44 protein-coding genes, 2 pseudogenes and 1 riboswitch (2 of these 47 cut by a window edge) are annotated in these 57,671 nt (G+C 43.8%); of the genes and pseudogenes, 16 read left to right on the top strand and 30 right to left on the bottom strand.

The genetic code is table 11. The annotated features are described in order from the left end of the window. On the top strand, window positions 1–518 hold the 3' portion of the coding sequence (locus BW947_RS13590) for a YjjW family glycine radical enzyme activase (protein ID WP_076500434.1). 379 nt of this gene lie to the left of the window's left edge; only the last 518 of its 897 coding nucleotides appear in the window; its start codon lies off the left edge, out of view; the stop codon is at window positions 516–518. A gap of 8 nt (window positions 519–526) precedes the next feature. Here the strand turns inward: BW947_RS13590 and BW947_RS13585 are convergent, their stop codons facing one another. From BW947_RS13585 to gyrA, 4 genes are all read right to left on the bottom strand, one after another. Beyond that, window positions 527–1,447 (bottom strand): LysR family transcriptional regulator, encoded by a 921-nt coding sequence (locus BW947_RS13585; RefSeq protein ID WP_076500433.1) that lies wholly within the window; start codon window positions 1,445–1,447, stop codon window positions 527–529. Window positions 1,448–1,713: 266 nt separating this feature from the next. After that, on the bottom strand, window positions 1,714–3,048 hold the full coding sequence (locus BW947_RS13580; protein WP_076500432.1) for a glutamine synthetase family protein: 1,335 nt from the start codon (window positions 3,046–3,048) through the stop codon (window positions 1,714–1,716). Between the two features lie 452 nt (window positions 3,049–3,500). Further along, the gene (gene serC / locus BW947_RS13575) at window positions 3,501–4,592 is read right to left on the bottom strand and encodes a 3-phosphoserine/phosphohydroxythreonine transaminase (RefSeq protein ID WP_076500431.1); all 1,092 of its coding nucleotides are present in this window, start codon (window positions 4,590–4,592) and stop codon (window positions 3,501–3,503) included. A gap of 101 nt (window positions 4,593–4,693) precedes the next feature. Next, window positions 4,694–7,453, bottom strand: coding sequence for a DNA gyrase subunit A (gene gyrA, locus BW947_RS13570; protein WP_076500455.1), 2,760 nt, complete (start codon window positions 7,451–7,453; stop codon window positions 4,694–4,696). A gap of 387 nt (window positions 7,454–7,840) precedes the next feature. Here gyrA and ubiG point away from each other — a divergent pair, with 387 nt between their 5' ends. The 5 genes from ubiG to yfaE all read left to right on the top strand — a co-directional run bounded on the left by ubiG (window position 7,841) and on the right by yfaE (window position 13,694). Then, window positions 7,841–8,551, top strand: a complete 711-nt coding sequence (gene ubiG / locus BW947_RS13565) for a bifunctional 2-polyprenyl-6-hydroxyphenol methylase/3-demethylubiquinol 3-O-methyltransferase UbiG (RefSeq protein ID WP_076500430.1) — start codon at window positions 7,841–7,843, stop codon at window positions 8,549–8,551. 1 nt (window position 8,552) lies between these two features. After that, window positions 8,553–9,227 (top strand): HAD family hydrolase, encoded by a 675-nt coding sequence (locus BW947_RS13560; RefSeq protein WP_076500428.1) that lies wholly within the window; start codon window positions 8,553–8,555, stop codon window positions 9,225–9,227. A 520-nt stretch (window positions 9,228–9,747) separates the two neighbouring features. Beyond that, on the top strand, window positions 9,748–12,036 hold the full coding sequence (gene nrdA / locus BW947_RS13555; RefSeq protein ID WP_076500426.1) for a class 1a ribonucleoside-diphosphate reductase subunit alpha: 2,289 nt from the start codon (window positions 9,748–9,750) through the stop codon (window positions 12,034–12,036). Between the two features lie 84 nt (window positions 12,037–12,120). Beyond that, entirely contained in the window at window positions 12,121–13,251 is a 1,131-nt protein-coding gene (gene nrdB, locus BW947_RS13550) for a class Ia ribonucleoside-diphosphate reductase subunit beta (protein ID WP_076500424.1), read from the top strand. Window positions 13,252–13,256: 5 nt separating this feature from the next. Further along, window positions 13,257–13,694, top strand: a complete 438-nt coding sequence (gene yfaE / locus BW947_RS13545; protein WP_076500422.1) for a class I ribonucleotide reductase maintenance protein YfaE — start codon at window positions 13,257–13,259, stop codon at window positions 13,692–13,694. Window positions 13,695–14,401: 707 nt separating this feature from the next. Here yfaE and BW947_RS13535 read toward each other — a convergent pair. Further along, window positions 14,402–16,420, bottom strand: coding sequence for an NADPH-dependent 2,4-dienoyl-CoA reductase (locus BW947_RS13535; protein ID WP_076500418.1), 2,019 nt, complete (start codon window positions 16,418–16,420; stop codon window positions 14,402–14,404). A 165-nt stretch (window positions 16,421–16,585) separates the two neighbouring features. On the opposite strand from BW947_RS13535, the pseudogene sppA reads away from it, so the two are divergent. After that, window positions 16,586–18,433: pseudogene (sppA, locus tag BW947_RS13530) on the top strand (signal peptide peptidase SppA). Window positions 18,434–18,570: 137 nt separating this feature from the next. Beyond that, a complete protein-coding gene (ansA, locus tag BW947_RS13525; protein WP_076500416.1) occupies window positions 18,571–19,584 on the top strand; it encodes an asparaginase in 1,014 nt (337 codons plus the stop codon). Between the two features lie 263 nt (window positions 19,585–19,847). Here ansA and BW947_RS13520 read toward each other — a convergent pair whose 3' ends face one another. The 11 genes from BW947_RS13520 to BW947_RS13470 all read right to left on the bottom strand — a co-directional run bounded on the left by BW947_RS13520 (window position 19,848) and on the right by BW947_RS13470 (window position 34,278). Next, a complete protein-coding gene (locus tag BW947_RS13520; RefSeq protein ID WP_076500414.1) occupies window positions 19,848–20,129 on the bottom strand; it encodes a YeaC family protein in 282 nt (93 codons plus the stop codon). Further along, window positions 20,126–20,443 carry a zinc ribbon domain-containing protein gene (locus BW947_RS13515; RefSeq protein WP_076500412.1) on the bottom strand — a complete coding sequence of 106 codons (318 nt, stop codon included), beginning with the start codon at window positions 20,441–20,443 and terminating at the stop codon, window positions 20,126–20,128. The genes BW947_RS13520 and BW947_RS13515 overlap by 4 nt, the downstream gene beginning before the upstream one ends. 12 nt (window positions 20,444–20,455) lie before the next feature. Further along, a complete protein-coding gene (locus BW947_RS13510) occupies window positions 20,456–21,583 on the bottom strand; it encodes a M14 family metallopeptidase (RefSeq protein WP_076500410.1) in 1,128 nt (375 codons plus the stop codon). A 232-nt stretch (window positions 21,584–21,815) separates the two neighbouring features. After that, entirely contained in the window at window positions 21,816–22,496 is a 681-nt protein-coding gene (locus BW947_RS13505) for a response regulator transcription factor SsoR (protein ID WP_076500408.1), read from the bottom strand. Between the two features lie 250 nt (window positions 22,497–22,746). Then, entirely contained in the window at window positions 22,747–25,284 is a 2,538-nt protein-coding gene (locus BW947_RS13500; RefSeq protein ID WP_076500406.1) for a TonB-dependent receptor plug domain-containing protein, read from the bottom strand. Window positions 25,285–26,212: 928 nt separating this feature from the next. Then, window positions 26,213–27,217 carry a Holliday junction branch migration DNA helicase RuvB gene (ruvB, locus tag BW947_RS13495; RefSeq protein ID WP_076500404.1) on the bottom strand — a complete coding sequence of 335 codons (1,005 nt, stop codon included), beginning with the start codon at window positions 27,215–27,217 and terminating at the stop codon, window positions 26,213–26,215. A gap of 47 nt (window positions 27,218–27,264) precedes the next feature. Beyond that, window positions 27,265–27,882 carry a Holliday junction branch migration protein RuvA gene (ruvA, locus tag BW947_RS13490; protein WP_076500402.1) on the bottom strand — a complete coding sequence of 206 codons (618 nt, stop codon included), beginning with the start codon at window positions 27,880–27,882 and terminating at the stop codon, window positions 27,265–27,267. Then, window positions 27,879–28,400 carry a crossover junction endodeoxyribonuclease RuvC gene (ruvC, locus tag BW947_RS13485; protein WP_076500400.1) on the bottom strand — a complete coding sequence of 174 codons (522 nt, stop codon included), beginning with the start codon at window positions 28,398–28,400 and terminating at the stop codon, window positions 27,879–27,881. Before ruvC ends, ruvA begins: the two co-directional genes overlap by 4 nt. 102 nt (window positions 28,401–28,502) lie before the next feature. Next, the gene (locus BW947_RS13480) at window positions 28,503–29,249 is read right to left on the bottom strand and encodes a YebC/PmpR family DNA-binding transcriptional regulator (protein WP_076500398.1); all 747 of its coding nucleotides are present in this window, start codon (window positions 29,247–29,249) and stop codon (window positions 28,503–28,505) included. Between the two features lie 255 nt (window positions 29,250–29,504). Then, window positions 29,505–31,283: an aspartate--tRNA ligase gene (gene aspS, locus BW947_RS13475; RefSeq protein ID WP_076500396.1), complete on the bottom strand. Its 1,779-nt coding sequence runs from the start codon at window positions 31,281–31,283 to the stop codon at window positions 29,505–29,507. Between the two features lie 184 nt (window positions 31,284–31,467). Further along, a complete protein-coding gene (locus tag BW947_RS13470; RefSeq protein WP_076500394.1) occupies window positions 31,468–34,278 on the bottom strand; it encodes a transporter substrate-binding domain-containing protein in 2,811 nt (936 codons plus the stop codon). Between the two features lie 149 nt (window positions 34,279–34,427). Between BW947_RS13470 and cmoA the strand changes: the two genes are divergently transcribed. From cmoA to BW947_RS13450, 4 genes are all read left to right on the top strand, one after another. After that, the gene (gene cmoA / locus BW947_RS13465) at window positions 34,428–35,159 is read left to right on the top strand and encodes a carboxy-S-adenosyl-L-methionine synthase CmoA (protein WP_076500392.1); all 732 of its coding nucleotides are present in this window, start codon (window positions 34,428–34,430) and stop codon (window positions 35,157–35,159) included. After that, entirely contained in the window at window positions 35,156–36,151 is a 996-nt protein-coding gene (cmoB, locus tag BW947_RS13460) for a tRNA 5-methoxyuridine(34)/uridine 5-oxyacetic acid(34) synthase CmoB (RefSeq protein WP_076500390.1), read from the top strand. Before cmoA ends, cmoB begins: the two co-directional genes overlap by 4 nt. Window positions 36,152–36,242: 91 nt before the next feature. Then, entirely contained in the window at window positions 36,243–38,039 is a 1,797-nt protein-coding gene (locus BW947_RS13455; RefSeq protein WP_076500454.1) for a M3 family metallopeptidase, read from the top strand. Window positions 38,040–38,198: 159 nt separating this feature from the next. Continuing rightward, window positions 38,199–39,110 (top strand): LysR family transcriptional regulator, encoded by a 912-nt coding sequence (locus BW947_RS13450; RefSeq protein WP_076500388.1) that lies wholly within the window; start codon window positions 38,199–38,201, stop codon window positions 39,108–39,110. A gap of 72 nt (window positions 39,111–39,182) precedes the next feature. On the opposite strand, the gene BW947_RS13445 is transcribed toward BW947_RS13450, so the two are convergent. From BW947_RS13445 to BW947_RS13405, 9 genes and pseudogenes are all read right to left on the bottom strand, one after another. After that, on the bottom strand, window positions 39,183–41,015 hold the full coding sequence (locus tag BW947_RS13445; RefSeq protein ID WP_076500387.1) for a putative metalloprotease CJM1_0395 family protein: 1,833 nt from the start codon (window positions 41,013–41,015) through the stop codon (window positions 39,183–39,185). Between the two features lie 5 nt (window positions 41,016–41,020). Then, window positions 41,021–41,275 (bottom strand): chemotaxis protein, encoded by a 255-nt coding sequence (locus tag BW947_RS13440; protein WP_076500386.1) that lies wholly within the window; start codon window positions 41,273–41,275, stop codon window positions 41,021–41,023. A gap of 102 nt (window positions 41,276–41,377) precedes the next feature. Next, window positions 41,378–42,493 carry a 2-iminoacetate synthase ThiH gene (gene thiH / locus BW947_RS13435; protein ID WP_076500385.1) on the bottom strand — a complete coding sequence of 372 codons (1,116 nt, stop codon included), beginning with the start codon at window positions 42,491–42,493 and terminating at the stop codon, window positions 41,378–41,380. Beyond that, window positions 42,490–43,254, bottom strand: a complete 765-nt coding sequence (locus BW947_RS13430) for a thiazole synthase (protein ID WP_076500384.1) — start codon at window positions 43,252–43,254, stop codon at window positions 42,490–42,492. The genes thiH and BW947_RS13430 overlap by 4 nt, the downstream gene beginning before the upstream one ends. Window position 43,255: 1 nt before the next feature. Further along, window positions 43,256–43,459: a sulfur carrier protein ThiS gene (gene thiS, locus BW947_RS13425; protein ID WP_076500453.1), complete on the bottom strand. Its 204-nt coding sequence runs from the start codon at window positions 43,457–43,459 to the stop codon at window positions 43,256–43,258. An 18-nt stretch (window positions 43,460–43,477) separates the two neighbouring features. Continuing rightward, on the bottom strand, window positions 43,478–44,329 hold the full coding sequence (locus BW947_RS13420) for a HesA/MoeB/ThiF family protein (protein WP_076500383.1): 852 nt from the start codon (window positions 44,327–44,329) through the stop codon (window positions 43,478–43,480). Further along, on the bottom strand, window positions 44,329–46,155 hold the full coding sequence (gene thiE, locus BW947_RS13415) for a thiamine phosphate synthase (protein WP_076500382.1): 1,827 nt from the start codon (window positions 46,153–46,155) through the stop codon (window positions 44,329–44,331). Before thiE ends, BW947_RS13420 begins: the two co-directional genes overlap by 1 nt. Before the next feature lie 2 nt (window positions 46,156–46,157). After that, the gene (thiC, locus tag BW947_RS13410) at window positions 46,158–48,296 is read right to left on the bottom strand and encodes a phosphomethylpyrimidine synthase ThiC (protein ID WP_076500381.1); all 2,139 of its coding nucleotides are present in this window, start codon (window positions 48,294–48,296) and stop codon (window positions 46,158–46,160) included. Between the two features lie 199 nt (window positions 48,297–48,495). After that, window positions 48,496–48,594: riboswitch (TPP riboswitch) on the bottom strand. Window positions 48,595–48,761: 167 nt separating this feature from the next. Then, window positions 48,762–50,104 (bottom strand): annotated as a pseudogene (locus BW947_RS13405) (hypothetical protein). 490 nt (window positions 50,105–50,594) lie between these two features. Between BW947_RS13405 and trhA the strand changes: the two are divergent. Beyond that, entirely contained in the window at window positions 50,595–51,278 is a 684-nt protein-coding gene (trhA, locus tag BW947_RS13400) for a PAQR family membrane homeostasis protein TrhA (protein ID WP_076500380.1), read from the top strand. Window positions 51,279–51,360: 82 nt separating this feature from the next. Here trhA and BW947_RS13395 read toward each other — a convergent pair whose 3' ends face one another. Then, entirely contained in the window at window positions 51,361–51,891 is a 531-nt protein-coding gene (locus tag BW947_RS13395) for a tRNA-uridine aminocarboxypropyltransferase (RefSeq protein WP_076500379.1), read from the bottom strand. Between the two features lie 57 nt (window positions 51,892–51,948). Next, window positions 51,949–52,479 carry an NUDIX hydrolase gene (locus tag BW947_RS13390; RefSeq protein WP_076500452.1) on the bottom strand — a complete coding sequence of 177 codons (531 nt, stop codon included), beginning with the start codon at window positions 52,477–52,479 and terminating at the stop codon, window positions 51,949–51,951. 512 nt (window positions 52,480–52,991) lie between these two features. Between BW947_RS13390 and BW947_RS13385 the strand changes: the two genes are divergently transcribed. After that, complete coding sequence (locus BW947_RS13385; protein ID WP_076500377.1) at window positions 52,992–53,900, top strand: AraC family transcriptional regulator; 909 nt, start codon at window positions 52,992–52,994, stop codon at window positions 53,898–53,900. Window positions 53,901–53,936: 36 nt separating this feature from the next. Further along, window positions 53,937–54,386, top strand: a complete 450-nt coding sequence (locus BW947_RS13380) for a carboxymuconolactone decarboxylase family protein (protein ID WP_076500375.1) — start codon at window positions 53,937–53,939, stop codon at window positions 54,384–54,386. Between the two features lie 85 nt (window positions 54,387–54,471). On the opposite strand, the gene BW947_RS13375 is transcribed toward BW947_RS13380, so the two are convergent. Together BW947_RS13375 and BW947_RS13370 are read right to left on the bottom strand one after the other, a co-directional pair. Continuing rightward, window positions 54,472–55,479, bottom strand: coding sequence for a class I SAM-dependent rRNA methyltransferase (locus tag BW947_RS13375; protein ID WP_076500373.1), 1,008 nt, complete (start codon window positions 55,477–55,479; stop codon window positions 54,472–54,474). 315 nt (window positions 55,480–55,794) lie between these two features. Beyond that, window positions 55,795–56,088 carry a YciI family protein gene (locus tag BW947_RS13370; protein ID WP_076500371.1) on the bottom strand — a complete coding sequence of 98 codons (294 nt, stop codon included), beginning with the start codon at window positions 56,086–56,088 and terminating at the stop codon, window positions 55,795–55,797. A 379-nt stretch (window positions 56,089–56,467) separates the two neighbouring features. Here BW947_RS13370 and BW947_RS13365 point away from each other — a divergent pair, with 379 nt between their 5' ends. Further along, complete coding sequence (locus BW947_RS13365) at window positions 56,468–57,097, top strand: 3'-5' exonuclease (protein ID WP_076500369.1); 630 nt, start codon at window positions 56,468–56,470, stop codon at window positions 57,095–57,097. 511 nt (window positions 57,098–57,608) lie between these two features. Here BW947_RS13365 and BW947_RS13360 read toward each other — a convergent pair. Continuing rightward, a protein-coding gene (locus BW947_RS13360) for a DUF3334 family protein (protein WP_076500367.1) crosses the window boundary here: on the bottom strand, window positions 57,609–57,671 show its 3' end. 669 nt of this gene lie beyond the right edge of the window; 63 of the gene's 732 nt are visible here — the last part of the coding sequence; its start codon lies beyond the right edge, outside the window; the stop codon is at window positions 57,609–57,611.

The raw sequence follows: 57,671 nt of genomic DNA, 5'->3' as shown, positions 1-57,671 counted from the left end.
CGGTTAGCGGCGGCGAAGCGAGTCTACAACTGCCTTTTATTGTTGAACTTTTTAAAGCGATTAAGACATCCACATCACTAGCACACCTCACTTGCATGCTCGATACCAATGGCAGTTTGAGTTTAACCGGTTGGCACAAATTATTACCTTTTTTAGATGGCGCTATGGTGGATCTTAAAGCGTGGCAGCAAGATACCCATAGGTACATTACTGGTCGCGACAACCATGCTGTATTCAAGTCAATCCAGTTGCTTGCTCAATATCAAAAATTGTATGAAGTGAGATTGTTACACATTCCTAGCATCACAGATTATGAACAAGAAATAGAAGAGTTAGCGCGCTATTTACTGCAATTAGGCACAGGTATTCACATTAAGCTCAATGCTTTTCATCACCATGGTGTGGTTAATGAGGCCTTGATGTGGCCTAAATGTACGTCAATGGATATCGAAAACTTAGCGGCTCAACTTGCAAAGCGAGGATTAACCAATATTGTACTGCCATCTACGTTTATCTAATGACTGATTTAATGGCTACAAAGCAATATTTGTGCGTAAAGCCAGCGATGGGCGGGATCGTTCATACTTTGTCGATGCCAAACTAGACTATAAGCCACCTTGCCATATTCAATGGGTAAAGGCTTAATCGTTAGGCCTTTAGCTTGACTGGCAATACTGGCCCAGCGGCGCGAACAGGTAAATAGTAACTCGCTGTGGTGACACATTAATGCGGCACTGCCAAAATCAGGCACTGAAATCGGTACGGCACGCTTTTTAGATTGCTGAGCAAGTAGAATATCAAAAAAAGGCGTACTGAGATCAGTATCTGTGATGCCAATATGACTGTAATTAAGATAGTCATCGAAGCTGATATTTTGCTGTTTGGCCAATGGATGGGACGCGTTCATTAGGCAAACCATTTCATCGTTGAACAAGGTCTCCCACACCAGATCGTCTTGAAGAGGATTAGGTTGGCTCAAGTCATGGGGCAACAGAACAAAATCTAATGAACCTTTGCTTAAACCATCAAAACCAATATTGTCCTTACTATAAAACGCTAAGCGGATATTAGGCGCCAAATTGAGAATATGCGCGCTGAGTTTAGCAGCCAGCAGTTCAAAGGTGCTTTCTCGCATCGCGAGCGAAAACCGCCCCTGATAATGTGTCGGGTCAAACGCATCTTGACTCAGGATTTGATTCATATCATTGATCATTTGCTGCACGCTTGGGCCTAATCTTCTCGCTAATGGCGTAGCGATTAATGCATTGCCATGACGATAAAATAACTCGTCATTTAAGCTGTCTCTCAGTTGGCTCAAGGTTTTACTGACGGATGAAGGGCTTAGGCATAAACGTTCAGCACTCGCAGTCACGCTAAGAGTGTCAAGCATCACATGCAAGGTAATCAAATGCTTCATGCTGATACGTGAAAGTTTTGCTAAATCCATTGCTTATGTCCCTTGAGCTGGTCAGACAGTTTATCGCGATAACTATAAATGTCATTTGAGAATAAGTACTATTACTTGCAGATTATAAGGGATGTGCTGATTTAAAAGATGATACAAATCAATAGAGTGTGATATCAACCTAAGGTATAGCACTTACCATCGTAGATAATGTCTACCCATAAATGTTGAATTACACTAAATCGCTACTCAGTGTATTAAGTGCAAAAGCCACCCTAAGATGGCTAATGCATTTAGGTATCAAAAGGTTAGCTTTGCGGGCCTAAAAATCGTCGCTCCCAGGCGCCTATTTCTGCCAAGTAACTTTGAAACTCAATCTCCTTCACAGACACAAAACCCGCCACAAAGTCATCGCCTAATAAACGTCTTGCCGATCCGCTTTGGCGCATTTGCGTTAATGCCGCTAAAAAGGTGGGCGCTAAGTCATGACTATTATCATAAGCGTTGCCTATTACGGGTTCGGTGGCGGCTATTTTTTCTTCCATCCCAGCCAAACCTGCAGCAAGAGAAGCGGCAATCATCAAATATGGATTCGCATCGGCGCCAGCAATACGATTCTCTACTCGTCTCGCAGACGGATCACTTAATGGCACACGTAAGCCTGTCGTACGATTATCAACGCCCCAACTTAGGTTAATGGGCGCTTGGCTACCCGATATGTAACGTCGGAACGAGTTGATATTAGGGGCAAATAACAGCATCAAATCAGGCAGATATTTTTGTAAACCGCCAATGTAATGATGAAACCGTTCAGTGTCGCTACCATCACTGTGACTAAAAATATTAACACCGTTATTATCGACCACACTTTGATGTAAATGCATAGAACTACCAGGTTGGCCCGCTATCGGCTTGGCCATAAAGACGGCATTCATTCCATGCTTAATCGCAATTTCTTTTGCCGCATATTTAAACATAAACGCTTGATCGGCTAAGAATAGTGGATTGCCATGCACTAAGTTAATCTCGTATTGTGATAAACCCATCTCATGGATCCAGGCATCCCCTTTGATCCCCATCGCATCGATAGTGGCATTAAACTCATCCCAAAATGGCGCAAGCTCATTTAACATATTCATGCTAAAGGCAGATTGTCCATTTTCAGCGCGACCGCTTTTTGAAATAGGCGCCTTAAATGGCACATTGGGATCGGTATTGGCCTCAGTAAGATAAAACTCAATTTCTGGCGCGACCACTGGGGTTAATCCAAGCGCTTGGTAACGTGCTAATACGTTTTTCAAGATAGAGCGCGGTGCAAATGGACATAAACGGCCATCTAATAACACGCAATCATGGATGGCAAAAGCGCGTGGTACAGTGCTCCACGGGATCATTTTTAAGGTACTGTAATCAGGGATTAACAGAATATCAGGATCGGCATCAGGGAAAACAGCATCATAGGAATACTCGCCTGTAATCGCCTGCATTGAAATCGCTTGGGCAATACGCAGCTCAGCCCCTTTTGCAAAACCTTGAGCAGGCATAAGCTTACCTCTAGGGTAACCAGAGATATCAGGGAATAAACATTCGACATCACGAATAGTACCGTGCTTAAAAAATGCAGTAAGAAGAGTTGAGCCCATTTGATTTAGTAGTCACTAATTATTGAGAACAGCACCATGAGAGAACGAAATTATAATCAGGCTTTCGTTTAAAAAGCCATACAGATTACGTAAATATGTAAAATATAAATGACGAAAGTAAAACTAAACGTAATCGAAAAATCTGATTAAGTGAGATTAGGCAGATACGATACTGATATTGAGTGCTCCTTAAATGACTTAGCTAATCGTGTTAGGCCGTACTCTAATGACTCATTATCAAGACATACACAGAAAAATAGAGTGTGATTACATATAGTTGAGTGTAGATGTCGTTTATTTTGAGATGATGTGAGGATGGTATAAATAAAAAGCGAATACTAAATGCATTCGCTTTTTATGTATAAAATTATTTTACAAAAGATTTTTAGCAATCACACAAGATTAATACGGGCATAAAAAACGATACTATGTGCGTTTAGAACCGTGCGCGCTTAGCTATGCTTAGCAGCAAATTCATTCATAAACTTGACGAGCGCAGCTACGCCTTCAAGTGGCATCGCATTGTAAAGGCTCGCGCGCATACCACCGACAATACGATGTCCTTTTAAGGCGACGAGTCCGGCAATTTGCGCTTGCTTTAAGAACTCACCATCGAGCGCTTCGTTAACTAACTGGAAAGTCACGTTCATTTGTGAGCGGTTAGCTGCAATGACACCATTACGGTAAAACGCATTACCATCAATACACTGATATAACATCTGCGCTTTTTGTTGATTAACTTTCGCAATGCTCGCAATACCGCCAATGGATTTAAGCCAAGCAAAAACCTCTGCGGCAAGGTACCAAGCAAAGGTAGGTGGCGTATTGAACATAGAACCGTGCTCGACTTGAAGCCGATAATCCATAATGGACGACTGCGATAAACTCGGCAGTTTTAGCATGTCATCGCGTACAATCACTATCGACAAACCCGATGGCCCAATGTTCTTTTGCGCGCCAGCGTAAATCAAGCCATAGCGGCTGACATCGATTTCACGGGACATGATGGTTGACGATAAATCGGCAATAATCGGCCAAGGCGAGTCTAACTCATCAAAAATTTCGATACCATCGACGGTCTCATTTGGACAGTAGTGAACATAGCGATAATCGGCATCAATTTTATGTAAATCAGGCAAGATAACGGTATTGAGTCCATTGTGTTTTTCAACAATGTTGCGACTGTCAATTTGCGCTTCACCCGCGAGCTTTTGCGCTTCGGCTAATGCGGCTGACGACCACTGACCGCTGACTAAATACAGGGCTCTACCTTGCTCACCGAGAAAATTATTCACGACAGCAGAGAATTGTCCACGACCACCGCCGTGCATAAATAGCACATGGTAATTAGCAGGGATTTGCATCAGTTCACGTAAATCGGACTCGGCTTGCTCAGTTAGCGCGATGAACTCTTTACTTCGGTGGCTGATTTCCATCACGGAAACGCCTTGGCCATTCCAATCAAGTAATTCCTGTTGTGCTTTTTGCATTACCGCTGTAGGTAACATTGCTGGTCCAGCACAGAAATTATAAATCGCGCTCACTGATACTCTCCTTAATCCCAACCATTATTGATGTTCTTAATGACAAATAACCCATCAAAAAAACGAGCGTCCAATTGGACGCTCGTTTATGTGACACTTAATTACTCTTCGTCTTGCTCATCATCAGCAAGCTCGTCGTCTTCATCCAACTCTTCCTCATCATCCAGCTCTTCATCAAGCTGGTCATCGAGAGGTTGGTCAGCTAATTCGCCTTCAACCACGACGGGAACAATCGGTAAGCCGTTTTCATCCAGTTCGACTTCATCCTCATCAATTTGGATTTCATCAATACGTTGCAAGCCAACCACTTTCTCGTCGCCTGCGGTGCGGATAATCGTTACACCTTGCGTGTTACGGCCAATAATAGACACGCCGCCCGCCGGTGTACGCACCAAAGTGCCTTTATCGCTGATGAGCATCAGTTCGTCGTTAAGACCGACTTGAACTGCGCCAACGACCGCGCCGTTACGCTCGCTCACCTTGATTGAAACCACACCTTTAGTCGCACGGCTCTTCGCTGGATATTCAGACAATTGAGTCCGTTTACCATAACCGTTTTCGGTCACAGTCAAAATTGCACCATCGCCTTTAGGTACGATAAGTGACACGACTTTTTGACCTTCTTCTAAACGAATACCACGAACGCCAGTTGCTGTACGGCCCATTGGGCGTAAGGACAAGACTTCTTCGCCAGTTTCGGGATCGGTTTTCACTTGGCCGGTTTCTGAATCACGCACTTTCTCACCAAAGCGTACCACTTTACCTTCGTTGGAGAACAACATGATTTCGTCATCACCATTAGTAATGTCGACACCGATCAGTTGGTCACCGTCTTTAAGGTTAACGGCAATAATGCCGTTGGCACGTGGGTTGCTATAAGCAGTCAGTGCAGTTTTCTTCACAGTACCGTGTGAGGTCGCCATGATGATGTATTTATCAGCGGCGTATTCACGTACTGGCAGAATCGCAGTAATGCGTTCGCCATCGGCTAACGGTAATAAGTTAACAATTGGACGGCCGCGGGCCGTACGGCTCGCCAGTGGTAATTGATACACCTTAAGCCAGTACATCTTACCAAAGTCTGAGAAGCACAAAATAGTGTCATGGGTATTGGCAACGAGTAGCTTCTCGACGAAATCTTCGTCTTTCACTTTCGTCGCGGCTTTACCTTTACCACCACGGCGCTGGGCTTGGTAATCGGTCAACGGTTGGTACTTGGCATAGCCTAAGTGCGACAGTGTTACGACAACGTCTTCTTCGTTGATCAAGTCTTCAAGACTCATATCCACTTCGTTGGCATTAATCACTGTACGGCGGGCATCGCCATATTCTTCAAGAATTTGAACAAGTTCTTCCTTGATCACTTCCATTAGACGTTCAGGACTACGCAGAATAAACAGTAAACCTGCAATAAATTCGAGTAGCTCTTCGTATTCAGCAATGATTTTATCGTGCTCTAGACCGGTTAAACGGTGTAAGCGCAATTCAAGAATTGCTTGAGCTTGTTGTTCAGTCAGGAAATATTGACCGTCACGAATGCCATATTCTGGTTCTAACCACTCAGGACGCGCGGCGTCATCGCCCGCTTTTTCAAGCATGCCTTGAACGTGACCTAATTCCCAACCTTGTTCAACCAATTTAATTTTGGCTTCAGCAGGCGTAGGCGAGGCTTTGATCAGTGCAATAATCGGATCAATGTTGGCCAGTGCAACCGCGAGAGCTTCCAGAATATGGGCGCGCTCACGGGCCTTACGTAATTCGAATACAGTACGGCGCGTTACGACTTCACGACGATGCAGAATAAAGCATTCGAGCATTTCTTTAAGGTTAAATAGCTTAGGCTGACCATTGGTCAGGGCTACCATGTTAATCCCGAAAGAACACTGCATTTGCGTTTGAGCATAAAGGTTATTTAATACTACCTCGCCCACTTCGCCGCGCTTAATTTCGATAACAATACGCATACCGTCTTTATCAGACTCGTCGCGTAGCCCGCTGATCCCTTCAAGCTTTTTATCTTTAACCAGCTCGGCAATCTTCTCGATTAAGCGGGCTTTGTTCACTTGATAAGGGATTTCAGTCACGATAATGCGTTCACGGCCATTATCTTCGGTTTCCACATCTGCCAGTGCACGCATAATTGCGCGGCCACGGCCAGTTTTATAGGCATCAATAATGCCTTTACGACCATTGATAATCGCCGCTGTCGGGAAATCCGGACCTGGGATGTATTCCATCAACTGTTCAATCGACAGTGAAGGTTCTTCAATCAGTGCCAAACAGCCTTTCACCACTTCCGTTAAGTTATGTGGTGGGATGTTGGTTGCCATGCCGACCGCAATACCCGATGAACCGTTAATTAACAGGTTAGGGATACGTGTAGGCATAACCGCTGGAATGAGTTCTGTGCCGTCGTAGTTAGGGACGAAATCAACCGTCTCTTTTTCAAGGTCAGCCAGTAATTGGTGCGCTAACTTATCCATACGGATTTCGGTATAACGCATTGCCGCTGCACTGTCACCGTCAACCGAACCGAAGTTACCTTGGCCGTCAACTAAGGTGTAACGCAGTGAGAATGGCTGGGCCATACGGACGATAGTGTCATAAACAGCAGAGTCACCATGGGGGTGATATTTACCGATTACGTCACCGACCACACGGGCAGATTTTTTGTAAGGCTTGTTCCAATCGTTCTTCAATTCACTCATGGCAAACAAAACGCGTCGATGTACTGGCTTTAAGCCGTCACGCACGTCCGGTAATGCACGTCCCACGATCACGCTCATGGCGTAATCAAGGTACGAATTCTTTAGTTCGTCTTCGATATTAATTGGCGAAATAGATGATGCCAGATCAGTCATAAACTGCTCGTTCCCCTGAAAAATAGCCGACAACGTATAATCCGTATCATTGCCTAGCCCAAAAACGTGATTTGGCATTCTAACACAGTTATTTAATGTCGCCAGACCTATCCTTATCGAATTGGGAGTCTAGTGCTTTAATCGATGAAAACACTATCAATTTAGCCATTTTAGCGGTAAGTAACAATTAAAACTAACAACCCAAGGTAAGAATAAATCGTCAATCAGATAATGTAAAAAGTCGATATGGAGCACAACAATTTGTATAAAAACGGACAATTGCTGAAAATTCATCCAACCACAAGGGCTTAGCTTAGCCGAACACTGTGTTTATCAAACATAGTCGTTATAATAGCCGCACAAAACAGCTTCTTTCAGGTAAATAGCATGCATCAGAATACCAATGTGGACCCACAGGAAATCGCAAAGTTTGCACGTATGGCCGAAACTTGGTGGGATCTCAACGGCGAATTTAAACCGCTGCATCTATTAAACCCGCTGCGCTTAAATTACATCGATCAAACTGCTGAGGGGATTTTCGGTAAGAAAGTGCTCGATGTCGGCTGCGGCGGCGGAATTTTATCTGAAAGCATGGCACGCATCGGCGCCAAGGTTGATGGGTTAGATATGGGTGAAGCGCCCTTAGAAGTTGCACGTCTGCACGCTCTGGAAATGGGCGTAAACATTAACTATGTGAAAAATACTGCCGAGGCCCACAGCCAAGATCATCAAGCATACTATGATGTGGTGACCTGTATGGAAATGCTAGAACATGTACCCGACCCGCAATCGGTTATTAAAGCCTGTTGTGACATGGTAAAACCCGGCGGCTATGTATTTTTCTCGACCATTAACCGCAACCTTAAATCCTATGTGCACACCATTTTAGGTGCCGAATATTTGCTAAAAATGCTGCCTGTTGGCACCCATGAACACAAAAAATTTATTAAGCCTTCCGAGCTGATTGAGCTGGTGGATAACACCGACCTTATCTGTATCGATGCGTTAGGTGTTAGCTACAACCCATTGACGGGCATTTTTAAATACACGCCTAAGGTTGATGTGAATTACATGATAGCGACGCGTAAGGTTGATTAGTATGAGCTTGACGCAGATTAAAGGCGTACTGTTCGATCTTGACGGCACTTTAGCCGATACCGCGCCGGATCTAGTACAAGCCCTCAATTTAAGTCTTCAGGACGTCGGCATCGCCGCGCAGCCGTTAGCGGCCATGCGCTACGCAGCATCCCACGGCAGTTTTGCCCTAGTCGATGCGGCAATACCCAATGCGGCGGATGATCTTCGTACTCAAGTTCAGCAAGGGTTGCTCGCCCACTATCAGCGCATTAATGGCGATCACTGTGCGCTATTCACAGGCATTGCAGCATTACTCGATTGGCTCGAATTAACACAAATACCGTTTGGGGTGATCACCAATAAGCCTGCTCGCTTTACCCGTCCATTATTACGAAAACTAAATTTACACCTGCGAATGCCCGTGATCATTAGCGGCGATTCGACAAAGCATCCCAAACCCCATACAGCGCCAATGTTGTTAGGCGCACAGCAACTTGGCTGCGCCCCATCGCAGATTTTGTACCTTGGGGATGCTGAGCGCGATTTGCTGGCAGCCAAAGCTGCAGGCATGTTAGGCGGCGTGGCACTATGGGGTTATTTAGGGGAGAACGATAAGCCGTTACAGTGGCCAGCTCACGCCTACTTTGTAAGCCCTGAACAGCTACATCAAACATTAATCGAGCGGCTAGCCTGTTAACGCAAGCATTAACATTATACTGAGTCATTGCGCTAATTTAGCCTAAAAACGGTGCTTACCATCTATTATAATTTGTGCCATTTGCGGTGAACTAGAAAGGAACAGTAACGTCGCTCAAAAAATGCTAAGCCAAAAACAGCGATCGCTGCTTATTGTAGCGATCGCGATCTCAGCAAGAGATCGCTTAAAAGATATTCAGCAACTGTGTATGCTACCCTGAAATTGACCTACAAGGTTAGTCACTACTAACGCATCGACTTACCCCCAAGATATCCACAAGATACCCCCTGAATTCAGGCTTGCAAATAGGGGCAAACCTCACTATCTTGTATCCCAGATAATTTAAAACACCATATCTTGTGTATAGGTAGCAATCAGACACACTATGAAGTTCGCCGCTTAATTGACTTATTTTTACTCAGTCATCGATATTTAAGGGACGGTTATTGATTGTTTTACAAGGATACGTTCGGTGAACTTGCTCACCTAAACAGATATAAGAACCAAGGCCTATCTTCAAATGAAAAGCACTATGACAGTCACAAAACGTTGTGGCGATCGTGAAAACATCGATCTCGACAAAATTCACCGCGTAATTACTTGGGCAGCCAAGGGATTAAAAAACGTTTCTGTTTCTGAAGTTGAACTTCGCTCACACCTACAGTTTTTTGATGGCATCCCGACTGAAGCTATCCACGAAACGATCATCAAAGCAGCGGCGGATTTAATTTCACCAGAGGCACCTGACTATCAGTTCCTTGCCGCCCGTTTAGCGGTGTTTCATTTGCGTAAGAAGGCCTTTGGTCAGTTCGAACCGCCAGCATTGTATGCTCATGTGACTAAGCTGGTTGAACTAGGTAAATACGATCAACATATTTTACAAGATTACACCCACGAAGAACTGGATGTAATGGATACCTATATCGACCATTGGCGCGATATGGACTTCTCTTATGCTGCAGTAAAACAGCTTGAAGGTAAGTATTTAGTTCAAAACCGTGTCACGCACGACATCTACGAGAGCGCGCAATTTCTGTACATTTTGGTGGCAGCGTGTTTATTTGCCCGTTACCCAAAAGAAACGCGCCTGAAATACGTTAAAGATTTTTATGATGCTGTGTCGACGTTTAAAATTTCGCTACCAACGCCTATCATGGCGGGTGTACGTACACCAACGCGTCAGTTCAGTTCTTGCGTACTTATCGAATGTGGTGACAGCTTAGATTCAATCAACGCAACAGCTTCGTCGATTGTGAAATACGTCAGCCAACGTGCGGGCATAGGTATTAATGCTGGTCGTATTCGCGCCTTAGGTAGCCCAATCCGTGGTGGCGAAGCCTTCCACACAGGTTGTTTACCTTTCTATAAGTATTTCCAAACCGCGGTGAAGTCTTGTTCTCAAGGCGGTGTGCGTGGTGGTGCTGCGACCTTGTTCTACCCAATTTGGCACTTAGAAGTCGAATCACTGCTGGTATTGAAAAATAACCGCGGCGTAGAAGATAACCGTATCCGTCATTTAGACTACGGCGTGCAGCTGAATAAACTGATGTATCAACGTTTGATCAAAGGCGAAAATATCAGCCTATTCAGTCCATCGGATGTACCTGGCCTGTATGATGCTTTCTTTGAAGATCAAAATGAATTTGAGCGTTTATATCTGCAATATGAGCAAGACAGCAGCATTCGTAAAAAAGCTATCAAAGCCGTTGAGCTATTTTCACTAATGATGCAAGAGCGTGCTTCTACTGGCCGTATTTACATACAGAACGTAGATCACTGCAATACTCACAGCCCGTTCGATTCAAAAGTCGCGCCGATCAGACAATCTAACCTGTGTCTTGAAATCGCCCTGCCGACAAAACCATTGAACAACATTGATGATCCTGAGGGTGAAATCGCACTTTGTACCTTGTCGGCGCTAAATTTAGGTTCTATCAAAGAATTATCTGATATTGAGCCATTAGCCGATCTGGCCGTGCGAGCGCTAGATAACTTATTAGATTACCAAGACTACCCCATTAAGGCGGCACAACGTGCCTCGATGAATCGCCGTACTTTAGGCATAGGCGTGATTAACTTTGCGAACTACTTAGCGAAAAATGGCCTGAAGTACTCTGATGGTAGCGCCAATGCGCTCACCCACAGAACCTTTGAAGCGATTCAGTTCTATTTACTGAAAGCCTCAATGAACTTAGCTAAAGAGCAAGGTGCATGTCCGTTATTCCACGAGACCACTTACTCTCAAGGTATTTTACCTATCGATACCTACAAACGTGACCTAGATAAAATTTGTGCCGAACCATTGCACTTAGACTGGGAATCACTGCGTAGCGATATTAAGCAATATGGCCTGCGTAACTCAACACTATCGGCATTAATGCCATCAGAAACCTCATCGCAAATTTCTAATGCGACTAATGGTATTGAGCCACCACGCGGTCTTATCAGTGTAAAATCGAGTAAAGATGGCCAGCTGAAACAAGTAGTGCCTGACTTTGACACTCTAAAAGATAACTATGAATTACTGTGGAAAATGCCAAGTAACGACGGCTATTTACAGCTAGTAGGTATTATGCAAAAGTTTGTTGACCAAGCGATTTCGGCCAACACTAACTATGACCCTTCACGTTTTGAAGGTCGTAAAGTACCGATGCAAACACTACTGAAAGATTTGCTCAATGCTTATAAATTGGGTGTTAAAACGCTTTATTACCATAACACTCGCGATGGTGCGTCAGATTCTCACGACGACATTACCAGCCTTGAGAAAGAAGACGACGGTTGTGCCGGCGGCGCATGTAAAATATAACTTTTTACATTAACGGTACTCTTACACATAAGAAGTGTAGGGATCCACTTAAGGTGAGATCCCTACCCATTGGAAAATAGCAACATGGCCTACTCTACCTTTTGTCAAACACCTAACGATGCCACCCGCGAACCGATGTTTTTTGGTCAATCGGTCAATGTGGCCCGCTACGATCAACAAAAATATGAAGTGTTCGAAAAACTGATAGAAAAACAGCTATCTTTTTTTTGGCGTCCAGAAGAAGTAGACGTTAGTCGTGACAAAATCGACTACAGCGCATTACCTGATCATGAAAAGCATATTTTTATTTCTAACCTGAAATATCAAACCTTGCTCGACTCGATCCAAGGTCGCTCGCCAAATGTGGCCTTTTTACCTTTAGTATCGCTACCAGAATTAGAAACGTGGATAGAAACGTGGTCTTTTTCTGAGACGATTCATTCGCGTTCATACACGCACATCATCCGTAATATCGTTAACGATCCTTCGGTGATTTTTGATGATATCGTGGTAAACAAAGAGATCTTAAGTCGTGCAACCGATATCGCCGCTTATTACGATCACTTAATACAATTAACCCAAGCATTCCATTTACTCGGCGAAGGTACCCACGTTATCGATGGTAAAGAAATCATCGTTAACACTCGCACGCTGAAAAAAGCCTTGTACTTGTGCATGATGTCAGTCAATGCCTTAGAAGCGATTCGCTTCTATGTTAGCTTTGCCTGCTCTTTTGCCTTTGCTGAACGTAAACTAATGGAAGGTAACGCGAAAATCATTCGCTTAATCGCCCGTGATGAAGCCTTACACTTAAACAGCACTCAGCATATTTTGAGCATCATGCAGGGCGGTAAAGACGATCCTGAAATGGGTGAAATTGCTGCCCAGTGCCAGCAAGAAGCCTTCGATTTATTTTATAAGGCGGCAGAGCAAGAAAAAGAATGGGCGAAATACCTGTTTAAAGATGGTTCTATGATTGGCTTAAACGAGCAAATCCTTTGCCAATATGTGGAGTTTATTACAAACCAACGCATGAAGTCGGTTAACCTACCACAACCGTATCCTGAAATAACCAATCCATTACCTTGGATGAAAAGCTGGTTAGAAAGTGATGCTGTGCAAGTCGCACCTCAGGAAGTGGAAGTTTCTTCTTACCTTGTTGGCCAAATCGACTCTGCGGTTGATGGCGATGAGTTTCTTGATTTCGATCTGTAATCAAGATGACCTCAAAAACATCACATAAAAAACTGTTTACTAAGGCGCCGATTGTGCGTCTGCAAGGTCAGCCCGTATTACTCTTTAGTGAGCAATACGGCACTTTGCTGCAAGCGCTCGAAACCAAAAAGGTCAAAATATTTTCAGAGTGTCGCAACGGTTTTTGCGGTGCCTGTAAAACACGAATCATCAGCGGTAAAGTCTGCTATTTAAGCGAGCCATTGGCCGAGCTTAAACACGACGAATGTTTGCCTTGCTGCTGTATACCCATAACGGATTTAGAACTGGATTTATCAGCAGAAGACGCCGTCGTGGTGAGTACTTGCCAGCCTAAACAGATGAATGAAACCACAAGAGTTTTAACAACCACCTCAACAGCTTCAACGAGTCACACTAAAATTAGTTCAACTTTAGCATTGCAGAAAGAAGTGCTTGAGAATTAAGCGAGTTGAAATGCTGACACGTTCATTAAAATGGAGGCTATAAAAAATCTATTATCGTCCTCCCATTTATAGGTATTGTTGATAGACACTTCGAGTATAAAAATTAAATAGTTATGACTTTTGATCGTTTCGTTATTGTCGTTTAATTTTTCACTTAACCTTAAGAGACTGATATATTTAATTGCAAAATAATAGACTCTATGTTCCATATTTTTATTAATATAATAACACTTTGAACTATTATCCTGATTTACTTTAAGAGATAAAATCTGTATATTCTTTGCTGTTGAATCATTGCTCTAATTGTCAGTATACATTAATTGTTTTACGCATTAATAATGCCGATTGTTTTATTCATACTAGAGAAACGTAATGAAATCATTTCTTACTGGCGTTAAGCCTATATGCAGTAAACCAACGACATTACTGATCGTTATCGGCATTTCAGCAATCCTATATTCGATGCCTTTTATAGGTAAACTATTCTGGCTCGCACTTGTTTTACTTTGTTACACCCTGCTTTAACTATTATTTTTAATAAAAACATATAAATAAATGAAATCGGTATCACAATAGCTAGGTGACTAAAGCCTGTAACCCAAATTCAACTCCGAAATGTAACATCTGCAATAACTCTCTTTACGCATCGCAAGAATATAAAACCCAAACAGTAGTTTAGGCTTTATAAAATACTCGCTTTCATTTTGCTACAAACGCATTGCTAACTCAGCGCCTTGTCGAATAGCGCGTTTAGCGTCAAGCTCTGCTGCCACATCAACACCACCAATCAAATGCACTGGAATACCCGTCGCTTTCATCTCATCTACTAATGTGCGATTCGACTCTTGCCCTGCGCAAAGGATCACGTTATCAACCGCAAGCACTTCACTCGTTTCACCTACTCGGATATGTAAGCCTGCGTCATCAAATCTATCGTAGCTTACGCCAATTTTCATTTTTACATCATGTTGCTTGAGCACGAGACGATGGATCCAGCCGGTTGTTTTACCTAAACCTTTACCCATTTTTGAGGTTTTACGCTGCAGTAAGTACACCTTACGATGATCGGTATTATCTATGTGAGGCACTGTCAGGCCGCCTGCATGTTGGTAGGTTTTATCGATGCCCCACTGATGTAGCCATTTATCAGGATTTAGCGTGCTAGATTGACGCTCGCACAGATAATGTGCCATATCAAAACCAATGCCACCCGCACCAATCAAAGCGACAGTGTTGCCAACAGTGACTTCACCCGAGAGCACCTTTTGATAATCCACCACCCGTGGATGATCAAATCCTGGCAACACTAAATCCCGTGGTACAACACCCGATGCAATGACTATTTCATCAAATTTTTCTGTTGCGAGTACACTAGCATCAAGGCGAGTATTTAATCGCAGATCAATTTTATGTAGCTTAATCTGGTTGATAAAATAACGAATAGTTTCGTTAAACTCTTCTTTGCCTGGAATTTTGCGGGCGAGATTAAACTGCCCACCCACTTCAGATTTCGCTTCAAAGAGTACTACCTCATGGCCACGCATTGCGGCGTATACCGAAAATGCCATACCCGCAGGACCAGCGCCCATAACAGCAATGCGCTTTTTATTGGATGTCGGTAAGAAGTTAATTTCAGTTTCGTAACAGGCGCGAGGATTCACTAAACACGTAGCACGTTTAAGGGCAAAGGTATGGTCTAAACAAGCCTGATTACAGCCTATACACGTATTAATAAGCTCTGGTGTGTTAGCGGCAGCTTTATTGACAAACTCAGGATCGGCTAAAAATGGCCGCGCCATCGACACCATGTCCGCTTGGCCTGATGCAATAATCTGCTCGCCAATCTCGGGGGTATTAATACGGTTGGTGGCGATTAGCGGCACTGAGACCGATTTTTTAAGTTTTTCCGTCACCCAGGCAAATGCGCCGCGGGGCACACTGGTGGCAATTGTCGGGACACGCGCTTCGTGCCAACCGATACCGGTGTTCAAGATAGAAACCCCTGCTTGCTCTAGCCATTGTGCCAATTGCACCACTTCATCCCAAGTTGAGCCGTTATCCACCAAATCGAGCATCGATAGACGGAAGATAATGATAAAATCTTTCCCTACTTTTGCTCTGATTGCGTTAACAATCTCAATGGGAAATCGAGCCCGCTTTTCAAACGCGCCGCCCCATTCATCGGTGCGAGTATTCGTGCGAGAACTGACAAACTGATTGATCAAATAGCCTTCAGAGCCCATAACCTCAACACCATCGTAACCCGCTTTTTTCGCAAGCGCAGCTGAGCTAGCGTAATCCTTTATTGTTGAGCGTACTTGGCGACTAGACATCGCAGACGGCGTAAAAGGGGTAATTGGTGATTTAATCTTGCTCGGTGCTAGGGAAAAAGGATGATAACCATAACGGCCGGCATGCAATATTTGCATACAGATTTTGCCTCCTGCCTCGTGCACCGCCTGCGTTACCACACGATGCTTGCCCACTTGCCAAGGGAAACTTAGCTGACAAGCATGGGGCGTAAGCCGGCCACGCAGATTAGGAGAAATACCGCCCGTTACAATCAGACCTACACCGCCTTGAGCGCGTTCTTTATAAAACGCTGCCAGTTTCTCAAATCCGCCCTTTTCTTCTTCTAAACCTGTGTGCATTGAGCCCATAAGTACACGGTTTTTGAGCTGGGTAAAACCCAGTTCTAAGGGTTCTAATAAATGGGGAAACGACATTCAAACATCCTTTTAAAACAAGTGATTTAAATCAGCATACCTTGAGTCAAATCTAAGCTCAACTGTTGGATTAAACCCTCGAGTCAAAATCCTTTACAATTGTGTTTAGCCTGTGGCGCTATTTTCAGTTAGCATGAACAGATTGGACTTATAAAGGAGTGGCAAATGTCCGCTAACCCATCGTTTTTCAAAAGAATATGTTTATTTATTTGGCACACACTGAACGGGACGCGCAAACTGATCCTCAATTTAATCTTTTTTGGCCTCTTAGCTGCCATCCTTATTGCCATTGGCAGTAGTGAAGATATCAAGGTTGAAGATAACTCAGCGTTGGTACTTAATCTGGCTGGTACGATTGTGGACCAAAAACAACAGGTTGATCCCTTAGAAGCGGCATTTAAGCAAGGGAATAATGCCAATACTGACGGTGAAATTCTGCTCGCCGATGTGCTTTATGTGATTGACAATGCCGCACAGGATAAAAGGATTAGCCTACTTGTACTCGACCTTGCCGACCTTAAACGTGCAGGGATCAGCAAGCTGCAATCTATCGGTGATGCACTCACTCGCTTTAAAGAAAGCGGTAAGAAAGTCGTCGCGATAGGTAATTACTACGAGCAGAATCAATATTTCCTCGCCAGCTTTGCCGACAATATTTATCTCAATCCCCAAGGCGGTGTATCACTTGATGGCCTGAGTATGTATAACCAATACTTCAAATCAGCCTTAGATAAACTCAAAGTCAAAGCGCATATTTTCCGCGTAGGAACTTTTAAATCCGCCGTTGAACCCTACATGCGCGACGATATGTCTGATGCCGCGCGAGAAGCCAGTAGCGCACTATTAGCCGATGTATGGCAAAGCTATACGCAAACCGTCGCGGGTAATCGCCACATTGACCCTAATTCGCTCGTGCCTGATGCGAGTATTTATTTAGCTGAGCTCGATAAAGCCAATGGCGATTCAGCGGCGATGGCTATCAACATGAAATAGGTTGATAGCTTAGCGACCACGGAAGATTTTCGTAAAATCATGCTTGAAGCTGTTGGTAAGGCTAAAAAAGGCGACAGCTTCAAGCAAGTGAGTTTTTATGATTACTTAACCTTAGTTACGCCATTGCCAAGCTTTGTTGAGCAAGATAGCGTCGGAATTATTGTCGCCAGTGGTACGATTTTGAATGGGATCCAACCTGCGGGGCAAATTGGCGGCGAAAGCACTGCTGAACTACTCCGTAAGGCGCGTTTTGATAAGCATATTAAAGCCTTAGTGTTGCGCGTTGATAGCCCTGGCGGTAGTGCCTTTGCATCAGAGCAAATCAGGCAAGAACTGCTAGCGTTAAAAGCCGCAGGTAAACCCGTTGTTGTTAGTATGGGGAGTTTAGCGGCTTCTGGCGGTTACTGGATTTCAGCCAGTGCTGATTATATTTTTGCCACGCCAACAACACTCACAGGTTCAATTGGCATCTTTGGCATGATAACCACCTTCGAAGATTCACTGGCCAGTTTAGGCGTGTATACCGATGGGGTGTCAACCTCAGAGTGGGCTGGATTATCAGTCACTCGCGCCCTTTCCCCCCAAGTTGAAGCCGTTATTCAACGTCATATAGAACGTGGCTATTTAGACTTTATCTCGCTGGTTGCCAAAGAACGTAAAATGACCATAGAGCAAGTTGATAAGATTGCCCAAGGCCGCGTTTGGAGTGGCAAGAAAGCCCTTGAGCTAGGTTTAGTCGATGAGCTGGGTGATATCGATGCTGCTATTGCTAAAGCGGCTAAATTGGCAGATATGTCGCTATTTGATACTCGCCTCATCGAACAGGAGCTGACTCCTGAGCAAATGTTTATGCAACAGATGTTTGCCTCAGCATCGAGCTATTTACCGGCCTCATTAAGTCAATCATCGGTGTTAGAGCAAATGCTACAGCAGTGGAGCAGTAGTTTAAAAACACTCACCGCCTTTGATGATCCAAACAATGTTTACATCTACTGCGACACTTGCAACTTGATGAACTAAATCCATCACTCTCTTTGCTGCTGCACGCAACTGCAAACGGATGATTAATACCAAGCCCGGATCCTCGGGCTTTTTTATTGGGTTTATACGCATAAAATCGTATAATTCACCCACTTGAAGCTAAGAAAATGATAATAATGACTAAACGCTCCATTTATGTTGCTTATACGGGCGGCACTATCGGTATGCAAAAGACCGATAACGGCTTCGTCCCCGTGGCGGGATTTTTAACTCAGTGCGTGCAATCAATGCCTGAGTTTTATCATGAAGAAATGCCGGCATTCGTCATCCACGAATACAATCCACTTATCGATTCTTCCAATATGGCGCCGACCGATTGGCAGATGATTGCCAACGATATACAAGCTAATTACCATAAGTATGATGGCTTTGTGATCCTCCACGGCACTGATACTATGGCGTATACGGCTTCGGCGCTGTCATTTATGCTGCAAGGCTTATCAAAGCCTGTGATAGTAACCGGTTCACAAATACCTCTAGCGCAGCTGCGTTCAGATGGGCAAATAAATCTATTGAACTCACTCTATATTGCAGCGAACTACCCGGTTGCTGAAGTGTGTTTATTTTTTAATAACAAACTATTTCGCGGTAACCGCTCCACTAAAGCCCATGCCGATGGCTTTGATGCTTTCGCCTCTCCTAATTTTCCACTCTTGCTTGAAGCGGGAATTAAAATTAATTTACGTGCTGGTAAGATAACCATCGCCAACGATACGCCATTAGAAGTCTCAAACATCAGTCCTCAACCTATCGGCGTGGTCACTTTATACCCTGGCATTTCAACACGTATTTTTGAGAACATGCTGCAACAGCCAGTTAAAGCGCTAATATTGCTGACATTTGGTGTTGGCAATGCGCCGCAGGATGCTGATTTACTCAACACCCTAAAGCAAGCAGATGAGCGTGGTATTGTTTTGGTTAACCTTACCCAATGCTTCCAAGGCAAAGTGAACATGGGCGGCTACGCTACCGGCAATGCGCTAGCTCAAGCAGGCGTGATTAGTGGTGCTGATATGACCATAGAAGCAGCATTAGCAAAACTGCATTATTTGCTATCTAAAAATTTAAAACCAGCAGAGATAAAAGCAGCCATGCTGCAAAATTTAGTCGGTGAATTGAGCATAGATTAAAGACACTCTCTTTGAAGCAATGTCTTTGACCATAATCATATTATTAATTGCTATAAACAAAAAAAGCCCATATTTAATGGGCTTTTTAATATTAATTCAAATTATATCACTGTCAAAAAGCACTTATTATAGCTCAATTTACCAGACGTTATTTATATTGAAGTTATTTGATATCAATTCAATATAAACGTCAATCAAACAGTGATCTTAAATCTTTATCTAACTTCTTATAAAACATAAACCGCTTTTGAAGTCAGAGCCATTTATAAATCCTGTGCTTTAAACTCGGCAATCGGTTCACCGCGGAACTGCTTTTGTAGCTCAGCTTTAGACAGCTCATTAATTTTACCATCGGGTGCGATGGTGAAATGCTCCGTTTGTTCAAGCTTACGGGCTTGATACAACATCACCACCTGCAGGGTCGACTCTCGCTGCGTTTCACTTAGCACAGTACCATCTTCCCACTTACCTAATTCAGCCGCACTGCGAAGCCTTTCATAGACTTCAATGGGCATTTGCTCGATCACTTGATTAATATCTGTCATACACTTTTCCGCTTATGTAACACAATTCTGACTCGTGTAATGAGATAGCCTACAAAGCCAAACACAAAACATATTCCAGCGATATTCGCCCGCATACCTTCGGCAGGCTCTCCACCCCAAAACCAAATCACCACCCCAGCAATAAACAATGTCATAGCAACGAAACTTTGATTCATTAGGCTGCTAGACTTTTGAATATGACTAATGCGCGATAGGGATCCGTTATCACCATTAGTGCTCGCTTGGCAATAAGGACATGATGGCGCCTTGCTCGACATACGCTTGCGACACACTGGACATTCAATTAATGCCATATCTACCTCGCCCTAACGCAACTTATCAACCACAGCGAGCATAGCGATAAGTGATGCTTCACCTAAGTAAATGCTACGCTCTGGCGACCAACCTACAAAAGGATCGGCTAGATTGTTATTGTCTTTAAACGGCATTTCGAGGGTATTAGATAAGCACTCGAAAGTCTGAGCAACCCAATTTGACGCAACAGTTAAATTGGCTTGGCCAGGCTCGTCTTTATCATAACCAAACTGAGTTTGGAAATCAGCACTGGCTAAGGTTAATGCTTGACTGAAATCAGCCTGCAGTTGCGCCAGTTTATCACTGTAGGCAGGAACGCCCTCACAACCCGCTAAAAATACATAAGGCAGGCCTTCATCACCATGAACATCATAAAACAAGTCTACGCCCGTTTGCTGCATCTTGTTGACGACGTGGTACACCTCAGGACTCTTCTCTAAACTTGGGGTTTGCCATTCACGGTTAAGATTGACACCAATGGCATTAGTGCGCAGATGGCCTCTAACACTGCCATCTGGATTCATGTTTGGCATAATATAGAAGTTGGCTTTATCGAGCAGTGCTTTCGCCGTTGGGCAATCATTATCGAGTAAACAATTCACTAGACCTTCGACTAACCATTCAGCCATAGTTTCGCCGGGGTGCTGTCTAGCCGTGATCCAAATGTTACGTTTAGAAGGATCGCCATTACCGACTTTCATTAAGGTAATATCGCGGCCATCTAAAGTCAGGCCTAAATGCTCTAAATTCACATCAGGGTGTAATTGGGCGCTACTGAGCAGATCTAAGTGGCGCTCATAGCTGTATGGGGCAAAATAAGCAATTTGAATTGCATCGCAATCTAGCTCTAAGTTAATACTCAGCTTGCCATCTTGGTACTGTGTTGGAATACGAAACCAATGCTGGCGGTCGTAGCTTGCTACTGCCTGATAGTCTTCCCACCCTTTGGTATAGGAAGCCGTTCCGGCATTAATGATATTTAAAGTATAATGGTTACCCACTTCACCTTCAAATCGAAAATTAAACCATTGATAAAACTCGCCGCCCGCGTCGGGACGGATGGCAAGTTGAATATCGTCTTTATTATCAAGATTGACGACTTGGATATTTCCGCCATCAAAATTGGCACTGATCCGCATAATGATTCCTAATAGGTTGTTCACGCTAAGGGCAATTAATAGCACGCGACTAATAGCACTCTTAGTACACGGCACATTTTATTATATGGCCGATAGGATAAACCAAAACATCCCAAGGGGAAAATGAAAGCCAGTAAATTTAATAACGGCGCTTTCAGTTGGCTTTTTTATTAACCAACATACACGGTTTGACGCCACAAGTTGAACCGTAAAGTGCTAAAATCACCACTTATTAGGCTATAAAGCTATAACCTTGCCCTCGCACAGTGTTAATCAGATTACGCGGTAGGCTAATATCAGCTAATTTACGTCGAGTGTTACTAATATGCATATCGAGATTACGGTCAAAACGGCCTAAATCTTTTTGCAGAACTGAACGTTGCAACTCTTGCTTAGTGATAACTTGGCCTTTTCGTTCAAAAAGATATTTAAATAACCTAAACTCAGTTTGGGTTAAATCAACACTGCTCATCCCTATTGTAATTCGATAAGCTGCGTCGTCAAAATCGACTGGTGGTATCTGTCTTACTGTCATTTTAGGTTGCCGCAGTGGTGCTGCGTATAAACGCCGCTCAAGGGCTTGCAATCTCACAAGTAATTCTTTGATACTAAAAGGTTTGGCTAAAAAGTCATCCGCGCCAAGTTCGTAACCTGCAATTCTATCTTCTTCACTATCTGAGGCTGAAATCATAATAACGGGTGTGACACACTCGCGCGCCCTAAGCAAATCAAAACTATTCATTTGCGGCATGACCAAATCCAACATAATGATATCTGGCACAAAGCTGGTTATTTTAGCTAACCCCTCAATGCCATTTACCGCACATTCCACCTCATGCCCCTGCATACACAGTGCCTCAGTTAACCACTCTCTTAATAAGTGATCATCATCGACCAACAGTATTTTACTCATCCTTAAAAACCCAAACGAGAATCGATATCATTTATATTAGCATGCGTTAACCCATGACTCTAGTGTTAATCACAGCATTCCGTCCAGTTATAAGAAAACTGTGATACGTAACAAGATAACCTATGTCCTATCAGCATCAAACTGCATAACTATTTGCACTTAACAGTGCGAACGATTTTAGATAAGAATAGCACTCATAAAAAAAGCGCCTTTCGGCGCTTTTTATTCGTTATAACATGTGCAGCTCTACTTAGAACTTAACAGTTACACCACCATAAATAGTACGACCGATTGTGTCGTAAACTTGTGGTACTGTGCCGCCGTCGCTACCATTTGAAACTCCAACTGGGTCTTCATCAGTAAAGTTTTTAATACCTAAACTAACAGTAGCCATATCGTTGATGTGATATGTTCCTGAAATATTGTGGTATAAAATCGAGTCAACATTTGTTCCTTCTGCTAAATCGGTCATTTCCCCAATATAGCGGTTGAAGTACATAACACTCCAATCATCTCTACCTGCTGAAAGGCTAAAGTTGTTACGAACACGAGCATAAGCACCGAAGTTACCATCGATAGTGCCAGTGTAATCTTCACCATCTTGCTCGAAATTAACTAAGTAAGTCGTATCATTATTAACTTTCCAATCTAAACCTATTAGCTCGAAGCTATAAGCTAAGTTGAAATCAACACCACTAGTGTCTTGAGTACCTACGTTAGTTAACGCATTGGTTAAGTTATCTAAATCGCCATTAGCACCGATTTTGAAAATTTCGCAAGATGCTTCACCAGTTTTATCGCCAGTAGTTTGAAATTTATGACAAGCGTTTAAACCAGCCTGAGTATCCATACGCGCAATTGCGTTATCAACTTTAAAGCGCCAGTAATCCAATGTTACTGACATACCTTCAATATAGTTTGGTGAGTATACTAGACCAGCAGTATAAGACTCAGACTCTTCAGGCTGTAAATCTGGATCAGAAGTACGATTTACTAAAATTTGCGGATCTGGAGCATTACCCCATGGGCCATCTAAGTAATCGTATGAACCTGAGTTACCACCATAAAGCTCACTTACACTTGGAGCTCGGAATCCTGTAGCAGCAACAGTACGGAGCATTAGATCATCCGTTGCAGCATAAGTTAAACCAATCTTCCAAGTGGTCGCTTTACCGAAAGTAGAATAATCATCTAAACGTAGTGCAAACTCACCAGTTAACTTTTCAGTAAAGGGTACGCTAACTTCTTGGAAAATAGAGATAACGTTATAGTTACCGTCTGTTGGATCTTGTTGTGCTGAAGTACTTTCACCCGCAACAACTACTGGATCTGGATTATAGAAACCACTTTCACGACGGTATTCTGCACCGATTGCAAAACCCACAGCTCCAGCACTTAAATCAAATAATTCACCATTTAAGCCCGCAGATAGTGTTTGTTGTTCGTTACCACCGTTTGCATCTTCTGAATAACTAATATCATTGGCCATTTGATCAGTTAATGGCACACCGCTAAACCATGCATTTGGGTTAGCGTAAATGGAGTCAGCCATATCTGACGCATTAATCGAATTACCTACCGAAGTGTTCGCTTTGTTTTTACCATAAGTATATGTTAGATCCCAGTTCATACCAGTATGGACATCTAAGGTGCCGGCTAAACCACCAGATAAGCGCCAAGTATCAATATCTTGTGTATAAATACGTGGTCCCACATCGTTGGTACGACGACGGTAGTTAACTAAACCTTTCTCATCGGCTTCAATACCACCGGCAATCATTGCACTATCAAGTGTCACGCATGATGCCCCTGCTGGCACACCTGCTGCGCCACAAACATTTAGCATGATATCACCAGGTTGAGGAGCTAATTGTTGGTTAGAGCGACGATTCGTATATATAGCATCCGCAGTTAGTACGACATCATTACCGAGCTCTTGTGTCATATTAGCGAATAAACTACGACGTTCACTTGGTGTTTGATAGAAACTATCTTTAGTGAAATCATAGCCAGTTGTACGCGCGACCCAGTTACCATTCGCGTCTTGAACTTTACCACCTAAAGTACCAGTAGGAATAAATGAGCTTGCACCAGGTGCAGTCCAATCACGATCAGATTGGATAACACCGCGACGGTCAGCATAAGCAGCACCAAAAGTGTAGTTACCACCATCTGTATTAAAACCATACAGCGCACTGACATCGCCGTTTTCGCCGTCGCCTTTATCGGTACCGCTACCATTAAAATCTAGCTGAAAACCTTCAAAGTCTTTCTTGGTAATAATGTTAACTACGCCAGCAATCGCATCTGAACCATAAACCGCTGAAGCGCCATCTTTTAAGATTTCAACGCGAGCAATCATAGCAACAGGGATAGAGTTCAAATCGACAGAGCTATCAGCGCCTGAGCCTGAGTTCACCATGCGGCGGCCATTCAATAATACAAGTGTACGCTGTGCACCCATACCACGCAGGTCAACCTGTGCAACGCCATCTGAACCATTGTTTGTCGTTGACCCTACTGCAGCACCCGCCATTGACGTTTGTACTTGCAGCATTTGATCAACCGAAGTAAAGCCTTCCGCTTTAATTGCTGCTGCATCAATCACAGTTACAGGAGAAGCGGTTTCCATATCCTGGCGTTGAATACGTGAACCCGTGACTTCGATACGTTCAACTTTTGCTTTTTCTTCAGCAGCGAAGGCGCTTGACGTAACAAATGCACCTGTAGTGATAGATGCAACGATAGCTAAGTTAATCGCTGACGCTAATTTGGTTCTTTTGATCATGTATGAATGCTCCCTAAGATCTAACTATTATTTTTATGCTTACAGCTTGTACAACTTTTGCTGTACTAGTGTTGCACACGATACTGAGGATTCACTTTAACTTCGTCAACGCCCAATATTTTAACAATAATAACATTAAGGTTAAACATTGGTTAATAAAGTGTTTTAAATTATGAGGTGGTAGTCTATTAAAATCTATCAAAGATACAAAATTAGCTTACTGTTCCATATTTACTTTACTTTGCAGTAGTTAACTCTGTTAAAAACAAACAAACACGCAACATCACTGACATTGAAAAGTGTGACTTAGATCACACTTTTTGTAGGAGGTGAAAATCGATAAAGAATATCTCACCGATTTACAGTGTCAAAAATTGCATACATATTTAGCTCAACCCTTGTGGGTAAACATGAAAACAATGAGAATAAGCTTGTTAAATCAGCATTCCAGTCAAAGTGCAGCGAGTGTGGTTGCTGTTACTTATGCACCTAGATAGCGACTTAAATAGAAATACAACAATATGAAAACAAGCTATTGCACACTCCAGCATCAAATAAGCTAATTTGCTTCTTTTGATCGTTAATATTTCACTCATCATTTGTAGTAAATAAAACGACTACGATTGATTTATTTATTAAACCCTCAAAATATACATTTTTTTGATAACCACATTCACGACAACAGGTTTAAAGTTAATATTATAGGGTTAATACCAGTTTGATATTCGCCGTCAAAACAAACACTGATGTAACATTTAGGATGCTATAAAACACAATAAAATAAGCATAAGATTATTAACCTTACTGTACTGCGTGTGATTAATAATCTCCCTAATCAAATAATCCGCTTACATTCCATAGACTGGTAGTAGTAATAAAAAAGGCGACACAAAATGTGTCGCCTTTTTTCAATACATTAAGCTAACTCTTATTCGGGTTTAATCAATTCAAAATGCTGATATGCGCGCGCGGTTGCAATACGACCACGAGGCGTGCGTTGGATAAACCCCTGCTGGATCAAGAAAGGTTCCAGCACATCTTCAATGGTTTCACGCTCTTCACCAATAGCAGCGGCTAAGTTATCCAGCCCCACAGGGCCGCCCATAAACTTATCGATAATTGCCAACAGTAGTTTGCGGTCCATGTAATCAAAACCTTCGCAGTCTACATCTAGCAAGTCTAAAGCGTGCTCGGCCACAAACTTGGTGACTGCGCCATCATGCTTCACTTGCGCATAATCCCGCACGCGGCGCAGCAGTCGGTTGGCTATCCGCGGTGTACCACGCGAGCGACGGGCGATTTCAAATGCGCCCTCAGCATCAATTTCTAATTCCATCACCTGCGCTGAGCGGGTAACAATGGTGCTTAAATCTTTAATGTTATAGAACTCAAGTCGCAGCGGGATCCCAAAACGCGCTCTTAATGGTGAAGTTAACGCCCCTGCCCGTGTTGTCGCGCCCACTAAAGTAAATGGCGGTAAATCGAGTTTAATAGAACGCGCTGCTGGGCCTTCACCTATCATGATATCCAGCTGATAATCTTCCATTGCCGGATACAATATCTCTTCAACCACAGGGCTTAATCGGTGAATTTCATCGATGAATAACACATCACCGGATTCAAGATTGGTCAGAAGTGCGGCGAGATCACCGGCTTTTTCAAGCACTGGTCCAGATGTCGATTTGATATTTACGCCCATCTCATTGGCGACAATCATAGCCAAGGTGGTTTTACCTAATCCTGGCGGGCCGTAAATCAACATGTGATCTAAGGCTTCGTTACGATTCTTTGCCGCTTGAATAAACACCTTAAGCTGCGCCCGAGTGTCATCTTGCCCCGTGTACTCATCGAGCATTTTAGGGCGCATTGCCCTGTCAATAGACTCATCTTGCACTTGGATCTGCGGCTGGATAAGTCTGTCTGCCTCAATCATTATGATTCCTTATCGAAGCTTTCATCTTAATTAGCATCATTATTCAATTAAAGCATCGACTTAAGGGCTGCTTTAATCAGCGTTTCTGAATCCATGCCTGCTTTATAGGCTGCAGAAACGGACTTACTCGCTTGCGGTGGTTTATAACCTAATGAAATCAAAGCTGAAATAGCGTCTTCTTCGGCACTATTAACCGTTGGTGCTGGCGAATAATTGGATTGCAACACAAATTCACGCTCTGAACCTGCAGACGCTGCCATTAAGCTCTTGAGCTTATCGCGCATTTCTACCAATAAACGCTCGGCGGTTTTTTTACCTACGCCGGGCAATTTTACTAAGGTAACAATATCGTCACGCTCTACGCAGCCGACAAATTCTCCGGCGGTCATGCCAGATAAGATGGTTAGCGCGAGTTTAGGACCCACACCATTGGTCTTGATCAGTAAGCGAAATAATGCTCTTTCCTGCTTAGTGATAAAACCATAGAGTAACTGCGCATCTTCACGCACCACAAAGTGGGTGTAGACCATGGTTTCATGGTTAATCTCAGGCAGTTCGTAAAAGCTGGTGAGCGGCATTTGCAACTCGTAACCGACACCATTAACATCAATCAACACTTCTGGCGCTTGTTTCTCAACTAACACGCCCCGTAAACGACCTATCATTTGTACCGTCCGTATGTTCTTGCCGTTGCCCGGCCGCTCAATGCTATTAAACTCTGGCTAGTGTGATAATGACACACAGCAACCCCGAGTGCATCTGCAGCGTCAGCTTGCGGGGCTGCAGGTAATTTAAGTAGTTGTTGGATCATATGTTGTACTTGGGCTTTTTGTGCCCGGCCCGTGCCAACCACTGCGCTTTTTATTTGAGTCGCGCTGTATTCTGCTACCGGTAAATTCGCCACAGTGGCGGCAACAATGGCCGCGCCGCGCGCTTGACCAAGCTTGAGCGCAGAATCGGCATTTTTTGCCATAAATACTCGTTCAATCGCAAATTCATCTGGCTGATACTGACGAATAATTTCAGTGATGCCATCAAATATTTGTTTGAGCCTGCCAGGAAGCTCTTCGGACGAAGTACGAATACAACCACTTCCGAGGTAAATCTGCTGTCGCCCCACACATTGGATCACGCCATAGCCGGTGATCCGTGAGCCAGGGTCGACACCTAAAATAATTGCCATTACATGCCTTATATGCGATCTGAATTTTGATCTCGAACCCTATGTTAATATTTGTGAGCCGGAGTTGGCCCAAATTGCTACGCTATCCAGCTCACCAACAATCTAGCCTAGGTTTGCCATGACCTCATCGGATATTTCCGCATTATGATACACCTCTTGCACATCATCATGATCTTCAAGGGTATCGATAAGGCGCATAAACTTTTCAGCGGTATCGAGATCAAGTTCAGCTTTGGTTGCTGCTATCATCGCGATTTCGGCGTTATCGGCCACAAAGCCCGCTTTATCAAGTGCCTCTTTCACTGTATAAAAATCAACGGAGTCGGTGAATACATCGATTGCGCCATCATCATAGCTGACAATATCTTCTGCGCCCGCTTCAAGCGCCGCTTCCATCAAGGTATCTTCATCGGTACCCGGTGCATAGGATAAAACCCCACGCTTAGTGAACAAATAAGAAACCGAACCATCGGTGCCTAAATTGCCCCCCGATTTAGTAAACGCATTACGCACGCCGCTCACGGTACGGTTACGATTATCCGTCATCGTTTCAACCATTACAGCCGTGCCGCCAGGGCCATAGCCTTCATAGAGAATGGTTTCGAGTTGCTGACCTTCTAATTCACCGGCGCCGCGCTTAATCGCGCGCTCAACCGTATCACGGGTCATATTGCCACCGAGGGCTTTATCAATCGCAACTCGTAATCGTGGGTTTGAATCAGGATCTGAGCCGCCTTCACGGGCTGCTACGGTTAATTCACGAATAAATTTAGTAAAGAGTTTACCGCGCTTAGCATCTTGAGCTGCCTTACGGTGCTTAATATTGGCCCATTTACTGTGACCTGCCATGGGAAGTCTCCTCTAGTTTGGCTATATCATCGCACAGCTTATCGATAGTCGATTATCTATAGCCGAAGGTGTAATGGGATGGAATAACGGCTATTTACCTAAGAGATTGAACTAATTAATATTGATAAGCGATGAAATGACATGTTACTAAAATAAACCGAGGCTTGTGCCTCGGTTTACGATACGACTGATAAAAGAGGACTAATCAAAGACAACTTACCAGAGTCGACTTACTTAGAGCCCTCTTCCAAAAAATCAGTCTTCCGTTTTAACGGCTTTCTCAACCACGGCAATGCCAAGTTCAGCTAACTGCTGCGGATTAGCAAATCCTGGCGCATTGGTCAGCGGGCATGCCGCGGTAGTCGTTTTAGGGAACGCCATCACATCACGAATTGAGCTTGCGCCCGTCATCAACATAATGATGCGGTCTAAACCAAATGCTAAACCAGCATGTGGCGGAGTTCCGTAACGCAGCGCTTCTAACAGGAAGCCAAACTTCTCTTTGGCTTCCTCGTCAGTAATGCCCAGAATACGGAATACTGCAGACTGCATTTCTTGGTTATGAATACGCACCGAACCACCGCCTAATTCGCAGCCGTTCAATACCATATCGTAGGCATCAGAAACGCGATTAGCGGGGTTGGCTTCAAGTTCTGCTGTCGTTACGCCGCGTGGTGCGGTGAACGGATGATGAACCGCATGGAAACTGCCGTTGATTTTCTCAAACATGGGGAAGTCAACCACCCACAGTGGGCGCCATTCACCTTGTAATAAGCTAAAGTCTTCGCCAGCTTTAAGACGCAGTGCGCCCATAGATTCGGCAACCACAGTCGCTTGGTCAGCACCAAATAGGATAATGTCACCGGTTTGCGCGCCGGTTCGGCTCACGATTTCATTAACTATGCTTTCGTTCAAGAATTTCAGTACAGGTGATTGAATGCCTTCTAAGCCAAGGCTTAAGTCATTGATCTTCATCCACGCTAAGCCTTTAGCGCCATAAATGCCAACAAACTTAGTGTAATCATCAATTTGCTTACGAGACAGTGCAGCGCCGCCCGGAATACGCAGTGCAGCCACACGGCCTTCTTCGTCGTTAGCAGGGCCTGAGAATACTGCAAATTCGACTTCTTTGAGTAAATCGGCAATGTCCACCAGCTCTAATGGATTACGTAAATCTGGCTTATCTGAACCGAAACGACGCATCGCTTCGTTGTAGGTCATGCGAGGGAACTCGCCTAAATCGACATTCAGCATTTCAACAAACAAACCGCGCATCATCTCTTCGGTTTTCGCCATCACTTGCTCAGAGCTCATGAAAGACGTTTCGATATCGATTTGGGTGAACTCTGGCTGACGGTCAGCACGTAAATCTTCATCACGGAAGCATTTTACGATTTGATAGTAACGGTCAAAGCCAGACATCATCAGCAATTGTTTAAACAGCTGTGGTGATTGTGGCAATGCAAAGAACTGACCTTTATAAGTACGGCTTGGTACTAAATAATCGCGGGCACCTTCTGGGGTTGCCTTAGTCAGAATTGGCGTTTCTATGTCCAAGAAACCGTTTGAGTCGAGGAAACGACGCACAGAACTGGTCACTTTAGCGCGGAAAATAAGGCGCTGCGCCATTTCTGGGCGACGTAAATCTAAGTAACGGTACTTAAGACGTTGCTCTTCGCTGTTGTTCTGGTAGTTATCCATGCTCAATGGCAGTGGATCGGCAGCGTTGATGATCGTCAAGGCTTGGCCTAAGACTTCAATCTCACCCGTTTTCATTTGACCATTAACTTGGCTATCGGGGCGAGCGCGAACAAGGCCTTTAACCTGAACGCAAAATTCGGCGCGCAGCGTGCTGGCGACATTGAACACCTCAGGTAAATCTGGGTCGTAAACCACTTGGACCAGACCTTCTCTGTCTCTTAAATCTAAAAAGACAACGCCACCCAAATCACGGCTACGATTAACCCAACCTACCAAGGTAACTTCTTGTCCAACGTGAGACTTATTGACGTCTCCACAATAATGACTGCGCATCTAACTCTATCCTTTATCCGGAAACCGGTGCTTTGGAAATAATCAAAACGAGATAAAAGCGGCATTATAGTAAAATAATGCCGATTACCAAAGTACTTCACACTTAGGCGGTGAAGTATCAAACAGTTTTACGCCCTTGACTAGAGGCGAGTGCACTATCGGCGCATGAGCGTTCAAAAAAACATCAAGCCATGCGATAACAACGCCCACCATCGTTTTTTGCTTGGTACATCCGCTGATCAGCCTTTTTCAACAAACTTATTGCGGTGTCACCATCTCGAGGATAAACCACCACCCCAATACTAACCGATATGCTGACACTGACACCCTGAATTATCAAAGGGTTCGACAATGCCTGTAGAATATTATCAGCAACTTGGGTCACGGCATCGAGATCTTGCACACGATTTAGCAGGATAACAAACTCATCGCCGCCAAATCGCGCCACTGTATCTGAGCCTCGGATAACCTTAGTGAGTTTTTTGGCTACCCATACGAGTAACTCATCCCCTACTGGGTGACCATATTGATCATTGATTGGTTTAAAATTATCGAGGTCAATGAAGAGTAGGGCAAAATGTGTGTGATCCCTTTGGTGAGATAATAATGCTTGAGCTAATCTATCATCAAGTAAGGCACGATTGGGTAATTGAGTTAAAGCGTCATGGTTAGCCACATGCTGTAAACGTTTTTCAGCGATTAACCGTTGGGTTATTTCGCGATTTAAGCGCCGATTGACGAACAGTACCGCCACCATTACTAAGCATAAGACGAGCCCCCCAAACACAATATAATTTATCCACTGTTTATATTGGCTGTTATCTGTTGCAACAGAAAATGATACCCAACGTGCATAGATGCGTTGCTGCTTTTGACTATCAATCAGAGCCAAGGTTTTATTAATCAGTGGCACTAAAGGCGCAAACTGAGGATGAACACCAATATAACTTTTCTGATCGGTTAAATCACTTAGTAGTGACATTTTCAACGTTGGATATTGCCCGGTTTTAAGATCAGAGGCCAATGTCACCACTTTATCGATAAACACATCGGCCGTACCGTGAGTCACTGCAGCTAATCCTGCATGGGTATCAGCAACAAGCACTAATTTTAGCGAAGGCTCAAGACTCATCAATTGCGCGACTAAATGATAGCCTTCAACTACAGCCACTCTTTGCCCCGCCAGTTGGGCAATATTGAATAGCGAAACTTGTTCCAATTGCGATACCAAAGCCCACGGTGATGGCCAATAAGCCTCGCTGAACATTAAGCGTTGTTGCCTATCAGCCGTTTTTGCAACACTACCTGCTAGGCTCACCTCTCCCTTTTGCAACGCCTCGATTAATGAATGCCAATTATCAAAAGCAACGGGGGTAAGTTTAAGTCTGAGTTGTTCTTTGAGTAACTTGGCAATATCGCTATTGATCCCCGAAAATTGCCCTTGTTGATCCATAAATTCCATCGGTGGCCATTGCTTAAGATATCCCACCTTTAGTTCTCCTAAAGCATCGACATAGGCTTTCTCAGAAACATTCAAACTAACATGAGGTTCTGCCTGAGTAAAAATATGATCCTTTGGATTAAGCATCCATTTTTGTTCAATATTGGCAAACTCTTGGGGACTGATACTATTAAAACCATTGGCGATCCGCTCAGCAAGCCCTGGATTGTCACTTCGGGTTAGTACGTAAACATCAGTTGCAAACTCAAGCCCTTGATATTGATAGAAATCAGTCCAGTAATTATTAAGTAATAAATAGTGAGAAGTCCACGCACCTCCGGCAACAAAACCGACTATATCCCCCGCCCGCGCGCCAGCAACCATGGCATCCATACTGTCGTAATAACGCAATAAGACATCGGGCAAGGCTTTGCGTAACTCCACCAGATAAGGTGCTGTAGGTACCACGCCAATACGCTTTCCTTGTAAACTTTTTAAATCGGTTAGCTGTTGTTTATAGAGGAATAAACGACTTTTTTTGCTATATAACTGCCAAGCACGATTGAGGCCTGTTTTTAAGTCGTCACTTTCAGGGTAACCAATATGTGCATCAGCTAGACCACGACGTACATCGTCTACGCTAGAGTTCATATCACCGGGCAAAAAATCAATAGCTATACCGGTTTTTTCAGACCACAGTTGCCACATATCTACATATAAGCCGTGGGGCAAACCATCAGCACCAATATTAACAAAGGGTTCAACATCTTGCTGCATCGAAATAATTAATTCTGATTGCTCACGTTTAAACCCAAGCCATCGGCGCTCAGTTTGCTGGATAAAATCGGCTTTGAGTAACGCAAACCCCGCATTAATTTTATTAACTAATGCAGTATTTCCCTTTATAACTGCAGGGGTAAATTGCATTGCTTTGATTTGAATACGTACAGCATTAGGATAATTTGCAGTGATTGCTTGCGATGAAGCTGGATCTTTCAAATAACCTTCTAAACCGGCAAACACCATAATTTCGCCAGCAGCAACCCCAGCCAGTAATGCCTCACGACTCTCATAGCGTTTAAATACCAATTGAGGTTCGATACGATGCAATTCCACTTCATGGGAGGAAGCGGCTACCACACCGACTTGAAAGGGGATCAGTTCTGTAATGGACTTTTTGCCTTGCAAAGATTTATGCAAATACAAAAAGGTGCCCACGTCAGCTATGGGTACAGCAAAGTCAAACTCTCGTGCTCGCTCTTGGGTTTTACCCATACCGATATGCACTTGCGCCTTATTTTGCCTTAGCTGTTCGAGGGACTCATGCCAGTGGCGCGCAACAAAAACCACAGGGGTATGGGTTTGTTTAGCCCACTCTTTCCATAAGTCGACTAGCAGCCCAGTTGGCTCACCGTCGTTGTCAACATATTGATAGGGAAAGCTATCCTCACCCATAACAATCACTAATGGCTCTGTGGGCAGCGAACTAGCCTGCCCCAGTGTGCTAAAAAACACACTACATAAGATCACAATAAAATGGATCAAAAACGTCAAGTTGAACCCTTAGTACAAGAGGTACATGTAACTATTTTGTTATAAGTAGTGTATTAGACAAAAATTTATCGCAAATTACTAGATGAGGCTTGCTGCTAATCTATAGGATTCGTTAAAATGCCCAGTCGAATTCCCATGAAAAATCTCAGATGACCGTTTCTCAAGATACTATCTACGCTCAAGCGAGCGAGCAAATTAGCGATTTTCAGTTTGATAATCGTGTAGCTGGCGTATTCAGTGACATGATCCGTCGCTCAGTGCCAGGTTATACACAAATTATCAATACCATCGGCGATTTGGCGGATCGTTTCGTCATACCCAATACGCAAATTTACGATTTGGGTTGTTCATTAGGCGCTGCGACCTTAAGCATTCGTCGTCAGATTCAAGGCCGCCAATGTCGAATTATCGCAGTAGATAACAGTGAATCTATGGTGGCGCGCTGCCAAGAGAACCTAAATGCCTATGTCAGTGATACCGAGGTTGACTTAGTTTGTGGTGACATTCGCGATATCGATATTCAAAATGCATCACTAGTGGTACTAAACTTTACGTTACAATTTTTACCACCAGAAGACAGAGAGACGCTGATTGCTAAAATTTATCAAGGCCTGAATCCTGGTGGAATATTAGTCTTGTCGGAAAAGATTCGCTTTGAAGATGCCCCGATCCAAAAACTATTGGAAGAACAACATTTAGACTTTAAACGCGCCAACGGCTACAGCGAGCTTGAAATTAGCCAAAAGCGCAGTGCGCTAGAAAATGTAATGAAGCCAGACACGTTACCCCTCCATCAACAGCGTCTAACCGACCAAGGTTTTAGTCACTTTAGCCTCTGGTTCCAATGCTTTAATTTTGCTTCTATGGTGGCCATCAAGTGATCAGCTTTAGCTCATTTTACCAACAAATCGCCGATTCAAATCTACAACACTGGCTTGAAACCTTACCGAGTATTTTAGGTAAGTGGCAGCGAGAACATAAGCACGGCAACTTACCCAAGTGGGAAAAAGTGCTGAATAAACTACACTATCCTGTGCCAGACCAAGTGGATTTTATAAATAGCGTGACCGTCGGTAGCGGCGAGCAATTAAGCCCTGGTGAAAAAGAAAAACTAGAAAATCTACTGCGCCTATTTATGCCCTGGCGCAAAGGGCCGTTTCATATTCACGGCATTCATATTGATACAGAATGGCGCAGTGACTGGAAATGGGATCGCGTTAAACAGCATATTTCACCACTAAAAAACCGTACTGTGCTTGATGTTGGCTGCGGTAGTGGTTACCACATGTGGCGCATGTTGGGTGACGGTGCTAAACGCGTGGTGGGAATTGATCCTTCGCCGTTATTTTTATGTCAATTTGAAGCCGTAAAACGCTTAGCGGGTACACATCATCCTGTGCACTTATTACCACTGGGTATTGAAGAGTTGCCACCGCTTGATGCATTTGACACGGTTTTCTCTATGGGCGTTTTATATCACAGACGTTCACCTATCGATCACTTGTTACAACTGCGCGATCAGTTACGCACGGGTGGTGAATTAGTGTTAGAAACATTAGTCATCGATGGCGATGAAAATGCAGTACTCGTGCCTGAAGATAGATATGGCAAAATGAATAATGTATGGTTTATTCCATCCGTTGCTGCGTTAATGCTGTGGTTAAAGAAATGTGATTTCACCGATATACGCTGTGTTGATACTGATATCACTACCCTTGACGAGCAACGTCGTACCAACTGGATGCCCAACGAGTCATTGGTCGAATACCTTGACCCAACCGATATGACTAAAACCGTTGAGGGTTACTCTGCGCCAAAACGCGCCACAATTATCGCAGTGAAAAATCAGCCTAATCAAGATTTACTGGGCTAAATTCAAGTTATCGCCAGGGGGCGTTATGCTTAAACCAAGCATGTTGATGCCATGTCAGCTCATTCTATAATAGTTGCAAAACATGTCGCCTATATTAAAGCCCACGTTACTGATTAGCTTATTTATTAACTTAAGTCTTTATAGCTTAAACGCCGCCTATGCGGCGCCAAGCCCTGTACCGCTCTTAGTCGAGCAATGTTTACGTTTGCCCAGTATTGAGCTTGGAGCGGCGTTCGCTAATACACACTCAAATACACCTGAAACCACCTTAGCTCAGCAAGCACTGGCATTTGAACAACAGACAATTGGGCTCAACAACATCAACGATAGGCTCAACTATTACCGGCGTTTTAATTTGCCAAGCGCTGAACGCCAAGGTTTGCTGCAATGCCAATTACATCTTGCTGACACTGTGTCACAATTACTCAATCAAACTGAATTTAGTCAACTCACCCATGCACTAGCGCAAGGCAATGCGGAACAAATCTTATTGAGTCAGCAGTTAACCCTTTTGCTGCAACAACATTGGCCTGCAGAAGATAAAGCCAAGCTCTATACCGCTCAGGCCAGTGTTGGTCAAGGCTTAAGCAGTCAACAATTTAATCTTGCCTTCAATAACAATCAATGTGAGCCAGAAGCGACTCAAGCAAAAAATAGCGTGCTAAGTGAAGAAGATAATCAAAATGGCGAGGTTAAAAATACAAAATTTTCAAACACGATCGCTAGTTATTTGCTCACACAAGAAAACGCAACATGTCGACAGAATGTGTGGCAGGCTTATCAAGCTAGAGCAAAAAAAACCAATCAGTTGGCATTACAGCGAATTGCACAGCAACGCCAACATGCGGCAGTCACAAGAGGATTTGCCGATTACGCTGATTTAGTGCTCAGTACCCAGCAGCTATCATCCGTTGAATCGGTTAAAGCGTTTCTCGATAGCCAAACGCAAAATTTAAACATTGCGCCTTGGGATATTGGACGAAACCTATCACAACTAGCTTTGATCAAACGTCCAACACTGCAAACGGCTGAATTGTTACATCAAAGCTTTATCTACCTACAAAAATTTGGCTTGCAGTTTGAAACCATAGCAACTGCACTTACCGGAGCCAGCCTTAATCAACCATATATTGTGAGGGTTTACCACCAGCAAAGATTGTTAGGTGAAATTTACGTGGCTTATCATGCTCAGTCGCAGCAGAGTCATCATCAAACACTGCGTCAAAGCGTGCTAGGGCAGCAATTTGGCCAGCAAGCGTTAGATCTTAACCCAGAGCTCAGTAACGACAAAGACATTGAACAATTGAGTGAGTCCATCGCAGAAGCGGTGACATCGTTAGCCAAATCTAGCCATTTCTATCTCAACAATGCGATGGGGCAAAGCCAAGATAGCCATTTTGTGGCTAGCCTTTGGCTAGCTAAAATATTGCGCCAACAAGTCTTCTCGCAATTTGAACCAACCTATTTACACGAACGTGAAATACTCGCTAAAGCTTATGCAAAACAGCTCAAGGTATTTCGCGCTAAGGTAGCGGTTAATTTTTATCAGCGACAAGATGCACAAATTTATCCTAATCTTGATGCGGAGTTCAATGCCAGTTTTGGGCAAGAGTGGCCGGACAGAGAGGATTATCAATATAGTTTTAATGCCATAGCCAACGAAGGACCACTTTACTATCAGTCTCTTTGGCAAGCATCGTTAGCGCAGTTGATTTATCAAACAACATTAAAAAACTCAGATAAACTTGGCTTATTCAATATCTTAGTTATAAATGAAGCATCACTTAGCTTAAGCGAACAATTGACAGACACCATTGGCGCACCCGTTGATAGTGCCTCGTTAATTCAACGAATAGCTCAACTAACTGAACTATCAGAGACTGAGTAAATCCGCAGCGATTACCATTAAATACCTTAACTGATATCATCTGTCGCTTAGCGCGGTTGTGCTGATAACGTACCTTTGCCCTGCTACAGATTTGATTGAAAAAATAGTCAAAAATAGCCATTATAAACCTTAATCTATCGTTTTTTTGAGATAATAATAATGACTCGAGCTAAATCCACCTTAGAGCAATGGCGTATTTTACAAGCGGTCGTCGATTTTGGCGGTTATGCTCAAGCCGCGGAAAAACTCAATAAAAGTCAATCATCCCTGAACCATGCGGTGGCAAAATTACAACATCAACTTGGGATTGACTTACTCGAAGTCAAAGGCCGAAAAGCCTATCTCACACAACAGGGCGAAGTATTACTGCGCCGATCACGGCATGTCACTCAAGCGGTTAACGAATTAGAGCAACTGGCCAGTAACCTCGAGCAAGGTTGGGAGCCTACTCTGACTATCGCCCGTGAAATTATTTATCCTATGGAATCCTTGGTTTGTGCCCTCAATGCTTTTCTTCCCGATAGCCGCGGTACCCGTATTATCATGCTGGACTCAGTCATTACTGGCACCCAAGAGCATATTTTGCAAAATAAGGTCGATATTGCTATATGTGCAGGAAGCCCACCAAAGGGATATTTATCTGAACCGTTATGTGAACAAGAACTGTTTCTTGTTTGTCATCCAAGCCATCCTCTGGCTGATTTAGGGACAATCGAAGACGATAAGTTATTAGCACAGTATTTACAGTTAGTCATAAAGGATACTGGCGTACAATCTAATGTCGATATTGGCTGGTTGAAGGCGGAGCAGCGTTGGACAGTGTCTAATTTTCATGAGGCAAAAGTAATTTTGAATCAAGGTATTGGTTTCTGTTGGATCCCCTCTTTCTTAATCCAAACGGAACTAAGCTCAGGTAATCTAGTGCGTTTACATTTATCGGGGAACCAAAAACGTCGCATCATGCTCAGCCTCGTGATCCCAGATAGAGATAAGCAAGGTCCTGCCTCAAAACTGCTCACTTCATTGATTTTAAAAAAACACGGAATTGAAACGACTGAGAGTCATTATTAAAAAAGGACTATGTGCGCGCTCCACCATTAATAGTCTACATTTCTAGAACTTGTATCGTTTGAGAGCAAAAAATTACGGATTGGCTTGTGCAATAGCAGCATAATAACGACTCGCCGTGCTATTAGATCCTGAGATAAAACTCGTGGCTAAATCTACAGGAGCCAAGGTCACTGCCGACGCTAAAGTGGCGGTCGGTGGCTCAATCGATTCCTCTGTCGTTTTTGTATTGGCTGCGTTGTTGCCATTCACAGTATCAGGCGGAGTTTTAGAGTGGATATCGGTAACAATTTTAGCCGTTTGCGCTTCAACGGCTTGTTTTATCCTATCGAGCGTATCTGATACCAATGTCGAAACCGATTCATCTTCCTTAACAATATTACCACTATCATCCACTTTTCCCGTCACTACGGGTATACGTTCTTGTAAAGGTGGTAGCCCTTTAATCTGTGCATCGGCCCCCACTAAGGCTTGAGTCGTTTGTAAGTCCATAATCTGTTGTTGGCGTTCTTCTGCGAGCTTAACCTTGGCTTCATTCATTTTTTGTAAAGCTTGAGCAGCAACTCTAATATCTGCGGCTGAAGGGTCTACTGGCGCCATTGCAGCAGCATAAACCTGTTTCATCTTATTTATTGTTGCAAGTGGATTATCTCCAACAGAAGATACATCTATTTGTACCTCGCCATCGGTAGCATAACGTTGGCCATCGGCGCCCTTTTCATACTTAAAGCTTGGGCTCTGAGCATATTGCCCTCCTACTGTAGCATGGGCGTGTTCGTGGGCTTTTACCTCTGAATCTCGAGTTTTAAGAGCACTAACCTGCTGTAGCTGTTGAGCCTGTTGTTTTTCTTGAGCTTGTGTGACTTGATCTTGAGCCTGTTGTGCCTGCGATTGCTCCTGCTTTGCTTGTTCTGCTGCCGCGACTTGCTGTTTCTGCAAAGCCTCTTCCTGTGCTTGCTTTTCAATCTGATAATCATTTTTACCAAAAACAGCAGCGAAGGCCTGTAGAGGATCATCTGAGTTAGGTTCTGCCAAAGGGTCTGTAACTGCTGTGGCTTCACCAAAAACCTGAGTAAATTGTTCCAATACCGAAGGTTTTGCAACTGTATTACTCGATGATGGAGAAGTTTGAACAGCTGCACCAGTTGTTGAATTATTATCCGTTGAACTCGCCGCTGAAGGTTTAGCTAAAGTGCCTCCCGTTAAAGGTGCCGGTTCAAATACTGCGGTTAAATCAGGTGTAATAGCGGAAATGCTGATCGCACTTGATGGACTGATATCAGGAACATCAATTCTACTCGAACCGATTATTCCCCCCGCATCCGTTAATGGGCTTGGAGGAGTAAAAGTATCGCGGTTAATAAGGTTTGTTGTATTGAGACTTGATTTCGACACAGAATTTATCGATAAGCCACTATTACTCGTACTCGCCGTATTTGATAATGGCGCCGAAACAGATAAAAATGCTGGCGTAAACGCCGGTTGAGCAATTTGTCCTTCACGCACACCAGAGATGGATTGGGGCCCAGTTAATAAGCTAAAGCTAGCATCAACATGTAAAATTGCCCGATTGTTTAATGTACTTGGCTTAAATGAACTGACTTGTGCTGTTGCTTCCACAAAAGGCACATTTGGAGATGAGTGCAGAGAAGGTGAAACTTTGGTCGCGAAATGAGAAGCTAAAGAAGCCAGTGGCGCAGTTTGAACCGGAGCGGTTGAAGTTCCAGTAAAATGTGCTTCATAGGCACCACTCGCTTCAATTTTAACAAAGCCCGCTGTTTGACTGCTGGCTCCTTGATAAGTGCTACTAGCATGATTCTGGCTGAGATTCGAGCTTAGCGTCTTATCCTGTGCCGAAAATGAAGGAGATGGTGCGCTAACCTTAGGGGATAGCGCCATAGCTGACATGATGTTTATACCTTTATATCAATGATCGAACCTATTGTTTCTGAACCAGCTTCAATCACTTTCGCCGATGCTTCACCTTGTCTTAATGACTCATTTGCGGACAGTAAGGCTGAAGTTTTATCGGGCTGTGCAACATTTGTTATTGCTTCTGTCGGAGTAGCGCTTTGCGCTGGTGTGGGTTTAGCCACATCGATGGTGGCTTGGGTTAACCCTGATTGAGCACTTTGCAAGCCTTGCATACCAGATGATTGGATTTGCATAATGATATTCCTGCACGCTGTTATTAATGGGTTAATTATTGACCAACCACCCACGGATGTACAGGTTTTATCCATCTTCTTGCTATTTATTTATGGTCTGATTTATCCTGCAATCCAATTCGCTTCCCAATCCTTAAATACTGGGTTAAAACCCTGCAGTTGCATCTGCTTTATCACCTCTTCAACACTGCGATCATCACTTATCTCAAATTGATCGAGCTGACTGTCGGGTGATTGATAGCCACCCGGCTGCGTTGAACTGCCGGCACTGATTTGGGTGATCCCAAGAGGCAAGAGATTATCTCTCAACTCTGGACTTTCCCTTGTTGAAATACTGATATCAAGCTGTTGATTAAAAAGTCTAAATGCACAAATCATTTGTACTAAACCTAAATCGGATAGCATGACCTTAGGCGTGATCCCACCAGTACAAGGCCTCAACCTTGGCAATGAAATACTAAAACGGGTACGCCAGTATCGCCGCTCTAAATAGTCCAGATGATATCCCATCATTAACGCATCTAAACGCCAATCATCCAGCCCCAGTAAAACCCCAAGGCCCATTTTATCAACGCCCGCCGCTGCAATTCTATCAGGCGTTGCTAAACGATAGACAAAATCCTGCTTTTTACCCCGAGTATGGTGATTCGCGTAAGTGTCTGGCTGATAGGTTTCTTGATACATCATCACCGCATCTAAACCTAGCGCGACTAACTGACGATAATGGTCCTCACTCATGGGTTGAACCTCCATCGCCACATGGCTAAATTGCTTTTTTACCAATGGCAACATTTGCTTAAAGTAATCAATACCAACCTTAGCTTCATGCTCACCCGATACCAATAAAATAGAATCAAAGCCTCTGTCTTTGATAATGACCATCTCGGCCATCAATTCCCGCTCATTCAAGGTTTTACGTTTGAGTTTATTGCTCATGCTAAAACCACAGTAATCACATTCGTTAGCACACAAATTTGAGAGATATAAAGGCAAATATAAACCCAAATTCGCGCCAAATCGCTGCCGCGTAAGCGCCGCGGATTGCTGCGCCATGGTTTCGATATAAGGCTCAGCCGCAGGTGATAACAAGGCCAGTAAGCTACGTAAATTCCCAGCTGGACTCACTAACGCCCGTTCGACATCTTGAGCTGTGCAAGAATACAAATCGAGTAACAATTTATCCCGTGGGATGTTGGCAAATTCCGCTACAAAACTCATGTGTTTAAAAATCCGGTCAGAGGACTGGTATGTACCGCGCCCGTTTGTACTCGGCCAAGCCCGGCTTCAAAGGCTCGTCTACCGCATTGCACCGCCTCTTTAAAGCACTCGGCCATCACTATCGGCGACGCGCTGCTGGCGATGGCGGTGTTAACGAGCACCGCATCGGCGCCCAGCTCCATTGCCCGCGCAGCCTGTGAAGGTGCGCCAATGCCGGCATCGATCACCACTGGCACCCGCGCCTGCTCTATGATGATTTTTAAAAAGCTTTCAGTGACCAAACCTTGATTACTGCCAATCGGACTCGCCAGTGGCATAACCGCGGCACAGCCTACTTCCTCTAAGCGCCGACAAAGCACAGGATCGGCATGCACGTAGGGCATCACGATAAAACCTTTGTCACACAGAGTTTTGGCCGCTTCTAGAGTTTCAATGGCATCGGGCATTAGATATTTAGGATCGGGGTGGATTTCGAGTTTAATCCACGAAGTGCCTAGCATTTCACGGGCAAGCTCTGCCGCAAACACCGCTTCCTTGGCGTTTCTCGCCCCCGAAGTGTTAGGCAATAAACGCACGCCCGCTTGACGTAACGGGGTGAGTAAATCATCTAGCCCTGTTTTTAGATCAATTCTTTTCATCGCAACAGTCACTAACTGCGATTTCGAAGCCGTTATCGCCTCAAGCATCACTTGGCTACTGCTGAACTTTCCCGTTCCGGTAAATAAACGCGACTCAAACTCCATATCGGCAATCTTTAACATATTAGCCTCCTGCCACTGCTGAAAAAAGTTCTAATTTATCTTCATGTTGACAGAGAATTGTTTGCCAACGATTACGTGGAACCACTTGGGTATTGAGCACTAAAGCGATGGAATCAAGAGCAATGTTTTGTGCCAGAATCAACTCTGCAAGCGAGGTCGGTTGAGTCAGTGATTGCGCAACATTATTTATGTGAATTAAAATCATATCAAACCTCAGCATTGTTTATGTTAAATATGGAATTGCCTTTCTAACACCGCATACATCGCAATAAGGATCACGCGTTAATTTAGCCGATATCCATGACAGAGATTTAGCATCAAAGCGCCAAAAATGCCCGAGTAAAGGATGTAGTGCTCCATCACAACGACTATCCATACCCAACAAGAGTTGCATAGCCACCAATGATTGCATCGACGCCATCACGCCCACACTCGGCCCAAGTACGCCTTGAGTACTGCAACTGTGGGACACTCGAGTATGTGCAGGGAAAATACAGTGATAGCAACCACTTGAAGGGAAAGATATTTGATCGACCGCAAATAATTGGCCACTAAATGCTGCTATGGACGCGCTCACTAAGGGCAAATAGGCTTCAACACAACTGCGATTAATCAATTGGCGAGTCTCAAAATTATCGGTGCAATCAAGTACCAACGTGCATTTTCCCTGCCTTTTTTTCTGTAGAACACCATACAATTGTTTAATGTTAAAGCTCGTTTCATATGCAGTAATAGTGCAATTTGGCGCTAAAAAGTTGAGTCTTTCTTTAGCAACTAACGCTTTATTGAGCCCGATATCGGCATCGCTAAATAACAATTGCCTTGGTAGGTTTGATACTTCCACTTTATCCATATCAATTAGCGTTAATTCACCCACTCCCGCACAAGCCAAATACTGCGCTGCTAATTGTCCCAAACCGCCGATGCCAACAACGACCACATGGGCATCGGCCAATCGTAATTGGCCGGCCTCGCCCACTTCTGGCAGTAGGACTTGCCGTGAATAACGCATAAAATCTTTATCATTAAGCGTGTTGCACTCGGTAATAGCGTCAGGCTTATTCATAACTTGCATCAGCTTTGCTCCCATACTTGGCTTAATTGAATAAACGCTGCAAGGGGATCCGATGCTTGTGTGATTGCGCGCACCACAGCAATATTACTAACCCCCGTGGCTTTTACCATTGCCACATTATCGATATCAATGCCGCCAATGGCGACTAAGGGATAGTGATTTTTGAGTAACATTACATAATGTTTGAGCTTTGCTAATCCTTGAGGGGCTGAAGGCATTTTTTTAGTCGTGGTTGGAAATATATGCCCAAGCGCTATGTAGGATGGCGAATATTGGTGGGCTAATAGCAACTCAAAATAACTGTGGCTCGATATGCCGAGTGCGAGCCCCGCCGCTTGAATGGCCGCTAAGTCGGTAACGGCGAGATCTTCTTGACCTAAATGTACGCCAAAGGCATGGTATTTTATCGCTAACTGCCAGTGATCGTTGATAAAAACCTGAGCATTAAAATGCTTACCTAAGGCTATAGCGGTTTGAATTTGTGCTTCTAATTCAGAGCCAAGCACAGATTTACCTAAATCAGATTCGGCTGGTGCTGCACTAGTTAATTCGCTGATGTCGGTTTTTATCCGTAACTGCACAGTTTTAACGCCTGCCGCTAATAAACTTTCCAGCATGGCTAGGTCATTCACTACGGGATAAACACCCAGATCGGCATCGAGCACTTTAAAACCGTGGGATAAAATATTTTGAGGTGGCGTCGAGGCTATTCTTACCTGAGCGGTTGCCTGATCTGTTGCGGATAAAACTGTTGCAACTAAATCATTAACAACATCAAGGTGTTGGTTGAGTTGATGACTAGTAAAATTGCCATCACATAGATTTATCTTGGCATAGCGGAACACATCATTAGGCCAACCCGTACGGGCCAACGGTCCTGGACCTTGCCCTAAACCAATCGCCGCGCTTAAGCCTTGACTCACATAGGCTTTCGCAACAACAACTGCATCTTGCAAGATAAAACCTTGTGCTAACACAGCGGCAATTGCTGATGATAAAGTGCAGCCACTACCATGATTATGGTGAGTATTAACCCGTTGGCTTGCTAACCAAAAACACCCATTTTGATGTAGCTCAGAACTTGCGCGCACTTGACGACAAACTAGATAATCCTCGGCAAGCTCAAGATCCCAGCCATTGTTCTTGTGAGCGATAGCCTGAGTTTGAGCATAAGTGTTATCGTGAGTTTTAGCATGAGTATCATCAAGAATATCAGTGCAACCAAAGCTCACATCGCCCCCTTTGGCGAGCACACTGCAATCAAGACTCTGGGATAAAGCCAGTGCCGCGGCAGCGAATTGCGCTTTCGTTGAAACATCACTGTGAGTTAACCGCCCAAGTTCAAGCACATTGGGCGTGATAAGTTCGATTAAACCTTTAAAAGGCTTAAAATCTAAGGTTGTTTGAGCGGTGTTTTTATCTGCTGCTAATGTATCGCCGCAACTGGCGACCATCACAGGATCGACAATCACAGCCACCGATGGATAGTGGATTTTAAAACCTGCTATCCAATCTGCCAGCAATGCCAGTTGATTCTGATTTGCCAGTAAGCCGATTTTTATCGCTTGAGGCGGCAAGTCTGACAGTAAAGTGGTCAGTTGAGCCATTAACATCGCCGCAGATACCGGCTCAACTAAAGTGACCGCCACTGAACTTTGCGCCGTCACTGTGGTAATAACACTACAGCCGTGACAGCCTAAATCTTGAATTGTCGCTAAGTCCGCCTGAATACCGGCGCCACCACCACTGTCTGAACCAGCTATAGTCCAAACAAGCGCGGGACGCGCGGTATTCATGGGCAATTTCCCCCCATGAATACCCTGCATAATTAGGCTTCCCCGACTTCAGTAACAAGCTTATTTTTGGCGTGATAAATCTCGGCGCCCGAGGCGGCAAACTGTGCAGATTTAAGCGCCATAGCCGCTTCCAATTCTTGCGGTGTTTTAATTGTGACTTGCATTGCTACTTGCGCAGTAGTTTGAGTAGCTGCTTCAAGTTGCGATGCTTTGGCTTCTGCCGCCTCTAAACCCGCAGCATAGGCGCGTACATCTTGGGTGATTTTCATCGAACAAAATTTAGGGCCGCACATAGAGCAGAAATGCGCTACTTTAGCGGATTCTTGTGGCAAAGATTCATCGTGATAAGCACGCGCGGTTTCAGGATCGAGCCCTAGGTTATATTGATCCTCCCAGCGAAATTCAAAACGCGCTTTTGCCAGCGCATTATCACGAATTTGTGCACTCGGATGACCTTTCGCCACATCGGCAGCGTGGGCGGCAATTTTGTAAGCTATCAAACCTTGCTTAACATCTTGTTTATTCGGTAGTCCCAAGTGTTCCTTTGGCGTGACATAACACAACATGGCGCAGCCGTACCAAGCAATCATGGCCGCGCCTATGCCGGAAGTGAAATGATCATACCCAGGGGCGATATCGGTGATTTGTGGGCCAAGCGTGTAAAACGGCGCTTCATCGCAGTGAACTAACTGCTTGTCCATGTTCTCTTTAATGAGCTGCATCGGGATATGTCCCGGCCCTTCAATAATGGTTTGTACGTCGTATTCCCACGCGATTTTGACTAGCTTACCTAAGGTTTCAAGCTCTGCAAACTGGGCCGCATCATTAGCGTCGGCAATCGATCCTGGACGCATGCCATCACCTAAAGACAGGGATACATCGTAAGCGACACAAAGCTCGCAAATGTCACGAAAATGGTCATAGAGAAAGTTTTCCTTATGGTGACTCAGGCACCATTTGGCCATGATTGAACCGCCGCGGGAGACAATTCCTGTGACGCGCTTAGCAGTCATCGGCACATAGCGCAATAACACTCCTGCATGAATAGTAAAGTAATCAACACCTTGTTCAGCTTGCTCAATCAAGGTATCGCGGAACACTTCCCAGGTTAAATCCTCTGCCACGCCGTTTACTTTTTCCAGCGCTTGATAAATCGGCACAGTGCCAATGGGCACTGGCGAGTTACGGATGATCCATTCGCGGGTTTCGTGGATATAACGCCCCGTGGATAAATCCATTACCGTATCTGCGCCCCAACGGGTTGACCAAACGAGCTTTTCGACTTCTTCTTCGATAGAAGACGTCACTGCTGAGTTACCAATATTGGCGTTCACTTTCACCAAAAAGTTACGCCCTATGATCATAGGTTCGGCTTCGGGGTGGTTAATATTCAGCGGAATAATTGCGCGGCCACGGGCGACTTCGGCGCGGACAAATTCAGCGGTAATTGGTTCGCCGACTAAGGCACCAAAAGCTTCGCCCTTGGCTTTACGATTGAGGATCTCATCCTGTACTTCTGCGAGTGCCATATTCTCGCGGATCGCCACATATTCCATTTCGGGAGTAATTATCCCTTGACGGGCATAGTGCAATTGACTGACTCGTTTGCCCTGTAGCGCTCTGCGTGGGCGGACAATTGCACTCGAACCCGCCTCAAAACGTAGATGGTCTAATCCGTCATCGGCGAGTCTTTGCTGGGTAAAATCTGAGGTAGCACAGGGTAATTGCTCTGTATCGTTACGGGCTATAATCCAGTTTTGTCTTAATTTATCAAGGCCTAGACGCACATTGATGTCGGCATCTGGATCAGAATAAGGGCCGGCGCAATCGTACACTCGGATTGGCGGATTTGTTTCCATGATAGGCGCATCATCAGTACCGCCCACCAGCGTGTCAGTCTGCAGAATTTGCCGCATGCCAACGCGAATATCGGTACTTGAACCTTCAAGGTAAATCTTTTGTGAATTAGGATGTTGCAGTGGCGCTAACGTATCGATAAAGGCTTGAGCCTGCGCGCGGGTTTCGCGGCGACTCGGCGCCTTAGGCACTGTTGATTGACTAGACTCAGCCGATGTATTAGCCACTGTCGATTTATTAGGTATTGTCGATTCTGGCGCTGTGATTTCTATCGCATTGGCAGCTACAGCTGGGTTTTGGTTTGAACTGGACATAAGCAATCTCACGTTAAAAAATGGAGTTGCTTGTCTGGAGAATTGAGTTGTTGATAGCTGGACATGGCAATCAATTTTTGTGGCCAACACTGGCTTCAAAAATTGAGTTACCCTGCTCAATAACAATTAAATCTCAACATTAAGTCTTAAAACCCTGCTGAGTAAACAGGTGTTAAAGCCGTCTATTTTGGATTTAATCTGTGTTATTACGCTTGTTTCCTTCGCAGGTTTTAACCTGATCAGGTTCAACGGATCCCGAATAAACGGTCTCAGCCAAGAGGCACTCCGACAAGATGAGTGCGCAGTATAGACAGAAGCGGCAGCAACAAACAAGGAAAAAAGCAATTAAAAACCTTAACTACAAATCCAAAATAAAGACTCATAATTTATTGTTTTTAAATAAGTAAATTAAATAAAGCTAACAAGGTTATAATTAGTGTGAAAATAGATCATAAAAGAAAGTCACTATTTATGGAGTTTTAGCATCATTATATTTAATCGAGATTGAATGGCATCATCAATAGCTTGATTGATTTTTTTGCCACTGCAGTCAAATGGGAAGCCTAAATTTTCGGCGTAAGGATTAACTTGAGTGCCGACTTGTACCACGCGATAACAAGTATCCCCTTTACGCACAATACGATTTGGATCTAAGGGTAAATCTAGACTCGTTGTGCCACCGAAATCATCGGCGTTAGGGACAAATAACACTTCCATCTCAGGGCTCATTTCACTCATATTCGATTTCTGGGTGAATTTATCGGCCTGTTCAATGACGAGATCATCGAGCGCTTGCTCACGCTGACGTTCAAAATATTGCTGGGTGAATAAACTCATGCTTGAGCTTGTCGCTATTGTGCTCTCACCTTCTGCTGCGGGCGAACTCTTAGCGCCAAGCTGCGGCTTTATTTCTGTGATATCAAGCGCATTAGTTGGTTTTTTTTTGCCGTCACTTCCGCGGGCTGTACTTCACTTTGGGCACTTGATTGAGTTTTATTAAATTGAGATTGGCTCGATTGAGTGATGTCCGGTTTAACCGTATCTGGCTTCACTTTTCCCTGATCTACTTTTTCATGCACGACCTTTTCAAATATTGGCATAGGCTTAACTTGAGTTGTAGGCGTGGGAACAGTTGTAGGCGTAACAGAACTTTCCGCTTCAGTCTTATCCTCGGCCTTGATCTCTGTTTCTAACGTAGCGCTTTCAGCCTTCTCTACCGCGGGAGCATAAATAAAATAAGCTTTGAGCGCCGTCACTTTAGGGCCTCGGCTTTCTGTTTCTGTTAATCCAAAGGGATTTAACTGCGGGCGCCACAAAATGCAGATAAGTAAAAATAAACACACATGCACTAAGATCACAAAAAATAACAGGCTTAATCCTTTGAAATATGGCTGACGAGCACGCAAAACTGATCCTGTCCCCAATACATGAGCAGGGGTTTGTATTGTCCCAGACAGTTCAAGTTTTGATTCAGACTCAGCAACCAATTTATCTTGATCTTGATCTTGATGTTCAGTATGGATTTCTTGCAGTACCAAATCTCGGGTTTTAATTTGAGCTATGCCTTTGATGTCATCCTTAGAGGCTGAATGGCCTGCACCGCGATTGAACGCTGACGGCTCGGCATCAGTGGTAAAAATAGGCATTTGAGCAGTATCCAGATCACCGAAGTGATGATCAAATGCAATAAAAGTCTCTCCTTCTGGCGATGTGACCGAAAAAAGCAAAGCACTATCCGCATCATCTCCAATCGCTGTACGTGATGCTGGAAATAAAGGCGCGGCTTTGGGTTGACGTTGAAAAGGCAAAATCCATCCTTAGGTTTTGTGTAGTCTCAATTGATTTCGATGATGCTTAACGTGGAACAATTGCACTCAAATCCAATATCGAGTTGCTGAATATTGAAAGAGAATTATCCAATGATTGCATTTACTTGCGAGTGCTCAACGCAGATTAGAGAAGGCAAACAGGGTAAAGTTCAACGCGAATGCAACACGTTACAAGCGCAGTGCTTACGCTAATACTTAGTAAGACACTTGTCAGTCGAGACAAATAAGGCTGGGAATTGAGATCACAATCGCGCTAAATTGATGGGCAATGGTTTGTTAACTCTTATATCTTGAAGCAGATAACATCATAGATGCGCTGACGGGAATGCAAGATGGCGTTAAAAATCTAAAAGGTGAAAACAATATAAGCCAGCCAAAAATTTAAGCTTACATGTGTACGCTTAAATATGGTGATTTATTTTCCTAACTGATAGACTCAGTCATTATCGTTTGCGAGTGTGTATCTACTATGTCGAATCACAGTATCATCGAACAACAAAATACAGACACTGTCCCAGCTAAATCTGGGCCATATAGTATAAAAGAAGAGATCGCTAATAGCGTATCCCATGGCTTAGGTGTTATTGCAGGTATAGTGGCATTGGTGCTGATGTTACTAAAGGGGCAAGATCACCTAACGCCAATTCAACTAACAGGCGTTGCCATTTATGGTGCGAGCATCATAGTACTTTTTCTATGCTCGACCTTATACCACAGTGTTAGCCATTCAGGCTGGAAACATAAACTTAAGATCGCCGATCATTGCGCCATTTACTGCTTGATTGCAGGAACTTACACCCCTTTGATGCTGATAAGCCTACAGGGGACGCAGTCAATAGTGATGTTAACGGCGATTTGGTCGCTTGCGATTGGTGGGATATTATTTAAAACGCTGTTTATTCATAAATTCAAAAAGTTAAGTCTAGTGTTATATCTCGCTATGGGTTGGCTATGTGTCACTGTGATAGGCGACTTAACAGCGGCCATGTCGCAGTTAGGCTTTAATTTATTGATTTTAGGTGGCTTATTTTACACTTTAGGTGTGGTGTTTTACGTTGGTAAACGTATTCCATTTAATCATGCTATTTGGCATCTATTTGTGCTTGGCGGTGCGATGAGTCACTTTTTATGTATCTATCTAACGGTAATTTAAAGCCAAATCAGCGCTAATTGTATGCCACATACTATTCATATTTTATCTCTATACTCTTTCAAACGTTTCTCAAATATCGCTATTAATGACGGGTATTTAACTGGGCAAACAGCGATGCTAATACCATCGCTTGCTCATCACAGCCATATTGATGCCAAAGCGCAATAATACATTCTGCAGTGCACAAACCTCCCTCTTGTTGATTACGCCGCAATATAAAGGTGGATTGCTGTGTCTGTGGCGGTAAGCTAATCCTTGCTGCGGCTTTAAGATAGGGACTTTGGCGCAACATCTTTCGCGCCTCCTGCCACGTAGCATCTAAAATCACCACCTGCTCAGGCATTGCTGGTTGTGATAATGGGTCAGTTTGCATCAGTTGTAAGCCATGTTCAGATAAACCCATCTCTATTCGGTCATTCGCAAGCTCGGCATCCTCCGCTGGAAACAGCAATTTAGCTTGCTGTGATGCGAGCATTTCGATTAGGTTTTTATCGGCAGCCACTCTCGACCAAACAATACTCATCACCTTGGCAGGAAAAGCATCTAAGGCTAAACGGCCAGTATTAGTTTTACGAGTAAGCTCGCGTTCATGGGTCAGTAAAATAATCTGCACCGCTTTCCCGCCCTCTAAATACAGCCATTTAAATCAATCCATTAGCTGATTTGATAATTATAAGCACTCTAAAACGATCTGTTTGAGTAAAAAAGTTTCTCGTTCAATCGATTGACCTTTCTGCGGATTATTACGCTGTACTTTTTCATTGTGAGCAATCGCTTTATGGATATTTAACCATTTTGGCCGCATACCATTTTTAATCTCATGGGCTTCGAGCCGAGTCTCGCCTAACCCCCGCTGACCAAGAGTCGTATCAATACGGCACACATAACAAAATGATTCCATGTGCACTACGTTTGCACCTTCACGATACCAAGGCCTGAACTCTTCATAACGACCAAACGGCGCTAATATTTGAATAGCCAAAGCCCCTGTTTCTTCCTGTAACTCGCGGATAAGCCCAGCTTCAAGACTCTCGCCATCATCTATTCCACCGCCAGGCAAACTGTAATCATGATATTTTTGGGTATAAAGCAGCAAAATATCATCACCCGATAACACAATTGCACGGGCTGCTCTGCGATAAAAAACACGAGCAGTTAATAAATTAACCGCGGGATCTTGGGTAGATTTAAGTAGACGCATGCCCATTGCTCAACATTAAAAAAGAGCAGCATAAACGAAAACTGCACTATTTCAGAGAAAAAACTACCTTACATTCAACTAAAGTAACCTACTTAGTTGGCCTTATACTGTGAGCGAATGCTATAGCAATCAAAGTCAAAATGGATTGTTATAGGTTATGGCTATAAGCCAAAACAATCACCGTACACATTTTAGGCTCTTCACTTGTTGTGTTTATAAAAACTTAACCAGCATGTTATTAAACAGCTACAAACCCATTGACATGAGCAGCACGAATTAGTTAACCATATAAAATAAAACAACATATTGGCTTTAAGCGCACCAAAAAGTCATACTCTACGAATAATTGGCTATGACAAACCATATGCAGGTATTTGATAACCAACCTGAAGAAACGCAGAGCTTATCCCGAGTCCAGCTTAACTGCATATCCATCCGCCTAAATCAGCATTGCCAATGGGTGATGCAATAAGGGAACAATTAGATTAATCTGGCACTCTTTCCCTTGCCTAATGGTGTATCTGTTGCAGTACACAGCGAATTTATTAGAAATGCGTAGTTTTAAGCGTTTCGAAACTGAACTAGCACATTTAGGCTTTATGCATTTTAAACCGCAAGCGCCGCTACGCCCATGGATACAGCATTATTTTCATCTACAAGTTGCGACGCATTTCCCTCAGAGTGTTGAACAGACATTCTATCCTGATGGCGGCACCAGTTTGAGCTTCTACTTTCCAGCACAAACCCATAACCGCAGTATCGACCAACCCAAGGTGCTATTTCACTGCGGTCAGCATTTACATTGCCACACATTTTTACCTGGCATAGAACAACTGACCGTGCGCTTTCATCCTGGTGGCGCTTTTCATTTGCTCGGAATCGAAGTGCAAGATATTCAAGGTGTCACTGCAGCAACATTCATTGAGGCAGCTCAATTACAGCTAGCAGGATTAAGCCAACTATTATCTCAACTTGCGGATACACATCAGCCAACACAGCGTATCGTGCTACTTGAAAAGTGGCTGTTACAATTAGCTAAACCGCGACTCGATATGATGTTATCGATAGGAAAATGCTCAACCGTTGGATTAGTACAAGCAACTTTACCCAGACTTATTCAAACTCAAACCCGTTTAGAAGATTTCTACACGCAGCTACCTTTAAGTCGTCGCCAGTTTGAACGCAAATTTAAACAAGAAACTGGATTGTCACCCGCGCAACTACTGCAATTAAATAGAGTGAAAATTGCCCGTAATCTACTTAGCCATTTCCCTGAAACTAGCCTAACGCAGGTCGCATTAGATTGTGGATTTTACGATCAAGCTCATTTGCACCAACACTTTTTGCGGGTGACGCAGCAAACACCGGGACAATATAAAAAACGTAAAATGTCGCAAATCTCCAATGCTAAGTCACGTTAACTCTCTATATTAATACCTCAGTTTATAGGAGGTTTTATGTCAGAACGTATCGCACGCGAACACATTTATCAGCTACAACCCGCGCTTGCTAAAGCACTAATAAGTTTAGGCACCGCCGCTGCAGACTCTAACTTTTCACCACTACTGGTACATTTAATCAAACTGAGGGCATCACAAATCAACGGCTGCGCTTTTTGCCAACGGATGCACGCAGAGGAAGCCAGAGCCGATGGCGAAAAACAACTGCGTTTAGATTTATTGGCCGCTTGGCATGAGGTTGACGGATTATTTGATGAGCGAGAACAAGCAGCGCTTAAATGGACAGAAATATTAACCCAGGTTGCCATTGCACCTGTCAGCGATAGTCAGTATACAAAGCTTGCTGAGCACTTCACTGAAAAAGAAATTGTTGATCTAACAAGCTTAATCATTGCTATTAATGGTTGGAACCGCATCGCTATCGCTTTTCATTTACAACCGATCTAATACGACCCAGCTAAATGTAAAAAACAGGGCTACTTATGTGGTGCCCTGTTTATTTTCTGACGATGTCGTTCGTGTCGTTATGTTGTTAGCTTAACGTCAGTGCCACTATCTTAAGTGGGTGATTGTCATCGAACGAGGGGAAATCCTCATGGGGATTGAGCCAAGCATATGCAGTAACTGTACGACCTTGTTTTTCAACGCAGCGCACTAAACTATCAAACCAAGCTTGACGGTCAACCTTGGCCACATTATTACAGCAAACGATAGTGCCAGCGGCTTTAGTTGTCATCAATGCAGGCTTAAACAGACCTTGATAATCATTGATTAAATCGACAATACCAAAGGCACTCTTGGCGTAACGCGGCGGATCGAGAAATACTAAATCAAACTGAGTTTGCGGTAATTTGGGATAGCTAGGTAATTTTTGATTACGACGCCCTCCCACACTCAAACCTGCTAATTGGCGCAATGCTGGAAACGCGTCACTCTGCACAAACTCACATACCTTCGACACTTGATTTAACGCCGCATTGGCTGTGCCCGTGGCTAAGGCAAATGAAGAAAAGTCGACATTCATCACTCGCGTTGCCCCGCCCATAGCTGCCGCAGTGCCAATACCACAAGTATAAGAAAACAAATTCAATACCGTTTTATCTTGGCTGTTTGCCCGAACATATTCACGGCCAATGCGCATATCGAGAAATAACAGGGGATCTTGCCCTTCGTGGCGCAGTTTAGTACAGAACTTAATGCCATTTTCCTGCATCACCCGCTCAGAACCGGCAATCTCAGCTAATTGTGGCGATAATGCATTCAATACACGGGAATTGCCTAATGAACGGTCATTATAAATAATCGGTAAATCGGCCTGTTGCAGCAAAATAGTACCAATATCGACCAACTCTTGATCCGTTAACGTCTGGTGAAAACTCTGCACTAGCCAAGTATCGCCATAACGGTCGATATTCAAGCCACTCACACCTTCAGCTGTGCCATGGAACACCCGAAAACAGTCGGTTTGATTATCTTCTGCATGTTGTAAAAAATCATGGCGTTTCGCCAGAGCCGTCGATAACAGCGTTTGAATAGACATAAAAAGCAAGACTCGCGCAGCGCAAAACCGTTTAAGGTTAGGAGAAGGAAAACGGCATAATACCAAACTAAGCCGCAGAATATCGAAGAAATTAACCCACATAATACTAAAAAATGTACTTTGGTAAGGTAGTACAATGGTACGCCAGCCCTATTATGTGGCTTTTAGCCAGCCTCTTTTTAGATTGCGGTTGAGATCAAGAACGGACCTAAAATTAACATTGTTTCACTGCTGGCGGCTTGAGACATAGATAACGTCATCTAATCCGCCAAGCAATGGCAAAATACACGGATTAATATTTAAAAAAGATAGAAATTAAAGCACTTCAATTAACTGCTCTAACCCTGCTGCAGCTTTAGTCGGTATAAACTCAATCACCTCAAAATCGGCAACATCAGCAATAGCGAAAGGATCTTGCTGCAAAATAATCTCTAACACCGCGCGAGTTGCCGCGACAGCTAAAATAACACCGCCAGTACGCGGTACTTTGCGACCCGAAGCGACAAACGTTCCTGCGGCATAATGCTGTTCAAGATAGGCAATATGGGCGGCTAAGTATAACTCTACTTCCGCAATGGGCTTTTTATAGGTGAGCGAAACAACAAACATAAAAATCCTTTAGTCGACTGATACGAAAATAAATAATTTAACGCTAAGCGTTCCATAAAGCGATCATAATTCTTTCAGTTTAAATATGATCCAGCTGGGTATTTGGGCTAGCTATATAGTGCATAGTATCTGACTTAGGAGTCAAACCAGCGGCATACGTTCTAGGGATTTATTATATAAGAATTTGATATAAGAACCTTAATCTTAAGCCGCAGACGGATAAGTAACCTTCCGCCTTTGCACCGAGCACCGGCTAATCGTCAGTAATAATACTGATAGTGAATTTACTAACGTATTAAATTACAATTACCTTATCATTGAGCATTTTCTTTTACTGCATAAAATGCTGATTCATTATTTTAAAACCAAGGTCAGATCTATGCCTCAATCCGCCGCAAATACTTTGGTCGTACTCGACTTTGAAACCACGGGACTGTCACCTAACCAAGGGGATCGCGCGATTGAAATCGGGGCGGTATTGATTGAAGATGGCGTGATCACCCAAAGATTTTCTGAATTAATGAACCCGGGATTCAAAATAAGTCGCTTTATTGAGGACTACACTGGGATCAGTAATCAAATGCTCAGCGATGCGCCGCCTTGCGATGAAGTGATGGCGCGCTTTGCCCGTTTTATCGCCAATCATAATTTAGTCGCTCACAATGCAGCCTTTGATCAACGTTTTTTAGATGCCGAGTTTGCTAAAATTCGCCACCGTTACCTTGGTCAATTTGGCTGCTCCTTACTGGTGGCAAGACGTTTATATCAAGCGGCACCTAACCATCAATTGGGTACCTTAGTGCGCTATAAACAGTTACCCACTGATGGCACCTTTCACCGTGCTTTAGCCGATGCCGAAATGACAGGCCACTTATGGCTGGCTATGCTAGCTGATCTAAAGCACGATTTCGGTCTCTGTTCGCCGACCTTTGAATTACTGCAAAAGCTCACCAAGAAAAGCAAGGCCGATGTACCACGCTTTTTAAGCCAGTACGCCGTTAAAGCCTAGCGGATAAAAATTGCATACCAAAAGCCGATAAGGTTAAATTATCGGCTTTTGGTTATTTAAGCTGAGTCTTCGAGTGATCGATCGTTTTATTTATCTGCAACCACTTAAGTCACTTACTCTCTATAGGAACTACGCGCCATTCAACGGGGTGTAATAAGCTCGTGGCTCACCTTTTATCTACTAATAAGCTTAAGCACACAGTCGACAAAAATCTCGCCGGCTAAATTTCAGTTTTTACACTCAGGACTGTCACTGTGGCTTAACGCATCATCTAAAAAGTGAATAATTTATGCCAAAGAGACATCAAATGCTCAGTCACAACCAAACCATTATTAATCGTTATCACTGCCAATTAACGACACAGACTTACAAATCACAAAGTGAATATTTTGCGCTAACTGCCACTTCAATTTATGCTTGTAATCTAGTTAGTTGTCATGGCCGAGCATAATAATATCATCAGCTTTATCACTGCCTTTATAGTCGGTGTGCCAATTACTTGACTTTCCGCTTAAATACCAAGTTGATCAAGTAAATCATCGGCTTCAGCGTTATCAATGGTATTGGACGTAAT

Origin of the sequence: Shewanella morhuae (assembly GCF_900156405.1) — a bacterium.
Classification (GTDB): Bacteria; Pseudomonadota; Gammaproteobacteria; order Enterobacterales; family Shewanellaceae; genus Shewanella; species Shewanella morhuae.
Note: the sequence above shows the minus strand (reverse complement) of the source record. Positions and strands in the feature narration are given on the sequence as shown.

Bases quoted from the DNA above. Each gene is read 5' to 3' on its own strand.
- BW947_RS13430 (WP_076500384.1), bottom strand. From the start codon at position 43,254: ATGTTAAAGATTGCCGATATGGAGTTTGAGTCGCGTTTATTTACCGGA.
- gyrA (WP_076500455.1), bottom strand. From the start codon at position 7,453: ATGACTGATCTGGCATCATCTATTTCGCCAATTAATATCGAAGACGAA.
- BW947_RS13380 (WP_076500375.1), top strand. From the start codon at position 53,937: ATGTCAGAACGTATCGCACGCGAACACATTTATCAGCTACAACCCGCG.
- BW947_RS13560 (WP_076500428.1), top strand. From the start codon at position 8,553: ATGAGCTTGACGCAGATTAAAGGCGTACTGTTCGATCTTGACGGCACT.
- BW947_RS13440 (WP_076500386.1), bottom strand. From the start codon at position 41,275: ATGCAAATCCAATCATCTGGTATGCAAGGCTTGCAAAGTGCTCAATCA.
- BW947_RS13520 (WP_076500414.1), bottom strand. From the start codon at position 20,129: ATGACAGATATTAATCAAGTGATCGAGCAAATGCCCATTGAAGTCTAT.
- aspS (WP_076500396.1), bottom strand. From the start codon at position 31,283: ATGCGCAGTCATTATTGTGGAGACGTCAATAAGTCTCACGTTGGACAA.
- trhA (WP_076500380.1), top strand. From the start codon at position 50,595: ATGTCGAATCACAGTATCATCGAACAACAAAATACAGACACTGTCCCA.
- yfaE (WP_076500422.1), top strand. From the start codon at position 13,257: ATGACCTCAAAAACATCACATAAAAAACTGTTTACTAAGGCGCCGATT.
- BW947_RS13480 (WP_076500398.1), bottom strand. From the start codon at position 29,249: ATGGCAGGTCACAGTAAATGGGCCAATATTAAGCACCGTAAGGCAGCT.
- BW947_RS13365 (WP_076500369.1), top strand. From the start codon at position 56,468: ATGCCTCAATCCGCCGCAAATACTTTGGTCGTACTCGACTTTGAAACC.
- thiE (WP_076500382.1), bottom strand. From the start codon at position 46,155: ATGCAGGGTATTCATGGGGGGAAATTGCCCATGAATACCGCGCGTCCC.
- BW947_RS13375 (WP_076500373.1), bottom strand. From the start codon at position 55,479: ATGTCTATTCAAACGCTGTTATCGACGGCTCTGGCGAAACGCCATGAT.
- BW947_RS13515 (WP_076500412.1), bottom strand. From the start codon at position 20,443: ATGGCATTAATTGAATGTCCAGTGTGTCGCAAGCGTATGTCGAGCAAG.
- thiH (WP_076500385.1), bottom strand. From the start codon at position 42,493: ATGAGTTTTGTAGCGGAATTTGCCAACATCCCACGGGATAAATTGTTA.
- BW947_RS13370 (WP_076500371.1), bottom strand. From the start codon at position 56,088: ATGTTTGTTGTTTCGCTCACCTATAAAAAGCCCATTGCGGAAGTAGAG.
- BW947_RS13585 (WP_076500433.1), bottom strand. From the start codon at position 1,447: ATGGATTTAGCAAAACTTTCACGTATCAGCATGAAGCATTTGATTACC.
- ruvC (WP_076500400.1), bottom strand. From the start codon at position 28,400: ATGGCAATTATTTTAGGTGTCGACCCTGGCTCACGGATCACCGGCTAT.
- BW947_RS13510 (WP_076500410.1), bottom strand. From the start codon at position 21,583: ATGCGGATCAGTGCCAATTTTGATGGCGGAAATATCCAAGTCGTCAAT.
- BW947_RS13505 (WP_076500408.1), bottom strand. From the start codon at position 22,496: ATGAGTAAAATACTGTTGGTCGATGATGATCACTTATTAAGAGAGTGG.
- BW947_RS13445 (WP_076500387.1), bottom strand. From the start codon at position 41,015: ATGTCAGCTATGGCGCTATCCCCTAAGGTTAGCGCACCATCTCCTTCA.
- nrdA (WP_076500426.1), top strand. From the start codon at position 9,748: ATGAAAAGCACTATGACAGTCACAAAACGTTGTGGCGATCGTGAAAAC.
- BW947_RS13535 (WP_076500418.1), bottom strand. From the start codon at position 16,420: ATGTCGTTTCCCCATTTATTAGAACCCTTAGAACTGGGTTTTACCCAG.
- BW947_RS13450 (WP_076500388.1), top strand. From the start codon at position 38,199: ATGACTCGAGCTAAATCCACCTTAGAGCAATGGCGTATTTTACAAGCG.
- ruvA (WP_076500402.1), bottom strand. From the start codon at position 27,882: ATGATAGGTCGTTTACGGGGCGTGTTAGTTGAGAAACAAGCGCCAGAA.
- ruvB (WP_076500404.1), bottom strand. From the start codon at position 27,217: ATGATTGAGGCAGACAGACTTATCCAGCCGCAGATCCAAGTGCAAGAT.
- thiS (WP_076500453.1), bottom strand. From the start codon at position 43,459: ATGATTTTAATTCACATAAATAATGTTGCGCAATCACTGACTCAACCG.
- ubiG (WP_076500430.1), top strand. From the start codon at position 7,841: ATGCATCAGAATACCAATGTGGACCCACAGGAAATCGCAAAGTTTGCA.
- BW947_RS13390 (WP_076500452.1), bottom strand. From the start codon at position 52,479: ATGCGTCTACTTAAATCTACCCAAGATCCCGCGGTTAATTTATTAACT.
- ansA (WP_076500416.1), top strand. From the start codon at position 18,571: ATGACTAAACGCTCCATTTATGTTGCTTATACGGGCGGCACTATCGGT.
- nrdB (WP_076500424.1), top strand. From the start codon at position 12,121: ATGGCCTACTCTACCTTTTGTCAAACACCTAACGATGCCACCCGCGAA.
- thiC (WP_076500381.1), bottom strand. From the start codon at position 48,296: ATGTCCAGTTCAAACCAAAACCCAGCTGTAGCTGCCAATGCGATAGAA.
- BW947_RS13500 (WP_076500406.1), bottom strand. From the start codon at position 25,284: ATGATCAAAAGAACCAAATTAGCGTCAGCGATTAACTTAGCTATCGTT.
- BW947_RS13580 (WP_076500432.1), bottom strand. From the start codon at position 3,048: ATGGGCTCAACTCTTCTTACTGCATTTTTTAAGCACGGTACTATTCGT.
- BW947_RS13385 (WP_076500377.1), top strand. From the start codon at position 52,992: ATGGTGTATCTGTTGCAGTACACAGCGAATTTATTAGAAATGCGTAGT.
- cmoA (WP_076500392.1), top strand. From the start codon at position 34,428: ATGACCGTTTCTCAAGATACTATCTACGCTCAAGCGAGCGAGCAAATT.
- BW947_RS13420 (WP_076500383.1), bottom strand. From the start codon at position 44,329: ATGCAAGTTATGAATAAGCCTGACGCTATTACCGAGTGCAACACGCTT.